51 protein-coding genes (2 of these 51 running past the window's edge) are annotated in these 57671 nt (G+C 65.0%); 27 read left to right on the plus strand and 24 right to left on the minus strand.

The features are described 5' to 3' along the window. From fliI to KUF59_RS09165, 7 genes are all read left to right on the plus strand, one after another. On the plus strand, positions 1-1161 hold the 3' portion of the coding sequence (gene fliI / locus KUF59_RS09135; protein ID WP_212462431.1) for a flagellar protein export ATPase FliI. 165 nt of this gene lie to the left of the window's left edge; only the last 1161 of its 1326 coding nucleotides appear in the window; its start codon lies beyond the left edge, outside the window; its stop codon occupies positions 1159-1161. A gap of 121 nt (positions 1162-1282) precedes the next feature. After that, positions 1283-1702 carry a flagellar export protein FliJ gene (gene fliJ / locus KUF59_RS09140; protein WP_212462430.1) on the plus strand — a complete coding sequence of 140 codons (420 nt, stop codon included), beginning with the start codon at positions 1283-1285 and terminating at the stop codon, positions 1700-1702. A 197-nt stretch (positions 1703-1899) separates the two neighbouring features. Next, entirely contained in the window at positions 1900-2445 is a 546-nt protein-coding gene (locus tag KUF59_RS09145; protein WP_212462429.1) for a sigma-70 family RNA polymerase sigma factor, read from the plus strand. A 53-nt stretch (positions 2446-2498) separates the two neighbouring features. After that, a complete protein-coding gene (locus tag KUF59_RS09150; RefSeq protein WP_212462428.1) occupies positions 2499-3410 on the plus strand; it encodes an anti-sigma factor in 912 nt (303 codons plus the stop codon). A 247-nt stretch (positions 3411-3657) separates the two neighbouring features. Further along, positions 3658-4623 (plus strand): helix-turn-helix transcriptional regulator, encoded by a 966-nt coding sequence (locus KUF59_RS09155; protein WP_249141006.1) that lies wholly within the window; start codon positions 3658-3660, stop codon positions 4621-4623. 304 nt (positions 4624-4927) lie between these two features. Then, entirely contained in the window at positions 4928-5881 is a 954-nt protein-coding gene (locus KUF59_RS09160; RefSeq protein WP_212462427.1) for a formylglycine-generating enzyme family protein, read from the plus strand. 57 nt (positions 5882-5938) lie between these two features. Then, a complete protein-coding gene (locus KUF59_RS09165) occupies positions 5939-7177 on the plus strand; it encodes an NAD(P)/FAD-dependent oxidoreductase (protein ID WP_212462426.1) in 1239 nt (412 codons plus the stop codon). A 4-nt stretch (positions 7178-7181) separates the two neighbouring features. Here KUF59_RS09165 and KUF59_RS09170 read toward each other — a convergent pair whose 3' ends face one another. The 9 genes from KUF59_RS09170 to KUF59_RS09210 form a co-directional block, all read right to left on the minus strand. After that, on the minus strand, positions 7182-8192 hold the full coding sequence (locus tag KUF59_RS09170; RefSeq protein ID WP_212462425.1) for an ABC transporter substrate-binding protein: 1011 nt from the start codon (positions 8190-8192) through the stop codon (positions 7182-7184). A 181-nt stretch (positions 8193-8373) separates the two neighbouring features. Continuing rightward, positions 8374-8574, minus strand: a complete 201-nt coding sequence (locus KUF59_RS09175; protein ID WP_212462424.1) for a hypothetical protein — start codon at positions 8572-8574, stop codon at positions 8374-8376. A 292-nt stretch (positions 8575-8866) separates the two neighbouring features. After that, the gene (gene flhA / locus KUF59_RS09180; protein WP_212462423.1) at positions 8867-11002 is read right to left on the minus strand and encodes a flagellar biosynthesis protein FlhA; all 2136 of its coding nucleotides are present in this window, start codon (positions 11000-11002) and stop codon (positions 8867-8869) included. A gap of 361 nt (positions 11003-11363) precedes the next feature. After that, positions 11364-11675 carry a copper-binding protein gene (locus KUF59_RS09185; protein WP_212462422.1) on the minus strand — a complete coding sequence of 104 codons (312 nt, stop codon included), beginning with the start codon at positions 11673-11675 and terminating at the stop codon, positions 11364-11366. Positions 11676-11686: 11 nt separating this feature from the next. Next, positions 11687-12148: a cupredoxin domain-containing protein gene (locus KUF59_RS09190; RefSeq protein WP_212462421.1), complete on the minus strand. Its 462-nt coding sequence runs from the start codon at positions 12146-12148 to the stop codon at positions 11687-11689. A gap of 33 nt (positions 12149-12181) precedes the next feature. Further along, on the minus strand, positions 12182-13504 hold the full coding sequence (locus KUF59_RS09195) for a copper oxidase (RefSeq protein ID WP_212462420.1): 1323 nt from the start codon (positions 13502-13504) through the stop codon (positions 12182-12184). A 12-nt stretch (positions 13505-13516) separates the two neighbouring features. Then, entirely contained in the window at positions 13517-14950 is a 1434-nt protein-coding gene (locus KUF59_RS09200; RefSeq protein ID WP_408918088.1) for a TolC family protein, read from the minus strand. 9 nt (positions 14951-14959) lie between these two features. After that, positions 14960-15244: a hypothetical protein gene (locus KUF59_RS09205; RefSeq protein WP_212462419.1), complete on the minus strand. Its 285-nt coding sequence runs from the start codon at positions 15242-15244 to the stop codon at positions 14960-14962. Positions 15245-15321: 77 nt separating this feature from the next. Beyond that, positions 15322-15837 (minus strand): hypothetical protein, encoded by a 516-nt coding sequence (locus tag KUF59_RS09210; protein ID WP_249141005.1) that lies wholly within the window; start codon positions 15835-15837, stop codon positions 15322-15324. 152 nt (positions 15838-15989) lie between these two features. Between KUF59_RS09210 and KUF59_RS09215 the strand changes: the two genes are divergently transcribed. Then, on the plus strand, positions 15990-17180 hold the full coding sequence (locus KUF59_RS09215; protein WP_309501002.1) for an MFS transporter: 1191 nt from the start codon (positions 15990-15992) through the stop codon (positions 17178-17180). On the opposite strand, the gene KUF59_RS09220 is transcribed toward KUF59_RS09215, so the two are convergent. After that, complete coding sequence (locus KUF59_RS09220) at positions 17177-17581, minus strand: DUF4864 domain-containing protein (protein ID WP_212462417.1); 405 nt, start codon at positions 17579-17581, stop codon at positions 17177-17179. The genes KUF59_RS09215 and KUF59_RS09220 overlap by 4 nt on opposite strands. A gap of 65 nt (positions 17582-17646) precedes the next feature. Next, positions 17647-18063, minus strand: coding sequence for a cupin domain-containing protein (locus tag KUF59_RS09225; protein ID WP_212462416.1), 417 nt, complete (start codon positions 18061-18063; stop codon positions 17647-17649). Positions 18064-18134: 71 nt separating this feature from the next. On the opposite strand from KUF59_RS09225, the gene KUF59_RS09230 reads away from it, so the two are divergent. Further along, on the plus strand, positions 18135-19061 hold the full coding sequence (locus tag KUF59_RS09230) for a LysR family transcriptional regulator (protein ID WP_212462415.1): 927 nt from the start codon (positions 18135-18137) through the stop codon (positions 19059-19061). Positions 19062-19063: 2 nt separating this feature from the next. Here the strand turns inward: KUF59_RS09230 and KUF59_RS09235 are convergent, their stop codons facing one another. After that, positions 19064-19708: a TetR/AcrR family transcriptional regulator gene (locus KUF59_RS09235; RefSeq protein WP_212462414.1), complete on the minus strand. Its 645-nt coding sequence runs from the start codon at positions 19706-19708 to the stop codon at positions 19064-19066. Between the two features lie 240 nt (positions 19709-19948). Between KUF59_RS09235 and KUF59_RS09240 the strand changes: the two genes are divergently transcribed. From KUF59_RS09240 to KUF59_RS09250, 3 genes are read left to right on the plus strand one after another with little or no spacing between them, the layout of a single operon-like run. After that, a complete protein-coding gene (locus tag KUF59_RS09240) occupies positions 19949-20446 on the plus strand; it encodes a (2Fe-2S)-binding protein (RefSeq protein ID WP_212462413.1) in 498 nt (165 codons plus the stop codon). Next, entirely contained in the window at positions 20443-21498 is a 1056-nt protein-coding gene (locus tag KUF59_RS09245; protein WP_212462412.1) for an FAD binding domain-containing protein, read from the plus strand. The genes KUF59_RS09240 and KUF59_RS09245 overlap by 4 nt, the downstream gene beginning before the upstream one ends. After that, positions 21491-23746, plus strand: a complete 2256-nt coding sequence (locus KUF59_RS09250; RefSeq protein WP_212462411.1) for a xanthine dehydrogenase family protein molybdopterin-binding subunit — start codon at positions 21491-21493, stop codon at positions 23744-23746. The genes KUF59_RS09245 and KUF59_RS09250 overlap by 8 nt, the downstream gene beginning before the upstream one ends. Position 23747: 1 nt before the next feature. Here the strand turns inward: KUF59_RS09250 and KUF59_RS09255 are convergent, their stop codons facing one another. Further along, a complete protein-coding gene (locus KUF59_RS09255; RefSeq protein ID WP_258769377.1) occupies positions 23748-24296 on the minus strand; it encodes a cupin domain-containing protein in 549 nt (182 codons plus the stop codon). Positions 24297-24419: 123 nt separating this feature from the next. On the opposite strand from KUF59_RS09255, the gene aptA reads away from it, so the two are divergent. Further along, positions 24420-25772 carry an omega-aminotransferase AptA gene (gene aptA, locus KUF59_RS09260; protein WP_212462409.1) on the plus strand — a complete coding sequence of 451 codons (1353 nt, stop codon included), beginning with the start codon at positions 24420-24422 and terminating at the stop codon, positions 25770-25772. A gap of 73 nt (positions 25773-25845) precedes the next feature. Continuing rightward, a complete protein-coding gene (locus KUF59_RS09265) occupies positions 25846-27111 on the plus strand; it encodes a D-amino acid dehydrogenase (RefSeq protein WP_212462408.1) in 1266 nt (421 codons plus the stop codon). 119 nt (positions 27112-27230) lie between these two features. Here KUF59_RS09265 and KUF59_RS09270 read toward each other — a convergent pair whose 3' ends face one another. Further along, entirely contained in the window at positions 27231-27917 is a 687-nt protein-coding gene (locus tag KUF59_RS09270; RefSeq protein WP_212462407.1) for a helix-turn-helix domain-containing protein, read from the minus strand. A 181-nt stretch (positions 27918-28098) separates the two neighbouring features. Here KUF59_RS09270 and KUF59_RS09275 point away from each other — a divergent pair, with 181 nt between their 5' ends. Genes KUF59_RS09275 through KUF59_RS09290 form a run of 4 tightly spaced genes read left to right on the plus strand, consistent with a single transcriptional unit; the run spans position 28099 to position 31545 of the window. After that, on the plus strand, positions 28099-28857 hold the full coding sequence (locus KUF59_RS09275) for an ABC transporter substrate-binding protein (protein WP_212462406.1): 759 nt from the start codon (positions 28099-28101) through the stop codon (positions 28855-28857). 3 nt (positions 28858-28860) lie between these two features. Next, positions 28861-29514, plus strand: a complete 654-nt coding sequence (locus tag KUF59_RS09280; RefSeq protein WP_212462405.1) for an amino acid ABC transporter permease — start codon at positions 28861-28863, stop codon at positions 29512-29514. Next, positions 29511-30242, plus strand: coding sequence for an amino acid ABC transporter ATP-binding protein (locus KUF59_RS09285; protein ID WP_212462404.1), 732 nt, complete (start codon positions 29511-29513; stop codon positions 30240-30242). Before KUF59_RS09280 ends, KUF59_RS09285 begins: the two co-directional genes overlap by 4 nt. 10 nt (positions 30243-30252) lie before the next feature. Continuing rightward, positions 30253-31545 carry an NAD(P)/FAD-dependent oxidoreductase gene (locus KUF59_RS09290; protein ID WP_212462403.1) on the plus strand — a complete coding sequence of 431 codons (1293 nt, stop codon included), beginning with the start codon at positions 30253-30255 and terminating at the stop codon, positions 31543-31545. Positions 31546-31603: 58 nt separating this feature from the next. Here the strand turns inward: KUF59_RS09290 and KUF59_RS09295 are convergent, their stop codons facing one another. The 3 genes from KUF59_RS09295 to KUF59_RS09305 all read right to left on the minus strand — a co-directional run bounded on the left by KUF59_RS09295 (position 31604) and on the right by KUF59_RS09305 (position 34907). Next, the gene (locus tag KUF59_RS09295; RefSeq protein WP_212462402.1) at positions 31604-32608 is read right to left on the minus strand and encodes an SGNH/GDSL hydrolase family protein; all 1005 of its coding nucleotides are present in this window, start codon (positions 32606-32608) and stop codon (positions 31604-31606) included. A gap of 386 nt (positions 32609-32994) precedes the next feature. Then, on the minus strand, positions 32995-33219 hold the full coding sequence (locus KUF59_RS09300) for a hypothetical protein (RefSeq protein WP_212462401.1): 225 nt from the start codon (positions 33217-33219) through the stop codon (positions 32995-32997). Between the two features lie 98 nt (positions 33220-33317). Beyond that, positions 33318-34907: a gamma-glutamyltransferase gene (locus tag KUF59_RS09305; protein ID WP_212462400.1), complete on the minus strand. Its 1590-nt coding sequence runs from the start codon at positions 34905-34907 to the stop codon at positions 33318-33320. A gap of 109 nt (positions 34908-35016) precedes the next feature. Here KUF59_RS09305 and KUF59_RS09310 point away from each other — a divergent pair, with 109 nt between their 5' ends. Next, positions 35017-35790, plus strand: a complete 774-nt coding sequence (locus tag KUF59_RS09310; protein ID WP_212462399.1) for an enoyl-CoA hydratase-related protein — start codon at positions 35017-35019, stop codon at positions 35788-35790. Positions 35791-35837: 47 nt separating this feature from the next. On the opposite strand, the gene KUF59_RS09315 is transcribed toward KUF59_RS09310, so the two are convergent. The 3 genes from KUF59_RS09315 to KUF59_RS09325 form a co-directional block, all read right to left on the minus strand. Further along, positions 35838-36653, minus strand: a complete 816-nt coding sequence (locus KUF59_RS09315; RefSeq protein WP_212462398.1) for an arylamine N-acetyltransferase family protein — start codon at positions 36651-36653, stop codon at positions 35838-35840. A 126-nt stretch (positions 36654-36779) separates the two neighbouring features. Further along, the gene (locus tag KUF59_RS09320) at positions 36780-36962 is read right to left on the minus strand and encodes a hypothetical protein (RefSeq protein ID WP_212462397.1); all 183 of its coding nucleotides are present in this window, start codon (positions 36960-36962) and stop codon (positions 36780-36782) included. Positions 36963-36972: 10 nt separating this feature from the next. Further along, complete coding sequence (locus KUF59_RS09325) at positions 36973-37206, minus strand: DUF6894 family protein (RefSeq protein ID WP_212462396.1); 234 nt, start codon at positions 37204-37206, stop codon at positions 36973-36975. 286 nt (positions 37207-37492) lie between these two features. On the opposite strand from KUF59_RS09325, the gene KUF59_RS09330 reads away from it, so the two are divergent. The 3 genes from KUF59_RS09330 to KUF59_RS09340 all read left to right on the plus strand — a co-directional run bounded on the left by KUF59_RS09330 (position 37493) and on the right by KUF59_RS09340 (position 41578). After that, positions 37493-39511 carry a PQQ-dependent sugar dehydrogenase gene (locus tag KUF59_RS09330; protein ID WP_212462444.1) on the plus strand — a complete coding sequence of 673 codons (2019 nt, stop codon included), beginning with the start codon at positions 37493-37495 and terminating at the stop codon, positions 39509-39511. Continuing rightward, complete coding sequence (locus KUF59_RS09335; RefSeq protein WP_212462395.1) at positions 39468-40433, plus strand: SMP-30/gluconolactonase/LRE family protein; 966 nt, start codon at positions 39468-39470, stop codon at positions 40431-40433. The genes KUF59_RS09330 and KUF59_RS09335 overlap by 44 nt, the downstream gene beginning before the upstream one ends. 119 nt (positions 40434-40552) lie before the next feature. Further along, the gene (locus KUF59_RS09340) at positions 40553-41578 is read left to right on the plus strand and encodes a histone deacetylase family protein (protein WP_212462394.1); all 1026 of its coding nucleotides are present in this window, start codon (positions 40553-40555) and stop codon (positions 41576-41578) included. Between the two features lie 18 nt (positions 41579-41596). On the opposite strand, the gene KUF59_RS09345 is transcribed toward KUF59_RS09340, so the two are convergent. From KUF59_RS09345 to KUF59_RS09360, 4 genes are all read right to left on the minus strand, one after another. Next, complete coding sequence (locus KUF59_RS09345; protein WP_212462393.1) at positions 41597-42577, minus strand: LLM class flavin-dependent oxidoreductase; 981 nt, start codon at positions 42575-42577, stop codon at positions 41597-41599. After that, entirely contained in the window at positions 42574-43314 is a 741-nt protein-coding gene (locus tag KUF59_RS09350; RefSeq protein WP_212462392.1) for a 4'-phosphopantetheinyl transferase family protein, read from the minus strand. The genes KUF59_RS09345 and KUF59_RS09350 overlap by 4 nt, the downstream gene beginning before the upstream one ends. A 192-nt stretch (positions 43315-43506) precedes the next feature. Next, positions 43507-43683 (minus strand): hypothetical protein, encoded by a 177-nt coding sequence (locus KUF59_RS09355; protein WP_212462391.1) that lies wholly within the window; start codon positions 43681-43683, stop codon positions 43507-43509. Between the two features lie 123 nt (positions 43684-43806). After that, positions 43807-50262 carry an amino acid adenylation domain-containing protein gene (locus KUF59_RS09360; RefSeq protein WP_408918089.1) on the minus strand — a complete coding sequence of 2152 codons (6456 nt, stop codon included), beginning with the start codon at positions 50260-50262 and terminating at the stop codon, positions 43807-43809. Positions 50263-50401: 139 nt separating this feature from the next. Between KUF59_RS09360 and KUF59_RS09365 the strand changes: the two genes are divergently transcribed. The 5 genes from KUF59_RS09365 to KUF59_RS09385 form a co-directional block, all read left to right on the plus strand. Beyond that, the gene (locus tag KUF59_RS09365) at positions 50402-53869 is read left to right on the plus strand and encodes an ATP-binding protein (RefSeq protein ID WP_212462389.1); all 3468 of its coding nucleotides are present in this window, start codon (positions 50402-50404) and stop codon (positions 53867-53869) included. Further along, the gene (locus tag KUF59_RS09370) at positions 53866-54657 is read left to right on the plus strand and encodes a protein-L-isoaspartate O-methyltransferase family protein (protein WP_212462388.1); all 792 of its coding nucleotides are present in this window, start codon (positions 53866-53868) and stop codon (positions 54655-54657) included. Before KUF59_RS09365 ends, KUF59_RS09370 begins: the two co-directional genes overlap by 4 nt. A gap of 196 nt (positions 54658-54853) precedes the next feature. Beyond that, positions 54854-55696, plus strand: coding sequence for a shikimate dehydrogenase (locus KUF59_RS09375; protein WP_212462387.1), 843 nt, complete (start codon positions 54854-54856; stop codon positions 55694-55696). 21 nt (positions 55697-55717) lie between these two features. After that, on the plus strand, positions 55718-56566 hold the full coding sequence (locus KUF59_RS09380; protein WP_212462386.1) for an amidohydrolase family protein: 849 nt from the start codon (positions 55718-55720) through the stop codon (positions 56564-56566). A 23-nt stretch (positions 56567-56589) separates the two neighbouring features. Further along, on the plus strand, positions 56590-57671 hold the 5' portion of the coding sequence (locus KUF59_RS09385; RefSeq protein WP_212462385.1) for an ABC transporter substrate-binding protein. 73 nt of this gene lie beyond the right edge of the window; 1082 of the gene's 1155 nt are visible here — the first part of the coding sequence; the start codon lies at positions 56590-56592; its stop codon lies off the right edge, out of view.

Genomic DNA, 57671 nt, shown 5'->3' on the forward strand with positions numbered 1-57671 from the left:
GAGGTGATCGGCTTTTCCGGCAACAACGCTGTCGTGATGCCGTTCGCCGGACTCGAAGGCGTGCGGCGCGGCTGCAAGGCGGTGATCGCGAATGCCGCCAATCAGGTGCGGCCCAGCGCGGCCTGGCTCGGCCGTGTCGTCAACGCGCTGGGCGAGCCGATCGACGGCAAGGGGCCGTTGCCGCAGGGCCCGTCTCCGATGCCGTTCCGCAACGCGCCGCCGCCGGCGCATTCGCGGATGCGCGTGGGTGCGCCGCTCGATCTCGGCGTGCGCGCGATGAACACGTTCCTGACCTGCTGCCGCGGCCAGCGCATGGGCATCTTCGCAGGCTCCGGCGTCGGCAAGTCCGTGCTGCTCTCGATGCTCGCGCGCAACGTCGATGCCGCGGTCAGCGTCATCGGGCTGATCGGCGAACGCGGCCGCGAGGTGCAGGAATTCTTGCAGGACGATCTCGGCGAGGAAGGCCTCGCGCGGTCCGTCGTCGTCGTCGCGACCTCGGACGAGCCGGCGCTGATGCGCCGTCAGGCCGCCTATCTCACGCTCGCGGTCGCCGAATATTTCCGCGACGAGGATCAGGACGTGCTGTGCCTGATGGACTCGGTGACGCGGTTCGCCATGGCCCAGCGCGAGATCGGCCTGTCGGCCGGCGAGCCGCCGACCGCCAAGGGCTATACGCCGACCGTCTTCACCGAGCTGCCGAAGCTGTTGGAGCGCGCAGGTCCCGGCTTAAGCGTCGGCGCCATCACCGCGATCTTCACTGTGCTGGTCGATGGCGACGACCATAACGAGCCGATCGCCGACGCCGTGCGCGGCATCCTCGACGGCCACATCGTGATGCAGCGCTCGATCGCCGAGCGCGGCCGTTACCCGGCCATCAACATCCTGAAATCCGTCTCCCGCACCATGCCGAAATCGGCCGATCCCCAGTTCTGGCCGACCATCCAGAAGGCCCGGCAGGTGATGGCGACCTATGCCGACATGGAGGAGTTGATCCGGCTCGGGGCCTACCGGGCAGGCTCCAGCCCCGAGGTCGATGAGGCGATCCGGCTGCACGAGCCGCTGGAGGCCTTCCTGCGGCAGCGCAAGGACGAAAGTGCCTCGCTTGCCGACGGATACCGCCAATTGGCGCAAATCCTCAGCAATTTGGAAACGGAACGCTAACTTTGTCAGGCCATCATCCGCCCCACAGAGTAGCAAAGCCGGTCGGGCCCCAAATCGGGGATCTATGGGGGTCCGGTGTTGTCCCACGTGCAGCTAGGGGACTTCTGGGGAGTACGAGTCGATGAAGTCACGTGAAACGCTCATCCGCCTGAAGAAATTTCAGGTCGACGAGAAGCGCCGCAGGGTCGCCCAGATCGAAAGCATGATCGCTGATTTCCAGCGCATGTCGACCGATCTCGAGCGCGAAATCCTGACCGAGCAGGAGCGCGCCGGGATCAACGATCCCTCGCATTTCGCCTACCCGACCTATGCCAAGGCCGCGATCCAGCGCCGCGAGAACCTGACCCGCTCGGCCGACGAGCTCAGGGGTCAGCTCGAGGAGGCCAAGGCCGCGCTCGGCGAGGCCTTTGAGGAATTGAAGAAGGTCGAGCTCCTGGACGAGCGCGACCAGGCCCGCGAGCGCGCCGAAGAGAACGCCCGCGAACAGGCCGATCTCGACAGCATCGGCCTGATGCGCGCCCGCATGGGCGCCATCGCTTAAGAGCGCCGCAAGCCCACTAAGCTCCGCGAATTGCAAAGCCCGGACCCCAGAGGTCCGGGTTTTTGCATTTGATGTCCACAGTGTGGCCGTCCGCCCCCTTGGTGGCGGGCTTTGGCGCGCGCTATGGTAGCAAGTGACGGAGGGCCCCGCGGGAAACGCGGGGCAGGTGCGACTTCAGGTGCGGCTTGGGGGACTGAATGCTGACGCCAGCAGAGCTGGTCTGGCTGATCGCGGCGGTTGCGAAGGGCGACGAGGCGGCTTTCGAGCGCCTCTACGGCGCCACGCGCGCGAAACTCTACGGCGTCGTGCTCCGTATCTTGCGTCGACAGGATCTCGCAGAGGAGGTCGTCCAGGAGACTTACGTCAAGATCTGGAACAGCGCCGGCCAGTTCAATCCGGCTCTGTCGTCGCCGATCACGTGGATGGCGTCGATTGCCCGCAACCGTGCGATCGATCTGGTCCGCAAGAAGACAGAGTCGTCCATCGAGGATGAACCCTCCGCGATGGAAGTTGCCGCCGACAGCCCCGATCCGTTGGCGCGCCGGGAGATGACGGAGGAACTGAAGCGGCTCCTGGAATGCGTCGGCCGGCTCGAGCCGGACCGGCAGAAGCTCGTGCTTCTCGCCTATTACAACGGCTGGAGCCGCGAGCAACTGGCCGAGAAATTTGCCGCGCCGGTCAACACGGTGAAGACCTGGCTCCGGCGCAGCATGATGGATATCCGGGAGTGCCTTGGGCTTTAGGAGAACCTGGGCTTTAGGAGAACTTGGATTGTGAGTGATCTGGACTGGCATTGATGGCCTACACTGAAGACCATATCGCGCTCGCTGCAGAATATGCGCTCGGCACGCTGGATGCCGACGAGCGCGCGCAGGTCGAGACCATGATGGCGGTGGACAAGGAGTTCACCGCGATCGTGCACGCATGGGAATTCCGGCTCGGCGTGCTCAACCAGATGGTGGGCTCGGTCGAGCCGAGGCCGATCGTGTGGGAGAATATCAAGACCGCGATCGGACAGGCTGCGGCACCTCAGGAGCCGCTGGTGCTGCCGGAAGCGCCACCGCCTCCACCGCCGGTCGAACAGGTCCAGCCGGTCGAGCTGGACGCGATCCGCCAGGTCCCGATCGTCGACGATACCAACGTCGTCTATCTCGAAGGCCGCGTGAAGCGCTGGCGCAATATCGCCTCGGCCGTCGGCGCACTGGCGGCGGCGCTCCTGGTGATGCTCGCACTCCAGGTCTATCAGCCCGACGCGCTGCCGGGCGCGATCCGCCCCGCGCCGCGCATCCAGACGGTGGAGGTGAAGACGCCGGCCGCACCGCTCGCATCTGCTTCGCAATATGTCGCGCTGCTGCAGGGCCAGAGCGGCGGCCCCGCCTTCATTCTCACCATCGACGGTGCGAGCAAGAACTTTACCGTGCGCAAGGTCGGCGCGACGCCGGAGGCGGGCAAGAGCTACGAGCTCTGGCTGATCTCCGACAAGCTGCCGCGCCCGCGCTCGCTCGGCGTGATCGGGGCTGCCGATTTCACCGCACGGCCGGTGCTGTCGTCCTACGATTCCGACGTGATCAACGCCGCGACCTTTGCCGTCACCGTCGAGCCCGCCGGCGGCTCGCCCAGCGGCCAGCCGACCTCCGCGCCGGTGTTTTCCGGCAAGCTGATCGAGACCGTCCCGCCGTCCCAGCCGCAGGCACCGGCGAAAAAGTAGTTTCACGCATTTCACCCTCGTCCCGGCGAAAGGCCGGGACCCATACCGCGTGATCTATCGACATGCCTCAGGGCTAGTACCGCCCGCATAACCGAACCTTGTGGTTGTGGGTCCCGGCTTTCGCCGGGACGACATAGGGCGCCCTGTCGTCCCAGTCCATATTTTCCGTCGCCCGTGACAATCTCCGTCATTTGAACCTCTTCGCGTTTCGTTGCGTCAAATTCGCGCAATGAAGGGGCGAGAGATCATGCTGGATGCCACGCGAACACCGCGCATTTTCCACTACCAGTATACGGGCCTGCCGCGCGGGCAGGCCTTCGACGAATGGCGCGACCGGGCCTGCGGCCGTTGCGGATTGGACGTTGTGCCGAGCCGCGGCGACACGATCGAAAGCCGGCTCCAGATCAGCCTCGTCGGCAACATCACGCTCGCGATTCCGGAAGGCGCCTCAGCAAAATTCTCGCGCACCCGCGATGCGCTGTCCGATGGTTGCGATGATCTCGTGCTGATTGCCGCGCAGGCGGGCAATGTCCAGGTACAGCAGAACGGGCATGCGATCGAGCTCGCGCCGTCGCAGTTGGTGCTTGCCGACATGAGCGTTGCAGGCAGCGTCGGTCACACCGATGACGACCGCTTCACCAGCATCCGCATGCCGCGCAAGGCGCTGCTCGAGATCAATCCGCGCGTCGAAGACCGCCTTGCGCAGGTGCTCTCCGACGGTGCCGTTGCCGAGACGATTGCGCGATACCATGCGCTCGCCGCCAATCAAGGCCCATATCTCGATGCGGTCGGCCAGCGCCTCACCGCACAGCACATGGTCGATCTCGTCGGGCTCCTGCTCGGCACCGATGAAGAGCATGCCGCGCTCGCACGCGGGCGCGGCCAGGCCGCCGCGCGTCTCGATCTGATGCGCGCCGACGTGATGGCCGCGCTCGACCGCAACGATCTCAGTCTCGCCGGTGTCGCCTCGCGCTGCGGCCTGAGCCCACGCCAGGCGCAGCGCCTGTTCGAGCAGGCCGGCACGACCTTCACCGAATTCGTGCTCGAGCAACGCCTGCTGCTGGCGCGAAAACTGTTGCAGGATCCGCGCGCGCGGGCGCGCAAGATCAGCGACATCGCGCACTCGGCGGGCTTCTCCGATCTGTCTTATTTCAACCGCGCTTTCCGCAAGCGCTTCAGCGCGACGCCGTCCGACCTGCGCGACGTCAGGTAGACACGAGCGCAATCCTGCCGCGAGTAAGCGATCGGCGCACGCGCCTCGCGAAAATTTCGCGCAGTTGCGCTACCTTGTGCACGGGACCGTGCGCAAAGTCGTCGGCGACGAAACCATTTTGTCGCGTTGTGAAGACGACCTGAAACATTCACACTGTATCATCTGCGCGATTGCCAGAGCCGCGGTGCTATCAGCGGTGAATTGATTTTGCGAATTGCTCGCGGAAATTTTTCGAAGCTCGTTTTTCGACCAGATCATTGACGGTCACGCTGCCGTAGCCAGCTGCCGTAACCAGGAGGGTGTCATGGGCGGGATTCCTGTCCGGCCGTTTGCCCTGCTTGCATTTCTGATGCTGACAGCGCCGCACGCGTCGGCGCAATCCATGCAAGAGCCAACTCCAATTGCAACTCCGACCGCATCTCCAACCAATGTCGCGCTGGCAAACGGCAGCGCTTCCGCGCTCGAGCTGCGGTCTGCAAGGCCGCTCTCGCGCCGCGAGGAGGCGGCGCTGAGACCGAAGGATCGTTTCAGGGAATGCACGCACTGCCCGGAGATGATCGTCGTTCCCGACGGCGCGTTTACGATGGGCGCACATGCCGACGAGATCGGCAGCGCGGACGACGAGCGGCCGCAGCACCGGGTGGCGGTGCAGCGTTTCGGCGTCGGCCGTCATCCGGTGAGGACGGATGAATGGAAGGCTTGCGTCGCGGCGCGAGGCTGCAGCCACGAGGCGGGGCTGGTCGCGGGCCACGAAGGCGATCCCGTCGCCGGCATCCTGTGGGAGGAGGCGAGCGAATATGTGCAATGGCTGTCGCGCACCACCGGCCGGCCGTACCGGCTGTTGAGCGAGGCGGAGCGTGAATATGTCACGCGCGCCGGCACCATGACCGCATTCTGGTGGGGCGACATGGCCGATCTGCGCCAGGCTGACGCCGCAAGCGCCGATCTGATCGCCGATGTCGGGATCGTTGCCGCGATGAGCCTTGCCTCCACGCCGCAGGGTGCCAACCCGTTCGGCCTGTTCGGGGTTCATGGCGGCGTCTACGACTGGGTGGAGGATTGCTGGCATGACAATTATGTCGGTGCTCCCGCGGACGGCTCCGCCTGGATCGACGCCGATTGCCCAGGCCACGTCCTGCGCGGCGGCGCGGCCACCCGCGCGCTCCAGACCCGCCGCTCGGCTGCGCGAATCTGGTTTGGCTCCCCCAACCGCATGAGCTATATGAGCTTGCGCGTCGCGCGGACATTGGGGCGGTAGAGCGCGATCCGGTTTTCCGAAAAGATCACGCCCAAACGATGAGCCGGACGGACAGGGATGTCGCGTATCGTTGTGCTCGGAGCGGGGTTCGCGGGGCTGTGGGCGGCGATCGGGGCTGCACGCAAGCGCGATGAAGTCGGCGCAGCGGGGCGCGACGTCGAAATTCTCGTCGTCGACCGCAATCCCTATCACAACATCCGCGTCCGCAATTACGAAGTCGATCTCAGCGAAGTCGCAATCCCGCTCCGTGGGCTGCTCGATCCGGTCGGCGTGACCCATCGAATCGGCGAGGTCGAGACGATTGATCCGGCCAGGCGCCAGGTCTCGCTCGTCGGCGAAGGTGGCCAGGAGGTGCTGGCCTATGAACGCCTCGTGCTCGCGCTCGGCAGTGAAGTGCCGCGCCCCGATATTCCCGGTTTCGCGGATCACGCCTTCGACGTCGACACCTATGCGGCAGCGCTCCGGCTCGACAATCATCTCGCCTCGCTCGGCCGCAACGGGCCGGCGCCGGGGCAGAGCAACGTCGTGGTCGTCGGCGCCGGCTTCACTGGTATCGAGGTGGCGGCCGAGATGCCGGACAAGCTGCGGCGCGCCGGCATCGCCGGCAGCCACCGCATCATCCTGGTCGATCCGAACCCGGTGGTTGGGGCGACCATCGGCGACCACGCGCGTCCCGTCATCAAGGAAGCTTTGTCGTCGCTCGAGGTCGAGACGCGCCTCGGCGAACGTGTAACGGCGATCGAAGCCGCAGGCGTCAGCCTGAGCTCCGGCGAGTTCATTCCTGCGCAGACCGTGGTGTGGTGTGCCGGCATGCGGGCGAGCCCGCTTGCGGCTGGCCTGCGGGTCGAGCGCGATCGCTACGGCCGTCTCCTCGTCGATCCCTTCATGCGGGTCGCCGATCTCTCGCACGTCTTCGCCGCCGGCGACGTCGCTTCCAGCGTGGTCGACGGCCTGCATCCGACGGTGATGTCCTGCCAGTTCGCGCGCCCGATGGGTCGCTTCGCCGGCCACAACGTGGTGGCCGATCTCCTCGGCCTGCCGATGCTGCCGCTGCGGATCGACTGGTACGTCACCGTGCTCGATCTCGGCGCCTGGGGCGCGCTCTACACCGAAGGATGGGACCGCGAGGTTCGCACCAGCGGGCAGGCTGCGAAAGCGACCAAGCAGACCATCAACCACAAGCGCATCTATCCGCCGCTCACAGGCAGCAAGGAAGATTTATTCGCCGCTGCGGCGCCAACCGTGCAGGCTCCGCCGCCGACCTATGGGGCGGGGCTGGCGCCGCGGAAGCCGTAGCGCCTCATTCGATCACCTCGTCGGCGCTGGCCAGCAACGTTTGGGGCACGACGACGCCGATTTCCTGTGCCGTCTTCGCGTTGATCGACAGCTTGAAGCTCGTCGGCTGGCGGAAGGGCATCTCGGCCGGATTTTCGCCGTCCAATATCTGCGCAATCTGATCTCCGGCCTGCCGGAGCGCATCGTGCAGGTCGCGGTAATAGGCCATGAGGCCGCCTGCCACCGCAAGATCGCGAAACGGATACATCGCGGGCAGCCGCGTCCCGGCCGCGACGTCGATCAAGGCCTTGCTGTTCGAGAGGTGTTCAGGTTCATCCGACACCAAAAGAAGCTCGGCTCTTGCCGCTTCGATCTGAGCGACAGTTCGGGAATAGGCGGCGCCATTAAAGATGCTGCCAAGGTCAACATGAGTCAGCGCGAGCTTCAACAACTGCGCCGCCTCTCGCACCGCCGCAGCTTGAGGCTGCTTCCAGGCGGATGAGGATGCAAGATACACAAGCCGCGACGCATCCGGCCTTGTCTCGCGCAACAGGGATAATCGCTTGCCATGGAGGTCGATGCCCGCATCGATGGTGATGCCTGTCACGTTGCTACCGGGGCGCGCCAGACTGGCCGCGATGCCGGTGAGCAGGGGATCGCCCACGATGGTTACGATCGGGATGGTTCGCGTGGCGCCTTTCATCGCAAGCGTCATCGGATTGGCGGTGGTGAAAATGGCGTCCGGGTTGCTGCTTACGACGGTTCTGGCGATATCGGCATACCCATCCAATTGCCCTGCGCCCGAATAGCGCTCGATGACTAGATTCTGCCCCTCAACGAAACCGTGTTTGGCAAGTTGATCGTACAGCGTCAGGTAATATGAGCTGGTCTTCAGTTCCTCGATGGTGCGGCCGGGCGCGACGACTGCGATCCGGCGCTGTCGCTTCGACGGCTGGGCCTTCGCAACCGCGGGCCATGCACCAAGTGCGCCGGCGCTCCAGATGAGAAAGTCCCGCCTTCGCATCGGTTCACCCATCGTTTCGGAACGAGCCTAGCAAATACGGTTGAAGCGCGAGAGACCCCAGACATGAGAAAGCGCCCGTGGGGGGCGGGCGCTTTCTGTAGTCGACTTGGGGTTGGGGTCGTCTACATATCCACGTGGCAACTTTGGGGGGCTGGTAAAGAGCCGCGTGAATTCGTGAATTCCGTGAGATCTCCTAGCGTACCAATGACGCGTCCGAACTCGTGATCGCGACCGGCTTGCCGGCCTTGATGACGCGGGCAGTCTGGGTCAGGCCTTCGTCCGAACCCGTACGTGCCGTGAAGCCGAGGCCCGCCACTGCGATGCCAGCGATGAGCGCCACGACCACGATCTTGAGATGGGTCGAGCGATCCGCGCTGTAGATCGAGTGGTTCATGGAAGCCTCCTGCCGCCATCTACCCGAAGTAGTCGCCAGCCCGTTCAGGCAGGTTCATGCTTCCGGTGCCCAACAACTTAGTATTGGGCGGATTCGTTCCCAAGAGGCGATCACAAGGGCGTGATAGAACTTGAAAATTCGCGATCAGAAAATCGCGATTCTGAATATTTGTTAAGTTAGTTCAACCTATTAGGCCGATCATGCTGCTTCTCTGGGCAATTCGGCAGCCCGACCCCAAAAAGTCAAAAAGCAGTTGCCTGTGACCAAAAAACACACGGCTTTTTAAGACAAATCAGATGCTTCCGACGGTTTTCAGACGTGCCCGGGGGTGAATTTCAGCCTGCGACAGCACGGTGGTTTGGGCGCGGAACCGCTCGACCAGGGAGCGTACGAAGGGACGAATTGCCGCAGAGGTGACCAGCACCGGCGCCTCGCCCTCCCGGGCGGCGCGCTCGAACGCCTCGCGCACGCCGGTCATGAACTCCGACAGCTTCGAGGGCTGCATCGCGAGGCTGCGCTCCTCGCCCTGGCCGATGATCGATTCGGCAAACGCCTGCTCCCACTTCGCCGACAGTGCGATCAGCGGCAAATAGCCGTTGTAGGAGGTGTTCTGCGCGCAGATCTGGCGGGCGAGGCGGGCGCGGACATGCTCGACCATGGTCGCGGGGTTGCGCGAGAAGGCGAGCGAGTCGGCGATGCCTTCCAAAATGGTCGAGAGGTCGCGGATCGAGATGCGCTCGGCGAGTAACAGCTGCAGCACGCGCTGGATGCCGGAGATCGTCACCTGCCCAGGGACGATGTCCTTGACCAGTTCGCCCTGCTCCTTCGGCAACTCCTTGAGGAGCTTCTGCACCTCGCCGTAGGACAGCAGGTCCGACATGTTGGTCTTGAGCAGCTCGGTGAGGTGGGTCGAGAGCACGGTGGCGGCATCGACCACGGTGTAGCCCTTGAGCGAGGCCTCCTCCTTGAGGCTGGCATCAACCCAGGTCGCCGGCAGACCGAAGGTCGGCTCTGTCGTGTGGATGCCGGGCACCTGAACCTGGTTGCCGCCGGGGTCCATGACCATGAACTGGTTCGGCCAGATCTTGCCGGTGCCGGCGTCGACCTCCTTGATCTTGATGATGTAGGTGTTGGCCTCGAGCTGGACGTTGTCGAGGATGCGCACCGCCGGCATGACAAAACCCATCTCGATCGCGAGCGAGCGGCGCAGCGCCTTGATCTGCTCAGTGAGGCGGTCGGTGCCGTCGGGGCCGTTGACCAGCGGCAAGAGCGCATAGCCGAGCTCGATCTTGAGATCGTCGATCTTGAGCGCGGCCGAGATCGGCTCTTCCGCGGCGGCAGCGCCCGGTGCACCGGGCATGCCGGCTGCCGGCGCCGCGCTGGCGATTTCGGCGGCCTTGGCGGTGACCTGCTTGTGGTTGCGGGCCGACCAGGCCAGCGCGCCGGCGCCGGCACCCAGCGCGAGGAAGGGGATGGTCGGAATGCCCGGCAGCACCGCCAGCACAAGCATGACTGCCGACGACATCGCGAGCGCCTGCGGATAACCCGAGAACTGCTTCATCAGCGCCTTGTCGGCGGCGCCGGAGACGCCGGCCTTGGAGACCAGAAGGCCCGCGGCAGTCGAGACGATCAGGGCCGGCACCTGGGTGACCAGGCCGTCACCGACGGTCAGCAGCGTGTAGCTGCGCCCCGCGTCGGCGAAGGAGAGGCCCTGTTGCGCCACGCCGATGATCATGCCGCCGACGATGTTGATGAAGACGATGAGGAGACCGGCGATGGCGTCGCCGCGGACGAATTTCGAGGCACCGTCCATGGCGCCGAAGAAGCCGCTCTCGTCCTCCAGCGCCTTGCGCCGCTCCTTGGCGACCTTCTCGTCGATCAGGCCGGCCGACAGGTCGGCGTCGATCGCCATCTGCTTGCCGGGCATGGCATCGAGGTGGAAGCGGGCGGCGACTTCGGCGATGCGGCCCGAACCCTTGGTGATGACGACGAAGTTGACGATGACCAGGATGGCAAAGACGATGATGCCGATGACGAAATTGCCGCCCATCACGAAGTTGCCGAAGGCTTCGATGACGTGACCGGCGGCCGCCGTGCCCTCGTGTCCGTGCGACAGGATCAGGCGGGTGGAGGCCATGTTGAGCGACAGCCTGAGCATCGTCGAGATGAGCAGGATGGTCGGGAAGGCGGAGAATTCCAGCGGCGCCTGGATGAACAGCGAGGTCATCAGAATCAGGATCGAGAGCGTGATCGAGATCGCCAGGAACAGGTCGAGCACGATCGAGGGCAGCGGCAGGATCAGCACCACCAGGATGGTGAGGATGCCGAGCGCCAGCGCGATGTCGCCGCGCTTGAGGATGTTGCCGATCTCGGTGAGGGAGGGGATGCCGGGTTTGGAGGGGCCGACCCCCGCGGTGACGTCGACCATGGTTGCTGCTTCCCCCCGCGTATTCCGCCCACGCGCGCCAAACGTCTGCGCGGCGGCCGATGGGCCGCCGTTCCGAAAGTGAGGCACCGCACTGGCGTCCACGGGGGTTCTCCCGTTCTACGCGGCCGACGACACTCGACTTCACCCGGCAATTTTTGCCCGGTGTATGGTTAGCAAAGGGTTAACGGGGGGTGTTTGAAGGGGGTGAATCGGCGACTTGGCCGCACCCCAACGTCATTCCGGGGCGATGCAACGGGACCGCGCGAGCGCGGCCCGGGGCATCGAACCCGGAATCTCGAGATTCCGGGTCTGGTCCTTCGGACCATCCCGGAATGACGGTGGTCGTAGCGAGAGGATCGGCCTACTTCGCCTTCTGAATCCTCGTCACAGTATACCCCGACGCCGCCTCCTCGGCCTCGAACGTGACCTTGTCGCCGACCTTCACCTGCTTGAGCATTGCGGGATCCTTGACGCGGTAGACCATGGTCATGGGCTCGTCCATGCCGAGGCTCTTGGCGGGACCGTGCCTGAGCGTGAGCTTGCCGGCGCTCTCGTCGATCTTCTTGACCTCGCCGCTGATCGTGTCCTGCGCGGCGACGGCGCTTTCGGTCAAGCCCAGGGAAAAGTTGAACGTGAGCGCGAGCACCGCGACGATGCGAATCATGTTGTTCATGGGTCTCTCCTTCATTTCACGGTGACGCGGCCGACCATGCCGTAGTCGCGATGGTCGGGGATCAGGCAGGAAAACTCGAACGTGCCGGTCTTGGTGAATTTCCAGACGATCTCGGCGCTCTTGCTCGGCGCGAGCCGCACGCCGTTCGGTTCGTCGTGCTCCATGTGCGGGTGCCTCTTCATCACCTCGGCGTGCTTCAAGTTTTCCTTCGTCGTGGCAAGCAGGAATTCGTGGTCTTCCCTGCCGACGTTGCGCACGATGAAGCGGATCTGCTCGCCGCGTTTCACCTCGATCTTCGACGGTTCGTAAGTCATCTCGCTCATCGCGATCTCGACAGTGCGCGCCGGCTTTTTGGGATCGCCGGGCTCGCCGGCCGAATAGGATTGATGGTTGTGACTCTCGTGCGCGCATGCGGGCGTGGCGAGGACCACAAGCGCGCGCAGCGCGAGCGTGAGGGTGGTGAACGTCTTCATCTTCTTCTCCGGTTGGGGGATCGAAACACTGGGTTACATCTTCATCTTCTTCATCGGCGCCTTCGCCGGCTCCGCCGCGGGCGCATCGATCTCGTAGGCAACGGTGCCCTTCGGGAATTGGTAGGGGCCGGGATCGCGATAATCGTCACGCGCGAGCCCCTCGCGGATCTTCATCACCGTGAACATGCCGCCCATCTCGATCGGACCGAACTGCCCGTCGCCCGTCATCATGGGCAGCGTGTTGTCGGGCGCGGGCATCTCCATGGTGCCCATCGCCATGCCCTTCTCGCCCATCACCATCGCGTCGGGCGCGAGCTTGCCGACCGCCTTCGCGAGATCCTTGCGCGACACGCCGATGAGATTGCGCATGTCGTGGCCCATCGCGTTCATGGTGTGATGCGATTTGTGGCAGTGGAACGCCCAGTCGCCGGGATTGTCGGCGAGAACGTCGAACACGCGCACTGCGCCGACCGGCACGTCGGTGGTCGTCTCCGGATATTGCGCGCTCTCCGGGATCCAGCCGCCATCAGTGCAGGTCACTGCAAAGGCGTGACCGTGCAGATGGATCGGATGGTTGGTCATGCTGAGATTGCCGATGCGCACGCGCACTTTGTCGCCGAGCCGCACCGGCAGGGGATCGATGCCGGGGAACACCCGCGCGTTCCAGGCCCACATGTTGAAGTCGGTCATCTCATTGACCTTCGGCAAATAAGTGCCGGGATCGACGCGATAGGTGCTCATCACGAAGACAAAGTCGCGATCGACCGCGCGAAAACCCGGGTCGCGCGGGTGCACGACGACCATGCCCATCATGCCCATCGCCATCTGCACCATCTCGTCGGAATGCGGGTGGTACATGAAGGTCCCGCTCTTCTTCATCTCGAACTCGTAGACGAAGGTCTTTCCGGGCTGGATGTGCGGCTGCGTCAGTCCGCCGACGCCGTCCATGCCGCTCGGAATGATCATGCCGTGCCAATGCACCGTGGTGTATTCGGGCAGTTTGTTGGTGACGAAGACGCGGACCTTGTCGCCTTCGACGGCTTCAATGGTCGGCCCAGGCGACTGGCCGTTGTAGCCCCAGAGATTGACCTTCATGCCTTCCGCGAATTCGCGCACCACGGGCTCGGCGACGAGATGGAATTCCTTCCAGTCGCCGTTCATGCGGAAGGGCAGGCTCCAGCCGTTGAGCGTGACCACGGGGCGATAATCCGGCCCGCTCGCCGGCTGCAGCGGCGGCTGCATCGTGACCTTGTCCATATGTGCGGCTTCCGGAATGGATGCGGCCTGGGCGCGGCCGCTGATTGCGCTTGCACCTGCAAAGGCCGCGCTTCCCAAAAATCCTCGGCGAGAAAACATGTCTGCCTCCGTTCAGTGGCCGCCGGCAGGGGCTGCCGCGGCGGTGGTTGTGGCGTTGTCGGCTGTTGCGGCAGGCGAGCCGCCGCCATTCACGGCCGTCTGAAGCTCGGACTGCGCCAGCCAGAATTTTTGCTTGGCGTCGATGGCGCCGCGCAGCGAGGCGAGACGCTGCCGGGCTTCGGTGAGCAGCGCAAAAATGTCCACCTGCATGCTGGAGAAGCGGAGCTGCATCTCCTCGGTGATGATCTTGCGCAAGGGCAGGATCTCGCGCTGGTAGTGGCTCGCGATGTCCCAGGTCGATCGGTAGACCCGATAAGCATCCCGCGCCTCCGAGCGCACATTGACTGCACGCTCGGTCAGGCGGTTGAAGGCGAGGTTGTAGGTCTCGACCGACTGGCGGACGCGTACCTCGCCGCCGTCGAAGATCGGGATCTGGAACTGGACGTCGAATCCGCGTTCGCGGAACGGCGTGCTATCGGGATCCCTCGTGCGGCGGTCGATGCCGGCGAGATCGAGCAAGGTCACGAAGCGTGTCGCCTCGGTCAGGTTTTGCGCCTTTGCGAGCGCCGTCAGCTCGAGCCGCGCGATCTGCAGATCGATGCGATGCGCGACCGCGTCGACCTCGATCGAGGGCAGTGACAACGGCCGTCGCGGCAGCGCCGGCAATTGGTTGGCAAGACGGAAGTCGAGCCCGCCGTCCCAAAGCCCCATCAGACGCGCAAGCCGCTCGCGCGCGCTCGTCGCCGCCTGCCGCGCCGTCGCGAGATCGGCGGTGGTCTCGGCATAGAAGACCTGCTCGCGAGCCTGATCGAGCTTGTTGATCGATCCGGTCTCGCCGAGCTTGACCGCAAGCTGTGCCGTCGACTCGGCGGTCGATTTCGCATCGGTAAGCAGCACCACCATCTCGTTGGCGCCGACCGCACGGAAGTAGCTGCGCCGTACATCGGCGGCGAGCCGCAGCGTCGCCAGTGCCGCGCGCAACTGCGCTTGCCGGAAACGGTCACGCGCGATGTCGGAGCGGAACGGCAGCGTCGCCAACGCTAGGATGTCGCCCACGACCTGCCGCTCGATCTCGCTCGCGCCATTGCCAGCGATCCGCGAGACCGAGAACACCGGGTTGGGCGGCAGGCTGTCAGCGACGAGATCGGTTTCGGCCAGCGCGAGCTCGTTATAAGCCGCCTGCAGGCCCTTGTTGTTGAGAAGCGCGATCTGAACTGCGGCATCGGCGCTCAGCGTTCGCGCTAGCAGGCGGCGAACGTTGTCATTGACGGTTTCGGCGCCCTCAGCCGAACGGACGAAAGCGACGTCCTTCTTGATGGCCTGCGCGGTCAGCTCGGACACCGCCGTCATGCCGGCATCCGGCGAGAACGCGGCGCAGCCGGAGAGACCGAGCGCTGCGAGGACGAGCAGGCATCGCGTGAGCGTGTGGACCATCTTGTCGCTCATGGCGCGCTCCTACCGGTCCTGCTTTTGCGGCGTGACGCTGTCATTGCGCTCGCGCCAGGGCGCGGGCGTTGCAGGCCGCAGGCTGCTGTAAGGTGCGATCGTCGAGCGGTAGCCGACGCGCTTAACCGGCGCCGCTGGGTCGGCGGGATCGGCCTGCGCGAGCGGCGCCGTCGTCGCGGGCATGCAGCCCGACAACGCGATCGCGATGGTGGCCAGAACCGGCCAATGGAATCCAACGTGCCGGCTGCGCGCCGATTGAACGGCGGCGGGCCTCGCCTCGAAAAGCGTGGTCATGAATCGTCCCTGATCTGTCTGAAAACCATGGGCACGCGCGCGCAAAAGCGCGCACCGCCGCACGTCATGAGGTCAGGTCAGGCGATGGGAGGGCGGTAGAGGAGGGGAGGCGTCGCGTCGTGCACGAGCGAGGCGACCTCGGGGGTGCAGACCGACACTGGCTGAACCGGCTTGGCAATGCTCGGAAGATCGGCCGGAAGTGCGGTTGCGCACATCATCGCGCAACAGGGCCCGGGCGCGGTCTTGCCGTCGTGCTGATGCGGAACCGGCGCCTCCGGTGCGTTCGCATGGTAATGCGCATGGAGTCCCGCGTGATCGTGTGCCGAATCGCCGTGCATGTGCGTTGCATCGGCGTGGTGCTCGTGAATCACCGCCGCAACCTGCGTATCATCGTTCAGGCATGGCGCGGCGTTCCCCGTCGCCAACGCGGCAGCGGGCGCCAGTACGCAGAACAGATAGGCGGCTGCAACCAGCCACCCCATCCGAATCCGCATCGATCGCGTCAATCGTGAAAACATCCGCCCAAACAGCTCATTGCACGGCAATCGTGCACGCGCATCTTGCAAGGTAATCGCAAAGCGAGATTTCGCCAAGCAATTCTTACTGCAGTGCACCGCGCATGCCTATTATCGCGTCATGATGCTTGACCACAAGGCTGTCAGCGAAGAAGTTCGCGACCGTGCACGCACCAAATCATCCCGGACAACGACCATCTGCTTTCACCCCTGACTCGCGTCAGGCCTGGGTGCGGCTCGTCATCGCACTGCTGATCGGCTCGATCGGTGCAGTCGGCATGTGGGCGGTGGTGGTCGTGATTCCCGTGGTGCAGGCCGAATTCGGCGCCACGCGCGGGGCGGTGTCGCTGGCCTTCACAATGATGATGTTCGGCTTCGGTCTTGGCGGTGTCATCACCGGCCGGATCACCGATCGCGTCGGCATCGTGCCGGCGATGGCGATCAGCATCGCTTTCCTCGGCGTCGCCAACGTGCTGGCTGGGCTATCCACCATGCTGTGGCAGTTCGTGGCGGTGTATTTTTTGATCGGGCTCGGCACGTCGGCGACGTTCGCGCCGCTGATGGCGGAGGCCTCCCACTGGTTCGAGCGCTATCGCGGATTGGCCGTCACCATCGTGGCGAGCGGCAACTATGTCGCGGGCGCGATGTGGCCGCCGATCGTGAATTTTGGCATGGAAACCGTCGGCTGGCGCATGACCCATATTTGGATCGGCATCGTCTGCGCGAGCCTGATGGCGATCCTGGTGGTGCTGCTGCGTGCCCAGATGGGCGACGATCAGGTGCGCAATCACGCCAATGCGCCGCCGCCGCGCGTCGATCTCAACCTCTCCACCAACACGCTCACCGTGCTGCTCTCGATCTCGAGCATCTCGTGCTGCGTGGCGATGTCGATGCCGCAGGTTCACATCGTCGCCTATTGCGGCGATCTCGGTTACGGCGTGGCGCGCGGCGCCGAAATGCTGTCGCTGATGATGGGCTGCGGGATCGTCAGCCGGATCGGCTCGGGCTTCCTCGCCGACAAGGTCGGCGGCATGCGCACGCTGCTGATCGGGTCGATCGCGCAGTGCTTTGCGCTGGTGTTCTATCTGTTCTTCGACGGCCTCACCTCGCTCTACCTGATCTCCGCGATGTTCGGCCTGTTCCAGGGGGGCATCGTGCCGAGTTACGCCATCATCGTGCGCGAGGCGATGCCGGCAAGCCAGGCTGCGACGCGGGTCGGCATCGTGATCTTCGCCTCGGTGTTCGGCATGTCCTTTGGCGGCTGGATCTCGGGCGTGATCTTTGATGCCACCGGCTCCTATGCCGCGGCCTTCGCCAACGGCGTCGCCTGGAACGCCATCAACATCGCCATCGTCGTTATGCTTCTGATCCGGGCGCGAATGAATACGGTGCGGACCGGCCGGGGCTTCGCGACGCCCTAAACCGACTGTCCCGCCTTCAACAACGAGCAGCCCGTGATCTTGTAGCTGCCGTCGCCCTGGAGCTCGAGCGTGTAGAGTGCGACCCAGGCTTCACCCTTGTCGTCGACGATGTTGACGCGCTGGGCGATCCAGGTGCCGTCGACCTTGCTGTCGCCGAACTCAAAGCTCCTGTGACGGTAAACCGGCGCGTAGGAGTTTTGCACCATGGAGAGGAAGATGTCGGCCGCCGGGAAGATCTGCTTGATCGCGGGTGCGGCATGGGAATAGGCGGCCGCGGCGTCGTCGCGGCCGAACGCCTGCTCCTGGGCGCGGATCACGCCTTGCGCGGCTGCGATGTCGTCGGCCGCGAGTGCGGATGCACCGCCGAGCAACACAAAGATCAGGACAAGGAGCGCACGCATGGCAAAACCTCGCTGGTGGTCCCGGCCAAGCAAGATTATCGCCACGCGGACGCCCAGGCAAACCGCTAATGCGACAGCAGATCAAGGAACGGCGCATCGACCGTGCTGACATAGAGGATCACGACCTTGGTCTCTCGATCGGTCCGGTTGTAACCGGTCATCGCTACGCCAGGCGGTTCCACCAGCGCCTCGCCAGCTTTCACCGTGAGCGGCGGCCTACCGGCGAGCTCCAGCGTGAAGGCGCCTTCGAGCACGTAGACGGTCACCGGGAAGCGGTGGGTGTGATAGACCGTCTTGTCGCCCGGCTTGAACGACGCGGTCATGACCCGCACGGACTGCTTCTCGTCCCTTGGCAAGCCTTCAACCACTTGCTGGAGCACCAGATTCGGCTTGGCGAGACCGTGCGCCCCATGATCCTGCGCGGTTGCCCCGGCGGACCATCCCAGAAAAATTGCGGCGCTGAGGGCGAGGTGAGGGCGCATCTTAAGTCTCCATTTCAAGTCGCTGATCGCATCAGCCTAGGAGCCGTCGTTCGGGGCCGGGAGCCGCAACATTGCGCGCGGCGGCCGCAAAAGTGCATAATCCCCTGATGTTCGACTGGAACGACCTCAAATATTTCCTGGCGGTCGCGCGGCATGGCAGCACCATCGCCGCCGGCAAGGCGCTCGGCCTCAGCCAGTCGACCGTGCATCGCAGGCTCGAAGAGCTGGAGCGACAGCTCGGCCGCGCGCTGGTGACGCGCCAGCCGAGCGGCTATCGCCTCACCGAATTCGGTCACATCATGCTGCCCTATGCGGAGCGGATCGAAGTCACCATCGACGACTTCCAGCGGCGGACGACCGACGTCGATCAGGATATGAAGGGCGCGATCCGCGTCACCTGTCCCGAACCGATCGTCGCCCGTCTGATTCAATCCGGCCTGATTGACAACTTTCACGCCATGCATCCCTCGCTCCGCGTCGAATTCGTAATGAGCGACCGCTATCTCGATCTGTCGAAGGGCGAGGTCGATGTCGCCTTTCGCTCCGGTGATACCGACGACGAACTGGTCGGTCGCAAGCTCGCCGAGTCGATCTGGGCGGTTTACGCCAGCCGCGATTATCAGGAGCGGCACGGCACGCCGGAGCGCGTCGAGGATCTCGCGCGGCATCTGCTGGTCGGGCTGGATGAGTCGCTTGGCAATCACCGCGCCGTCAAATGGCTGAAGGAGGTCGCGCCGGACGCAAAGATGGCGGCGCGCATTAACAGCGTGCTCGGCCTGGTTTCAGCGATCAAGTCCGGCGTCGGTATCGGTCCGCTTCCGATTGCGCTCGGCGATGCCGAGGCCGACCTCGTGCGCGTGCTCGGCCCAATCCCGGAATTGACGCGGAGCTGGCGCATCCTGACGCATCCGGATCTGCGGCGCGTGCCGCGGATATCGGCGTTCTTCGATTTCATCGTGCTCCAGCGCGAGGCGTTGAAGCCGATCCTCACCGGTTGAGGCTAACGCTTCCGCTTTGCGGTCGGCTTCGCCGGCTTGGAGGCACGCGGTTTTGGGCGCGGCGTAGTGTTGGACTGCACGCGCAGGCCATCGACGAACACGTCGAGCATTCGCAGCACCGATGATTGCCAGCCGGGCTGGTCGTGCATGTAGCACATGCCAATCAGCGCCCGGAGCAGGTCCTGCGGGCCGATGTCGGCGCGCATCTGGCCGGCCGCGGCCGCGCGGTCCAGCAGCGAGCCGATGGCTTTGGTCAGGCGATCGAACGAGAAGGCGGCGAGCTCGGACGAGCTCTGGAACGTCAAGGCAAGTGCGGCCGACATGCCCTTCTTGGTTGCGACGAACTCGACATTGGAGCGCAGCCAGCGCCGCAGCGCGTCGACCGGATCCTTGGCATTCTTCAATTGCTCGGCGAGCTCGCAGAGCTGCTCGACCTCGCGCCGGTACACCGCCTCGAACAGGTCCTCGCGCGTCGGAAAGTGGCGATAAAGCGTGCCGATGCCAACGCCAGCGCGTTTCGCGACGGCTTCCAGGCTCGCCTCCGGACCTCCGGCGCTGAACACGGCCTTCGCCGCTTCGAGCACGCGCTCGCGATTGCGCACGGCGTCGGCGCGGGGTTTTCGGATCGGGTCGGTGTGGTCGTCCATGCCGATAATCTAGATCACGAATTGGTTAGATTGAACCCTTGCCGGGCCGCATCGCGTTGTCTGCGCACGGGCTTTTGACGGATTCCAAATATTTTTCGCTGGCCCTTGTTAAACGGAGGGTTCCTCCGTATCTTGCCGAGCAACGTCGACCCGGAAAATGTCCGGGCGGCGCGAATCGACGGCGGTCTCGTGAACGAGCGCCGGCCGATGACTCATGTCCAAATCTGATCGGAGCCTTGTATGACTAACTCCATCAGCCTCACCGTGAACGGTGCGCGGCGCGAATTCGTCCTCGACGACCCGCGCGTCACGCTGCTCGATCTCCTGCGTGAGCGCCTTCAACTCACCGGCACCAAGAAGGGATGCGACCGCGGCCAGTGCGGCGCCTGCACCATTCTCGTCGACGGCAGGCGGATCAATTCCTGCCTCGCGCTCGCGATCAGTCACGACGGCGCCGACATCCTTACCATCGAAGGCATCGCGCACGGCGACCAGTTGCATCCCGTGCAGGCCGCCTTCATCGCCCATGACGGTTTTCAGTGCGGCTTCTGCACGCCCGGCCAGATCATGAGTGCGATCGGCATGATGCGGGAAGCGCAGGCGGGCGATGATCCCGAGCGCATCCGCGAATGCATGAGCGGCAACCTCTGCCGTTGCGGCGCCTATGCCGGCATCGTCGATGCCGTGCTCGAGGTGCAGACCAGCCAGAACGAAGCCAACCAGAGGCTGTCAGCATGAAACAGTTCGATTACGTCAGGCCTGCGACGATCGCCGAGGCCGTTGCCGCAGCCGCGCAGCCGGGTTCGGCCTATCTCGCCGCAGGCACCAACCTGCTCGACCTCATGAAGGGCGGGATCAGTCGCCCGGATCGTCTGGTTGACGTCACGCGCTTACCCGGACTTGACCGGATCGAGCATCTCGCCGACGGCAGCGTGCGCATCGGCGCCCTCGTGCGCAATTCCGATCTCGCGCACGATGCCGCCTTCGCCAAGGCATATCCAGCCGTCGCCGAGGCGCTGCTATCGGGCGCATCAGCGCAATTGCGAAATGCTGCGACGGTCGGTGGCAATCTCCTGCAGCGAACGCGCTGCGCCTATTTCTACGATACCGCCAACCGCTGCAACAAGCGCCAGGCCGGCAGTGGCTGCGATGCCCGCGGCGGCGAGAACCGGCTGCATGCCGTGCTCGGCTGGAGCGACAGCTGCATCGCCACGCACCCGTCCGATTTTTGCGTGCCGCTCGTCGCGCTCGATGCGATCGTCGAGATCGAGGGCAAGGGCGGCCGCCGCGAACTTCCGCTGGAAGAGCTGCACCGTTTGCCGGGCGGCGCCCCGGAGCGGGACAGCGCGCTTGGATCAGGCGATCTCATCGTTGCTGTGCGCTTGCCGCCTGCGGCGCGTGGCTTCGCCGCGCATGCGCGCTATCTGAAGGTCCGCGAGCGTACGTCCTATGCCTTTGCCGTCGTGTCGGCAGCAGCCGCGTTGAGGGTTGAGAACGGCAAGATCGCGGAAGCCCGGCTTGCGCTGGGCGGCGTCGCGGCAAAGCCGTGGCGCGTTCGCGCGGCCGAGCAGGTGTTGACGGGCGCTGCGCCGAACGCCGCTAGTTTCCTCGAAGCCGCACAGCTTGCGCTGTCAGGTGCAAAACCGTCCGGTGACAATGCCTTCAAGATCGAGCTGGCGCGCCGCATCGTCGTGCGCGCGCTGACTCACTCCGCGGCCGGCACGCCAAAGCGCATTCCCGCGCTGCCGGCCTCTCCTTTCGCATCGGTTTCCGGAGCCCTGCATGTCTGAGCTCAATCTCACAACCGCGCCCGCCCATGTCCGGCATGGTTCGAACATCGGCCAGCCGTTGACCCGTCGCGACGGCGTCTTGAAGGTCAAGGGGCAGGCGACCTATGCCGCGGACAATCACCCGCCCGGCATGCTGTTCGCGGTGATCGCGGCCTCCAGCATCGCGCGGGGCCGCGTGACGTCGCTGGATGTCGCGGCGGCGAAGCGCCATCCCGGTGTTGTCGAGGTGATGACGTCGAGCAACAAACCGCCACTCGCGATCGATCCGGAAATCAAGACCAACCCGTTCGTGTTCCGGATGGAGTCCCTGCAAAACGACGAAGTCCGCTACGCCAACCAGCCGATTGCGGTCGTGATCGCGCATTCGCTGGAGGCTGCGACCGAGGGCGCCGCGCTGCTGGCACCGCGTTACGAAGCGTTGCCGCCGCGCGTCGGTCTCGATGCCGGCGAGGTCTTCGTGCCGCCGGCGGTCGGTGTCGGCAACCCGACCGTCAACGAACATGGCGACGTCGAGGCGGGCCTCGCATCGGCGGCGAAGCGGATCGATGCGACCTACGAGACTCCGCCGCAATATCACAACGCGATGGAGCCGCACGCGATCGTCGTGGCCTGGGACGGCGACCGGTTGTCGATCGACATGCCGACCCAGGGCCTGGTCCTGTCGCGCGCTCGTATCGCCGAATTGTTCGGGCTTCCGCACGAGAACATCCATATCCGCAGCCCGTTCCTCGGCGGCGGTTTCGGCTCCAAGGGACTGATGGGCGGGCCGCCGGTGCTCGGCATCATGGCGGCAAAGCTGGTCGGGAAGCCCGTCAAGCTCGTGCTGCGCCGTGAGCAGATGTACGGCCCGGTCGGCCATCGCGCCCCGACGCGCCAGCGCCTGCGTCTCGGCGCGGACGGCGAAGGACAGCTGACCGCGATCGAGCATCACGCGCGCACGGTGTCGAGCACCTACGACGACTTTTACGAGCCGGCTGCCGACGCATCGCACACGCTCTATGCGAGTCCGGCGATCCGGACCACGCATGACGCGGTGCGCGTCGACACCGGCACGCCGCTGTTCATGCGCGCGCCCGGCGAAGCCACCGGATCGCTGGCGCTGGAAAGCGCCATCGACGAGGTGGCCTGGGCTTGCGGCATGGACCCGCTCGCCTTCCGCCTGAAGAACTATGCCGAGGTCGAGCCGATCACCGGCAGGCCATTCTCCTCCAAGGCGCTGCGCGCCTGCTACGAGCAGGGCGCCACGCGCTTCGGCTGGGCGAAGCGCAAGCTTGCGCCGCGCGAGATGCGCGATCAAGACGGCCACCTCGTGGGCTGGGGCATGGGCACCGCAACCTTCCCGGCGCTGATGTTCCAGGCTGAAGCGCGCGCCGCGATCCGCCGTGACGGCTCGGGCATCATGGAGATCGGCGCGCACGATATGGGGCAGGGCGCCTGGACGGCGTTTGCCCAGATCGCGGCCGACGGCCTCGGGCTCGACATCGATAGCGTCGAGTTCAGGTCCGGCCATTCCGGGTTGCCCGATGCCGGCATTGCCGGCGGCTCCGCGCACACCGCGACCGCGGGCGCCGCGATCCATAATGCAGGCGCGGCGGTGATCGCAAGACTCGCCGATCTCGCGACCAAGGATGAGCGCTCACCGTTATTCGGTGCCGGCAATGCCGGCGTGATCGCCCGCGACGGAAAGCTGTTCCGGCGCGACGACGAAAGCCGCGGCGAAAGCTATGCCGACATTCTCTCGCGGGCCGGTCTCGCCGAGGTCGAGGCGCGCGGCACAGGCGCGCCCAATCCCACGGCGCAGGCGGATTACGCGATGCATGCGCATGGCGCCGTCTTCGCCGAGGTGAAGGTCGATCCCGAACTCGGTCAGGTCCGCGTCACGCGCATGGTGGGCGCCTTCGCTGCGGGGCGCATCGTCAATCCGCAGCTGGTGAAGAGCCAGCTCTTTGGCGGCATGATCTGGGGCGTGTCCTTTGCCCTTCACGAGGAGGCCATCACGGACCGGCGCACCGGCCGGATCATGAATGCGAATCTCGGCGAGTACCACATCCCCGTGAATGCCGATGTACCTTCGCTCGACGTGTTGACGGTCGAGGAGCACGATCCGCATGTGAATGCGCTCGGCATCAAGGGTGTCGGCGAGATCGGCATCACCGGCAGTGCCGGTGCGGTCGCCAACGCCGTGTGGCACGCGACCGGCGTGCGCGTGCGCCGCTTCCCGATCCGGATCGAGGAGCTGCTGATCTAATCTAGAATGTCGGCGGCGTGCAGGCCGAGATCACTTCGCAGGCCTTGCCGCCGACGCAGCGGAAGCGGTGGGGGCGGCGGCTTTCGAAATAATAGGCGTCGCCCGGGTTGAGGATGCGCCGTTCGTCCTCGACGGTGACTTCGAGCTTGCCTGAGATCACCACGCCGCCTTCCTCGCCGTCATGCACCAGCGGCACGCGGCCTGTGTCGCTGCCGGGCTCGTAGCGCTCTTTCAGGATTTGCAGCGCGCGGCCGAACAGATTGTCGCCGACCTGGCGGTAGGAGATCGGCTTCTTGCCGACTTCGGTGAGCTCCTCCGCGCGGTAGAAGATCTTGCGCCGGCTCTCCGGCTCCAGCGCAAAAAACTCGGCGAGCCCCATCGGGATGCCGTCGAGGATGCGCTTGAGGGCGCCGACCGACGGGTTCATCTGGTTGGACTCGATCAGCGAGATCGTCGAATTGGTGACGCCGGAGCGCTTGGCGAGTTCCCGCTGCGACAGCTTCTGGCGCGCCCGGATGAATCGCAGCCGTCCACCGATGTCGACGCTCATGGTCCAATCCCTGTTGCAGGTGTTGCGGATCGCACAAATATGGACCGGCGCCCCCAATCGAATCAATGGGTTGTGGCCGCACAGAAAAGGACTTGTTGCGCTTTTGAAGCCGTGGCTCTGCTAATGGGTCAGCACAGGAGCGCGGCCGTGACCCTTCACCAGATCCCGAACACCATCAAGACCGATTCGTACTGGATGCCGTTCACGGCCAACCGCCAGTTCAAGAAGGCGCCGCGGCTGTTCTCCTCCGCCGAGGGCATGCACTACACGACGGTCGATGGCCGCCAGGTGATCGACGGCTCCGCCGGTCTCTGGTGCGTCAACGCCGGCCACGGCCGCAAGCAGATTGCGGCGGCGGTCGAGAAGCAGCTCATGACGCTGGATTTTGCCCCCTCGTTCCAGATGGGCCATCCGCTGGCCTTCGATTTTGCCGAGCGGCTCGCCGAGATCGCGCCGAAGGGACTCGACCGCATCTTCTTCACCAATTCCGGCTCCGAGTCGGTCGACACCGCGCTGAAGATCGCGCTCGCCTATCAGCGTTCGATCGGACAGGCGTCCCGCACCCGCCTGATCGGCCGCGAGCGCGGCTATCACGGCGTCGGTTTCGGCGGCATGTCGGTTGGCGGCATGGTCGCCAATCGCCGTGCCTTCGCGACCCATCTGCCTGGCGTCGATCACATCCGCCATACCCACGATCTCACCCGCAACGCCTTTGCCAAGGATCAGCCGGCGCATGGCGCCGAGCTCGCTGACGACCTCGAGCGCCTCGTCGCACTGCACGGCGCCGAGACGATCGCCGCCGTCATCGTCGAGCCGGTGCCGGGCTCGACCGCGGTGCTGCCGCCGCCGCAAGGCTATCTCAAGCGCCTGCGCGAGATCTGCGACAAGCACGGCATCCTCCTGATCTTCGACGAAGTCATCACCGGTTTTGGCCGCCTCGGCACGCCGTTCGCCGCGAACTATTTTGGCGTCACGCCCGACCTGATGACCACAGCCAAGGGCATCACCAACGGCACCGTGCCCTGCGGCGCCGTGTTCGCCGCGCGCAAGATTTACGACGGTCTGATGACCGGCCCCGAGGGCCAGATCGAGCTGTTCCACGGCTACACCTACTCGGCACATCCCGTGGCCTGCGCCGCGGGTCTCGCAACGCTCGACATCTACAAGGACGAGGGCCTGCTGACGCGCGGCGCGTCGATTGCCCAGTATTGGCAGGATGCGCTGCATTCGCTGAAGGGCCTGCCGAACGTCATCGACGTCAGAAATTGCGGCTTGATGGGTGCGGTCGAGATCGCTCCGCGTGACGGCGTGGCCGGTGCGCGCGGTTATGACGTGATGGTCGACTGCTTCAACACCGGTCTTTACCTGCGCATGAGCGGCGATTCCTTCGCGATGTCGCCGCCGCTGATCGTCGAGAAGAGCCACATCGACCGGATGGTCTCGATCCTCGGCGACGCCATCAAGCGCGTGGCCTGATAATTGCTCCGCGCTCTCGCGGAGTTCTGATATTCTGAGGCGGCGAAGTGACGCCGCGGGAGCGTAGTTGGTCGTGAAAGTCGTCATTCTCGGCAGCGGTGTCATCGGTGTCACCTCTGCCTACTACCTCGCGCGCGCCGGCCATGAGGTGACGGTCGTCGACCGTCAGCCGCAGCCGGCGCTCGAGACCTCCTTTGCCAATGCCGGCGAAGTGTCGCCCGGCTATTCCTCGCCCTGGGCCGGCCCCGGCGTGCCGGTGAAGGCGGTCAAATGGCTCTTGATGAAGCACGGCCCGCTGGTGATCCGGCCCAAGATCGATCCCGTGATGTGGCTGTGGCTGCTGAAGATGCTGCGCAACTGCACGTCCGCGCGCTACGCCGTCAACAAGAGCCGGATGATCCCGATAGCGGAATACAGCCGCGACGCCCTCCGCGCGCTGCGCAGCGATATCGGGATTCAGTATGACGAGCGCTCCAAGGGCACGCTGCAGCTCTTCCGCTATCAGTCGCAGCTCGACGGCACGGCCGAGGATATCGCCGTGCTCAAGCAGTATGGCGTCCCCTATGAGGTGCTGAACCGCGAAGGCTGCATCGCGGCCGAGCCTGCGCTTGCCAGCGTGAAGGAAAAACTCGCCGGCGGTCTGCGATTGCCGCAGGACGAGACCGGCGACTGCCACATGTTCACGCAGGCACTTGCTGCGCAGGCTGAGAAGCTCGGCGTGCGCTTCATGTTCAACACCGCGATCAACGGCCTGATCGCCGACGCCACGCGCATCACAGGCGTGGCGACCGGCGCCGGCAATTTGCAGGCGGACGCCTATGTCGTTGCGCTCGGAAGCTGGTCATCGCGGCTGGTCGCTCCGCTCGGCATCTCGCTGCCGGTCTATCCGGTAAAAGGCTATTCGATCACGGTGCCGATCAAGGACGCCAGTGGCGCCCCGGAATCGACCGTGATGGACGAAAGCTACAAGGTCGCGATCACGCGGCTGGGCGACCGTATCCGCGTCGGCGGCACCGCGGAAATCTCGGGCTATTCGAGCAAGCTCTACCCTGCGCGCCGGGCCACGCTCGATCATTCGCTGACCGATCTCTTCCCGCGCGGCGGCGATTTGTCGAAGGCCACCTTCTGGAGCGGCCTGCGTCCGATGACACCGGATGGCCCGCCCGTGATCGGCGCCACGCGCTACGCCAACCTCCACCTCAATACCGGCCACGGCACGCTCGGCTGGACCATGGCCTGCGGCTCCGGCCGCGTGCTCGCGGATATGCTGTCGGGCAAGAAACCAGAGATCGACACCAGCGAGCTGACGGTGGAGCGGTACAATCACCGGTTCGGCTAGTTTGCTCCGTCATTCCGGGGCGCCTCGAAGAGGCGAACCCGGAATCTCGAGATTCCACAATTCGCAATTGCGAATTGGGGTTCGATGCTTCGCATCGCCCCGAAATGACGGCGGTGGGACTACCCTGCCCCCGTCACGCAGTTCACCCACAGCACCACGGCCTTCGCATCGTCGGCCGGATTGGAGAACCGGTGCGGCCTGCGGCTGGCGAAGCGAAAACTGTCGCCTGTCCTGAGCGACCACGTCTCCGTGTCGACCGTCAGCATCATCTCGCCTTCGAGCACGAGGCCGGCCTCTTCGCCGTCATGGGTGTAGAGCTCGTCGCCGGTCGAGCCGCCGGGCTCCAGATGCACGAGAAACAAATTCAGCTTGTTCTCCGCGCCCGCCGGGCTCAGCAATTGCTTCGAGATCCCCGTGCGCCACAGTTTTAGCTCGGGCCGCTGCAAGCCGCGCGTCACGACATGATCCGACCCGCCATCCGCACTCGGGCTCGCGCCGAACAAGGCCGCGATGCCGACGCCGAGGACGTCGGCGAGTGTCGCGAGCACGCGCAGTGACGGTGAGGACAGGCCGCGTTCGATCTGGCTGAGGAAGCCGATCGACAGTGAGGTGCGCGCCGCGATCGTCTCCAGCGAGAGTTGCCGCGTCCGCCTGAGATCGCGGATACGGCGGCCGACCGCGACATCCATCGCAGGCTCGGCGGGCTTCACAGCCAATTTGGCGGATGCCATGCCGGGTGTCTTGCCAGGTATCTTGCCAGATATCTTGGCCTTCTTCACCGGCTTGGAGGCGGCCGGTCTGCGCATTCTCTTGCCACCGCTCACGTCAAACCGCTTCCTTCATGTGCATGAAAACCGCTTGCCAAGGCTGCGAAAGTGTGACCACAATTTCATATTGGTGAAAATAGGCTGAAACGGCTTGGCCCGCAACGTCTGTCGCAAACTGCGTGCGCCCCGTCATCGGCCGAGCCCAAAAAAGGGGGATGCGATGCCGTTGAAGCGTATTGTCCAGGCCGCGGTCGCGGCGCTCGCTATTGCCGCCAGCCTGCCGGTGTCCGCGCAGCAGGTCCTCAAGGTCGGCTCGACGCCGACAGGCATCCCCTTCACCTTCCTCGACACCAAGACCAACACCATTCAGGGCGTGATGGTCGATCTCATCACCGAGGTCGGCAAGGACGCAGGGCTCAATGTGCAGATCGAGCCGATGCAGTTCTCCGCGCTGATCCCCTCGCTAACCTCGAACAAGATCGACATCATCGCCGCCGCGATGTTCATCACCGCGCCGCGCAAGGAGGTAATCGATTTCTCCGACCCGATCTACACCTACGGTGAGGGCCTCATCGTGCCGAAGGGCGACGCCAAAGCCTACGCCTCGCAGGAGGATCTGAAGGGCGAAACTGTCGGCGCCCAGGTCGGCACCGCCTTCGTCGACGCCTTGAAGAAGACCGGGCTGTTCAGTGAGGTGAAGGCCTACGACACCATCCCCGACATCCTGCGCGACGTGAACGCCGGCCGCCTCAAGGCCGGCTTCGCCGACTATCCGATCCTCGCCTACAATCTGAAGCAGGGCGGCTTCCCCGAGGTGAAGCTCGTCGCGAGCTACAAACCTGTCACTGTCGGCTCGGTCGGCATCGGCGTGCGCAAGACTGACCAGGAGCTGCTCGCCAAGATCAACGGCTCGCTCGCCAAGCTGAAGGCGAACGGCACCGTGGACAAGATTTTGGAGAAATGGGGCCTGAAGGGCTGATCGATGAAGGGGTTTTGGCACGACGCCGTCGAGTTCTTCCCGATCCTGCTGAACGGCGTCGCGCTCACGATCATCGTCACCATCGGCTCGCTGCTGCTCTCGACCGTGCTGGGCTTGTTGTGGGCCTTGATGCGAGTGTCCGGCATCGGCGTTCTCTCAGGCGTCAGCGCCAGCCTGATCAACGTGATCCGCGGCATCCCGATCATCGTGCTGCTGTTCTATCTGTATTTCGTGATGCCCGATCTCGGCGTCACGCTCTCCGCATTGCAGGCCGCCATCCTCGGGCTCGGCATTGCGTATTCAGCCTATCAGGCGGAAAATTTTCGCGCCGGCATCGAGGCGATCGACAAGGGCCAGATCGAGGCCGCGCAGTCGATCGGCATGGGCTGGTGGCTCACCATGCGGCGCGTGGTGCTGCCGCAGGCGGTGCGCATTGTGCTGCCGCCCTATGGCAATGTCATGATCATGATGCTGAAGGATTCGTCGCAGGCCTCCACTATCACGGTCGCCGAGCTTGCGCTGCAGGGCAAGCTGATCGCGTCCTCGACCTTCAAGAATACCAGCGTCTTCACGCTGGTGGCACTGATGTATCTTACCATGAGCATCCCGCTGATCCTGCTGGTCCGCCACTTCGAGAAGCGGGCGGGCAAGCGATGATCGAACTCACTGACGTCCACAAGAGTTTTGGCAAGGTCGAGGTGCTCAAGGGCATCACGGCGTCTGTCGAGAAGGGCGAGGTGGTCTGCATCGTCGGTCCCTCCGGCTCCGGCAAGTCGACCATTTTGCGCTGTATCAACGGGCTCGAAAGCTATGACCGCGGCGAGATCAGCGTCGAAGGCCTGCGGGTAAATCGTGATGCGCCGTCGATCGTCGCGATCCGCACCCAGGTTTCGATGGTGTTCCAGCGCTTCAACTTGTTCCCGCATCGGACCGCACTTGAGAACGTCGTCGAGGGGCCGCTGTATGTGAAGCAGGAGCCGCGCGCGCAGGCGCTGGAACGCGGCCGCGCGCTACTCGCGCAGGTGGGCCTCGCAGAAAAGGCCGACGCCCATCCGCCGCAGCTTTCCGGCGGCCAGCAGCAGCGCGTGGCGATCGCGCGGGCGCTCGCGATGCAGCCGAAAGCCATCCTGTTCGACGAGCCGACCTCGGCGCTCGATCCCGAGCTGGTCGGCGATGTTCTCTCGGTGATGCGCAAGCTCGCCGACGACGGCATGACCATGGTGGTGGTGACCCACGAGATGGGCTTTGCCCGCGACGTCGCCGACCGCGTGCTGTTCATCGACGGCGGCGTCATTGTCGAGCAGGGGCCGGCAAAGACCGTGCTCAATCAACCCCAGCATCCGCGCACGCAGGACTTTTTGCGCCGCGTGCTGCATCCGCTCTGATGGTCTTGCCATGACCGCGCCCGCCCGCCTTCCGCTGCCGCCTTCGCTCTATGCCGACACTGCCGTTGCGCCGGTGGCGACGCCGCCACTCGATACGGACAAGAACGTTTCGGTCGCTATCATCGGCGGCGGCTACACCGGACTTTCCACCGCGCTGCATCTGGCGGAGCAGGGTGTCGAGGCTCTCGTGCTGGAGGCGCAGGAGCCGGGATGGGGCGCCTCCGGTAACAATGGCGGCCACACCAATCCCGGGCTGAAGCACGACCCCGACCAGATCGAGGCCGACTTCGGCACCGAGCTTGGTCGTCGCATGATCGAGTTCTCCTATGGCACGACCAATTTCACCCACGATCTGATCCGCCGCTACCAGATTCCTTGCGAGGCGCGGCAGAACGGCACCTTGCGCGCCGCTTATAACGAGGCGAGCGCCGCAGGCATTGAGAAGACCGCCGAGCAATGCATCCGCCGCGGCATGCCGGTGACGCTGCTGAAAGGCGACCAACTGCGCGAGATCACCGGCACCGACCGCTATCTCTGCGCCATGTTCGACGCGCGCGGCGGCGATCTGCATCCCCTGAGCTACGCCCGTGGCCTTGCGCGCGCGGCGATGTCGGCGGGCGCAAAGGTCCATGGCGAGACGCCGGCGTTGTCGCTCCGTCGTGAAGGCGGCCGCTGGCGTATCGAGACGCCGCGCGCGATTGTGCATGCGGAAAAGGTGCTGCTCGCGACCAACGGCTTTACCGACGATCTCTGGCCTGCGCTCCGCCGCACCATCGTGCCGGTGTTCTCCTCGATCGCCGCCACCGCGCCGCTGTCGGATGAGGTTGTCCGCACGATCATGCCGACGCGCTCGGTGCTCTACGAGAGCGGCCACATCACCGTCTATTACCGCATCGACCAACGCAATCGCCTCCTGATGGGCGGGCGCGGGCCGATGCGCTGGATCAACTCGCCGTCCGACGTCGCCTATCTCATGCGCTATGCGGAGCGGCTGTGGCCGCAGCTCAAAGGCGTCGCCTGGACCCACGGCTGGAACAGCCGGCTCGCCATCACCAAGGACCACTATCCGCATGTGCATGAGCCCGCGGAAGACATCCTGATCTCGCTCGGCTGCAACGGCCGCGGCGTCGCGCTGTCGACTGCGATGGGCAGCCAGCTCGCCCGCCGCCTCATCGGCGGCGCCAAGGCTGAGCTCGACATGCCCATCACAGGCATCAAGCCGATCCCGCTGCACGCCTTCTGGCCGGTCGGGGCGACCACCGCCGTGATCGCCGGCCGCGTGCGCGACAGGTTGGGGATATGAGCTTCGCCGTGCCGGCCAGCCCCTGTCCGGCACGGCGACTGCCCTCGCGCGTGTCTGCTCAGGCGGCGCGAGGAAGGTGCATCTTGGCGATGGCCTGCTCCTGGACGGTGACGTGCACGCTATCGATCGCCTTGGCGAATTTGGCGGCGATCTTCTTCGCGGCGACTTCCTTGGGGTGGAGTTCGTCGTACCATTCCGTCTTCTTGACCGTGCCGCGCAGGTCGAGATGGATGAAGACGTCGCCGTACTTGGCCGCGAGTGCCTTGAGCCGCGAATTGTAGGCGTCGATCATGATGCGGATGATCGCCTGGCACAGACTTGCGTTGAACGCGGGATCGAGGCCCTGATACTCCATCGGCGAGCCCATCCACGGGCCATGCGGACGCGGGATGACGTAGTCGTAGCCGTGCATGATGATCTTCTTGTTGGCATGCCGCGCCGCCATCGGCTTGATCAGGCCGGTCTCGAGGTTGCCGATGATGTCGGCCAGATTGTCGTAGAACTCGGGCTTCACATAGTACGGGGCGTCGGACGGCTTGGTCATGTCGGGGTCGAACAGGTTCAGGAAGCTCGCCAGGCCGCCATTGCCGAGCACGTCGTTTCCGCCAGCCGAGAACAGCAGCAAGTCGGCGCCGCCGTCGATGTAGGGCCAGAACTGGCTCGCCAACAGGATTTCATCGAGCGTGTCGCCCCAATGGGCGAGATTGGTGTTGGGGTAGCCGGTCTGCTGGAGAAAGTCGATGCAGGTCTTGGGAAATGGAAAGATCTGCGGCAGGCGAAACCAGGAATCGCCTTCCGCGACGATCTGGCGACCGGCCGCTTTCGACTTCGCGACCTGCTTGCGCGCCGGCGCCTTGGGAACGTGCCGAACGAGCAGGTTGGCGTCGTGCGCCAGGGACTCGGCATTCGTGACATCGACATAGTCGGTGTTGATGTAGGTGTTGAAGTCGAACGGCTGGTGGACGTTCGGTTCGACGATGAAATAGGTTCGGGCCTCCTGCGGCGTGAGCTTGCCCGTCTGGATGCGGTCGACCAGTTGAGCCAGAGAAATCCGCTTTGCCATTCGCGTCTCCGAAATCATTGTTTGGAAAATGAGAGGTTGGAAGCACTGCCGAGAATCGACCCGGGGATGCGACAAAGCGTCCTCTGCGCCACGCTCGTCCCGTACCCCCATCGCGCCCGAGGCCGCGAGATTGCGGCCAGGATCGAACGTGTAGGGATGTGGCAACGTCGTCGTGAAATCAGCGTGAATTGGGGTTCCACGAACGCCGCCCGGCAGCCGGAAGGGCGGATGATCGGAAACGCCGGTCGCCGTCAGTTGGGGACGAGCGCGCACGCTGCGGCCATCCGAACATCCGCGTGGCGCGAACATCGCGGACCGGCTGCGGATCTAAAAAAGAAAACGCTGCCCGCTTGCGGACAGCGCTCTCTCGGCAATGTTCAGAGAATTCAGCAGCGGCCCTGCTTCCACAGGCCGGGCGGGCAACCCATGCCACGCCAGCCGACCTTGCGCCCGTGAGACCATCCCGGCGGGGTGCCGTGGTGGTGATGGCCCATCGCGTGGCCACGACCGTGGCCGTGACCGTGACCATGTCCGCCCTTGGCGAACGCAGGGTTGGCCACCGTGAGGCCGGCCGCGACAATCAGCGACGCAGCGAGCGCAAGTTTCTTCATCAAGTCCTCCGTTTGGGCGAGCGCACTTGTCCGTTCAATGAACTGACGTGGTGCAGCTTAGTTCCCTGCAAATGTGGAGGAGTCATGACGCTCGGCGCTCAGCCCTCGACGACTGCATCGCTCCATGGTTGAAAGACGTCGACTGCGCCGCTGTTGATATCGCCCTCGCGCATCACGACGCTTGGGCAGGCAAACTTCATCGGCAGGGTCTGCACCTGCGCCTCCTCATAGTCGAAGCTCGCGGCGAGCGCCTTGCGTGCGTTCGCCGGTAGGCGCGCGTCGCCAATCACGACCGCGCCCTCGCTGGCATCGATGCGCGGCTGATGGATCGCAGCGTCGAGGTCCATGCCAAAATCCATCGCAAAGGAGACGAGCTGCATCACCGCCGGCAGGATGCGCCGGCCGCCGGAGGCGCCGACCGCGAGCCGCTTGCCGTCCTTGGTCTCGGCGAGGACAGGCGTGTAGTTGCCGAGGCAGCGCTTGCCCGGTGCGAGCGAATTGGTCGTGCCCGGCGTCGGGTCGAACCACATGATGCCGTTGTTCATGGGAATGCCGGAATGCGGCGTCACATATTTCGAGCCGAAGGTCGAGAGCAGGGTCTGCGTCACCGCCGCCATGTTGCCGTGGCGGTCGACGACGGAGAAATGCGTGGTGCAGCTCGGCGCGAGGTGCTCGGCGCCGAGCGAACGCTTGCCGTCGGCATCGCCCATGTCCTTCAGCCGTTCGCGATAGGCCGATTGCAGCGCGTTGGCATATTCGACATAGGCCGCCGCATCGGGCGCGCCGTCCGGCTTCAGCTTGTCCTGCAATAGGCGTAAAGCATGCGCCATGGTCGGGCCCGCCGTCAGCTCCGGCGTCGCGTAGACGTTGCCGCCGCGATAGGGGATCGCGAGCGGCTCGCGCAGATGCGCGCGGAAGGCGGCCAGATCCTCGACCGACAGCGAACCGCCATCCGCCTTGATGTCGGATGCGATGCTGCGGGCGAGATCGCCCTGGTAGAAATCGCGCGGGCCTGCGGTGGCGAGATGCGCCAGCGTCGTCTGCAATCGCGGTTGCGGCAGCCGCGTCTCCGCCTTGATACCCCAGGGTGCGTTCGGCGGCAGGCCGTCTCTCAAAAACGTCTCGGCGCTTGCGGGATAGCGCCGCAGGTCGACGGCGGTGCTCGCGATCATCAATGTCGTCCACCAGTCGACCAGCAGGCCTTCGCCGGCGATCGTCGCGGCCGGCGCCACCAGATCCTTCCACGGCAGTTTTGCGTGGCGGCGGTGCGCTTCTTCCATGCCGGCGACGACGCCGGGCACCGCGATCGAGCCGGGACCATGCAAATTGCGATCGTCCTTCACCCGCGCCCAGGGGAAGAGATCGGAGGCGGCACCCTGGCCGGTCACCGGATAGTCCTCGATGCGCAGGCTTTGCGGCGCGCGCATGCCGTAGTCGATCACCTCATAGCGATTGTCGCTGGCGCGATAGAGCACCATCGCGCCGCCGCCGCCCATGCCGCTCATCCACGGCTCCAACACGTTCAATGCAAAGGTGGTCGCAATCACCGCGTCGATGCAATCGCCGCCCGCCGCCAGCACCTCCGCACCGACCTCGGCCGCCCTGCGCGATTGCGCGGCGACGATGCCACCTTTGGCGCGGCGGGCGGGTTTGCGGATGCTTTGGGCGAGGCTGAACTGATGGGGCATGTGGTCTTCGTGCCGCTCTTATTGCGCTGGATGGAATTGCATCGCGTTGGCGAAGCCCGTCGAGCATGGCACATTGCTCCCAACGAGAACATCCTGACGGGAGGTGAACATGGCTGGTGTGAAACAGGCGCGGGATGGGACGGTCGGCATCCTGACACTGAACGAGCCGGACAGACTCAACGCGATGACGCCCGACCTGCTCGGCGCGCTCGCAAAGGCGATCGCCGAGATGACGGCGGACGAGGGCATTCGTGCCCTGGTGCTGACCGGCGAGGGGCGCGGCTTCTGCTCCGGCCAGAATCTCAAGGCATCGGAGGCGCTCGGCGAGGACATCGCCGCCGGCGTGATGCGCTTCTACTGGCCAGCCTTCAAGGCTTTGCGCGAATGCCGCGTGCCTGTTGTGGTCGCCGTCAACGGCGTTGCGGCCGGCGGCGGTTTCAGCCTCGCGATGGCCGGCGACATGATCGTTGCCGCGCGCTCGGCAAGCTTCATCCAGGTGTTCAGCCGCATTGGCCTGGTGCCCGATCTCGGCTCGACGTGGCTGTTGCCGCGGCTGATCGGGCGGCAGCGCGCACTCGAACTAATGCTGTTCAACGAGCCGCTTTCGGCCGAGCGCGCCCACGCGATCGGCCTGGTGCGGCAGGTCGTCGACGATGCGAACCTGATGGAAGAAGCGCTCAAGCTCGCCCATCGTCTTGCCGTGGGGCCGACCCGGGCGCTAGTCGCAACCCGCGCGCTGATCGAGGCGAGTGAGCACGCGGGCTACGAGCAGCAGTTCCGCCGCGAAATCGAGACGCAGGCCGTCATCCGCAAAAGCGCCGACGCCCTCGAAGGCCGCAACGCCTTCGTCGAAAAGCGCAAGGCGCAGTTTACCGGACGCTAATTGTTCTCCTCCTTCACCGCTCGCCGCAAGCGGGGCGAGGGAGTTCGCTAGCCTTTGATCCTCACGAACACGTCCTCAATCGGCGTCGGCGCTTCCACGTTAAAAATCTCATGCAGCACCTGGCGCAGCTCGTCGGCAGAGTCGATGTTGCGCTCGTTTCGCACCTCGCCTTCGCGGGCCTCGACGATTAGGCGGCGGTTCACCAGCCTGTAGCGCGCGTCAATCGCGACGCGTTCCAGGATCAGGGTGCTGGTGAAGGGCGTCACCGAGCTCGTCGCAGTGAAATAGCTGCCAAGCTCGTAGTCGGAGGCAAGCTGCGGCGCGAGGTCGAATACGTACATGGTGCGCCAGCCGGCGGGCTGCCTTGCATTGACCCAGAACCGGCCGTCCCTTTCGTCGAAGCGGAACGTGCCCATCGCGGTCCGCTGCTCCACATCGGTTGCGAGCCGGAGCGGCGCATCGAGCAGGCAGGCACCGAACCCGACATCGGCGATGTAAGGCCCCTCAGCCAGATCGACTTTCAGCAGCATGTGGGTTTTTGGCCCCAGCGGGCTCTCGGGTGGTGCCATCCAGCGCACGCGCCCGGCAAGGCCGGTCACCGCAAAGCCGATCTGTTCGAGCGCGGCCCGGAACAGCGCGTTCTGCTCGAAGCAATAGCCGCCGCGCCTGCTCTCGACGAGCTTGGCCTGCACCGAGGGAAGATCGAGCAGCACCGGCCGGCCCAGCAGCGGATCCATGCCCTCGAACGGAATCGTGTTGACGTGAGCCGCATGGAGGGCGGCGAGCGTCGCCAGATCCGGCTTCAGCGCACCGCGATAACCGATCCGGGCCAGATAGTCGTCCAGCCGAAATTCATTCGACATGACCTCGTTCCCCTGCTGCCAAGTCGGCCGGCAAGGTAGTCAAGGCCGCCCGTTCCCGAAAGGAGATAGCCTTTCGAGGACGTCGCGAAAAGACGAAGTTGTGCGGTTTGATCCGACCCTTGGCGCCTAAAGCGCGCCGGCCTGGAGACGGGCTTGACGCTTGGCGTGCCATTTCGGGCCGGGGCCGCGCATGTAATGCAGCTCGGGCCGATAGGGATCGCCGGCGACCCTGATCAGCGTGTGCCACTTGGCCACGATGATTCCGAGGTGCTGGCGAAGAGCCGAGAATGACGATTGAGCGAGCAGCATGACACGAACCTCAGTGAGGCCTGCCAAGCATCGACGTGAAGGGGAGATCAAAAATCTCCTCGCCGTCGTCGTCGCTGACATGCAGCACCCAGTCGCGCCAGTCTTCGCCGCCAGGCGTCCGGATCATCGATTGCATAATCTGAGCGGCACGGTCGCGCGCCTCAGTGAGGTTCGATACGGCTGCGCCGTAGCGATCGATCAACATGCCGTCGGTATTGGAACAGTGGAAAAACACTTGGACCATATCCGCCTCCTGTAGAGAGCGATTCGGACGCTACCGAACCGAATACCATCCGGAGGCGCCGAAAAATATTCGGGCCAACCCGGTAAGGGAATCTACGGAAGTTCCGTCGGGTCGTCGGAGAAGGCGGTTCTATCACAGGCCGGTGAAGCCTCGCTGGACGGCGCCGCGGCGACGTGGAACTCTCGGTTTTGCAAGGATATTTTGGGAGCCCGCGGTGAATCGTCCGATACTCTTCTGTGATTTTCGTCTCAGTGATCGCGTCGGCCGGCTTTCCCTTGCAGTCGCACTGGTCGCAACGGCGCTCGGCTTGGCGTCGCCGGCCTCGTCCGAGCCCGTGCGCAGGAGCGGTTATGCGATCGGCACCGAATCATGCGGCGGTGGCGATCTCGCCTTTCCCCGACTCCAGATCGACATGAAGCCGGGATTCTGCGCGGGCCTTGTCGCGAGCGAGGAGGACCATCTCAGGTTTCCACGCTCGATTGTCCAGATTCCGGGCCGCGAGCTGTTCGTGGTCGCTGACATGGCCGGCTGGGGTCACATGGACGGCAAGCTTTTGCTGCTCGATCCGCGCGCGGCCGCCGGCAGCCGTTTCAAGGACCTGTTGACCGGGCTCGAATATCCCTTCGGTCTCGTGATCGGTCCGGACAAGAAGCTCTATGCGTCCACTGCGGACACGATCTTCAGGTTCGATCCGCTTGCCGACAATCCGCGCGGCACGGTCGAGACTATCATCAGGCATTTGCCCGGCGTCCGCATCACGCTGCCGGATGGCACAAAGCTCCAGGAGAGCGCCCATCCGATGAAGCAATTCGTCTTCGATCGCAACGGCCGCCTGTTCGTCAATGTCGGATCGCACAGCGACGATTGCATCACGCCGGCGCCGATCACAAAGCCCTGTGCCGCGGCCGAAGGGGCCTCCGCGCTCGCGTCGATCTGGCTGTTCACGCCGCCCGCCGGCGGTGTCTTCCCGGCCCTCAAGCCGAACGATGCCAATCCGCCGCACGAGGTCTATGCGCGCGGCCTGCGCAACTCGATGGCGCTCGCGCTGCATCCGCAATTTCCTGATCCGGGCTACGCCTTCCTGCAAGGCGAGAACGGCCGCGATCTCCCCGACATCTTCAAGCCGAACGAGGAGATCAACGCAATCGAGCCGGGCAAGCACTACGGCTGGCCCTATTGCTACGATCTCACGACGCCGAGCCCCGAATTCCGCACCGTGCTGCAATCCGGCGTCTACAAGAATCTCTGCACCGCAAATCCGCTCTACAAGCAGCCGTTCTCGCTGCTGCCGCCGCACGGCGCGCCGCTCGGCATGCTCTATTATCACGGCGGCAAATTCCCCGAGCTCGAAGGCAAGCTGCTGGTCGGCCTCCACGGGTATCGCCCGACCGGCAGCCGGCTCCTGATCTACGACGTCGATGAGCGCGGTTTTCCCAGGCCGAGCCCGCCGCCGGTCCGCTACCACGTCAGTTGCGACGCGCAGCCGTCGCGCAGTTTTCAGACCGACGCCGGAGAGGTCGCGGCCGCGCCCTTCGACGAGCTGATCGCCGGCTGGCACCGCGTCAACGGCGCGCGCCCACAGGGAGCGCCGGTCGGCATGACGGTTGCGGAGGATGGCGCGATCTGGCTGGTCGAGGACAAGAACAAGACGGTGATCCGGATCGATCGCGCCGCCGGCGATCCGCCCGCGCCGCTGCCCTGCGACACGCGCAGCCCCGCACTGATCGATCAGTTGGCGCTCTTCGTCGCCAGGGACGCGCAAAACCGCGACCGGCTGACCAGCATCCGCAAGGGCATCGTCGAAAAGCATTGCATGGGCTGTCACTCGGACTTCGGTCTGAAGCAGGGCCAGTCCGAGGCCGACAAGGACCAGGCCGCGCTGCGCTTCATGCTGGGGCAGGACGGCTGGGTCTACCCCGGCGATCCCGAATCGGGCCGGCTGCGCACGCGGCTGCGTGGCCTCGGTGCAGAAAAGCTGATGCCGCCCGGCGGCGAGAACCTGCCGAAGACCGAGCCCGGTTACGCCCGTCTTCTCGATGTCGCGGACATGCTGGTCGCAAGAATGATTCCGGGAACGCGGATGCGCATCAAGCCCGGCCCGCCCGATCGCGATTTCTTCTCCAGGACCAACAAGAAATGCGGCGAAATACCGGCGAATAAGGTCGTTGTCGTGACACAAAGGAGCGCTGTAGACAGGCCCGGCTTCAGCCGGTTCTTCCGGCCGGCCGACCCTTTCCTCAACGGCGATTGTACCGACGACGATGGCTATTACATCCGGCAGGAACTTTTGGTGCCTGTGCAGTAGTGTCCTTGTTCTGATCGCTGCGTCACCGCCTGTGATCGCTGCGTCTTCGTCGGCGCGAGCCGAACAGAAACTGTTCGAAGCTGCGCAGGTGACACCCGCCGGTGAATACACCTTTGGCATCGAAGGTCCCGCGGCGGATCTCGCCGGCAATCTCTACGTCGTCAACTTCAGCAAGCCCGGCACGATCGGCCGGTTGCCCGCGGCGGGCGCGGCGTCCGAACTGTTCGTCGATCTTCCCGAGGGCAGCGTCGGCAATGCCATTCGCTTCGATCGCGAAGGCACGATGTTCGTGGCCGACTACAAGAAGCACAACATCCTTGCGATTGGACGCGACGGCGCCGAGCCGACGGTCTGGTTTCACTCCGACCAGATGAGCCAGCCGAACGACATCACCATTGCCCGCGATGGCACGATCTATGCGAGCGACCCGAACTGGAAGGGACGGGAAGGGCACATCTGGCGCATCGCCAAGGCGGCCGATGGTTCGGTCCAGGGCGAGATCATGGCCGCGCCGCGCGCCATGGGCACCACCAACGGCATCGATCTGAGCCCCGATGGCAAGACACTCTATGTCGGGGAATCCTCGAGCGGCCAGGTCTGGTCCTACACCATCCGCGGCAACGAGCTTGTGGATGCAAAGCTCGTCAAGAGCTTCGAGCCCAACACCATCGACGGCCTGCGCACCGACGTCGGCGGCCGTCTGTTCATCGCGCGCATCCTGAAGGGCACGATCGCGCTCCTCAGGCCGAACGGCATGGTCGAGCGGGAAATCGCCCTGAAGGCCAAGGAGCCGACCAACCTCGCCTTCGGCGGCAAGGACGGCAAGACCGTCTTCGTGACGCAGCGCCAGGGCGGCTTCATCGAGTCCTTCCGTACCGACCAGGAAGGCCGCGAGCACTGCCTCCAGCGCGGGCGCTGCTGAGCGAAAAGCTCCGCCGCCCGAGCAGGGCAGGCGCGTGAGGTGCGGCATTCTTCTGGCTTGCATCCGGCCGTCGCGGGGATCAAGACATTGTCAGGTCCTGATCCACGTCGGAGTGCTCTGTGAAAGCCGTTTATACCGAACTGCACCGCAGCCACGATCCGCAATTCTTCCTGGTCCGCGGCGTCGTCAAGCGTACCACCGAGCAGCCCGAGCGTGCCGACCGGCTGCTGTCGGGGCTGAAGGCGGGCAAGCACCAACTGGTCGAGCCGACCAAGTTCGGCCAGGGACCGCGGGCGCGCATCCATAGCCCTGAATATCTCTCTTTCCTCGCCGAGGCCTGGGACGCCTGGACTGCGCTCGGCGATTCCGGCCCGGAGATGATCGGCAATATCCACCCCGTGCGCCACGCCGCGACCTATCCGACCCATATCGTCGGAAAGCTCGGCTGGCACACCGCCGACACAGCAGCCCCGATCGGACCGGGCACCTTTGCTGCGGCGTGCGCGGCGACCGATGTCGCGACCACGGCGGCGCAGCTCGTCATGGATGGCGAAGACGCCGTCTATGCACTATGTCGGCCACCCGGCCACCACGCCTATCGCGACATGGCCGGTGGCTTCTGTTTCCTCAACAACAGCGCGATCGCGGCCGCGCATCTGCGCACGAAGCACGAGCGCGTCGCGATCCTCGATGTCGACGTCCATCACGGCAACGGCACGCAAGGCATCTTCTACGAACGCCCCGACGTCTTCACCGTGTCGATCCACGCCGATCCGATCGCCTATTATCCCTATGTGTGGGGCTACGCCCATGAGCGCGGCGCGGGCCCGGGCCTCGGCACCAATCTCAACATTCCCTTGCCGATCGGCACCGGCGACGATGGCTATATACAGGCGATGGATCTGGCGAAGAAGGCGATCGATGCGTTCGCGCCGACTGCGCTGGTCGTGGCGCTCGGCCTCGATGCGTCCGAGCACGATCCGCTCAAAGGACTTGCGGTGACGACGCCCGGCTTCCGCCGCATCGGTCAGGCGCTTGCGCGCATGGGCCTGCCGACCGTGCTGGTGCAGGAGGGCGGCTATCTCTCTGATATCCTCGGGCAGAATCTCACATCGGTGCTGGCGGGATTCGAAGAAGCGCGCTGAGACGGCCGACGTGGTGTTTCAAAACAACCCGCTTGTCGCAAGCGCCTTGCAGACGTGCTGCATCTCGGCCTCGTCCGACACCATGTCGAGCATGATCGTGGTCAGGCCCTTGGCGGCAAAGCTCTTCAGCTTCGCGCCGATCTCGGCGTAGCTGCCGACGAGATAGGGGCAGTCGGCCTGGAAGGTCAGGAAGGGAAGCAGCCAATAGCCGTTGTTGTGAAGCTCTGCGCTCTGGCCTTCGTACAGCTTTCGTTTCCAGACCGAGTCGGTGTTTCCCATCGTTAGAGTCAGGAGCTCGCGATTGTCCGGATCGTCGCGAAAGCGCAGCAAAGCCGCCCGCCGCGCCTCGTCGCGTCCCTCGCGCGCGAATATCCCAAAATTCATGCCTGGTGCGTTGAGGCCGTTCTCGAGATCGGGCGGCAGCATCTGCATCTTGATGCAGCCGGTCTCTCTTGCGACGCGCTGTGCGGCCTCCGATTGACCGGCGATCAAAAATTCCGGCATCAGGCCGGTCGCGAGCCGCGGGCGGAGCTGAAGATTGGAAGCCGTGTAGAACTTGCCCTGGAAATTGACCGGCCGCGGGCTCGACAGCAACTGCCGCATCAGCTCGACGAACTCGCCGAGCCGGACGTAGCGATCGCCATGGGACTGGTCGTCGCCAAGCCCCTGCAGGTCGCTCATGGCCGTGCCCGTGATCATGTTGAGATAGACCTTACGGCCGTAGAGCTGTGCAAAGGAGGAGACGAATTTTACCGCCGTGAACGGGTGCATGTAGACCGGGTTGACGGCGATCAGCGGCGAACTCCGCTCGGTGTTCGCCATGATATGCTGGGCCATCGCCCACGGCTCGACGAACACGTCGTTGCCTTCGAACAGCAAAAGACCCTCAAAACCGTTGCGGTCGGCGAATTCTGCGACCTGCATCAGCTCGCCGATGTATTTCGAGGGATCGCGGTTGCGCGAAATCGCCGGAAAGATCCGAAGCCGCGGTGTCGTCATCCCGGCGCTCCCGGTCGTGGAGGAAGAGGCGAGTGTGTCCTGATGGCAAGGCCGCCGGCGACGCCCGAGCCATCGGCGACCGCGAGGCGGTGGACTGGCGACGGCGAGCTCTGGGTGAAGCGCCACTTCCGGGGATCGTCGTCGATCTCGGGATCGAAATGGATTCCGACGCCATCAGCGCCAAGCCGCATCGAGAACCGGTCGAGCGGAAGAAGGTGCAGGCCGATACCCCGCGCCTTCAGATAGGCCTCCTTCAGCGTCCAGTAATCGAAGAAGCGGCTGACGAATTGGTCCGTCGCGATATCCCGGAGAGACGCAAGCTCGTCGGGCGAAAACACGCCCTCGGCGGTTTCCATCCGTGCGCGGCGCGGCGTTATCTGCTCGACGTCGACCCCGACCGCCTCATGACCTGAGACCACGCAGGCGACGCAGCCCTCGGTGTGGGTCAGGTTGAAATGCAGCGCCATGGGCCGCGCGGGACCTGCGACATAGGGCCGGCCATGCGGGCCGGTCGCGAACGACCAGTCGGACGGCGCGACATCAGGCGCGGCCTGGGACAGGGCCAGCCGTAGCATCCCGTGCGCGTGAATGAACTCGCGCCGGTGCCGTTCGAACACGAACCGGTCGGCACGTTGCCGCTCATTGGCCGACAGCATCGCCCGGCACGCCTCACGCGCCTCGTCGGAATCGACGGCTTCGATCAGCCAGACATGGAGGTCGATCGTATTGGCGGTCATCGGCTGCATCAGCGGTGTGAGCTGTGAGACGATGTGCCCGGTTACGCCAAAACATTCAACCGGGCGGATCGCCGCCGCGACCGACCCGGTTGGGTTCTTGCTGGTCTGTTGCTCAGCTCTCGCAGGGGTCCTGACGGAACCCACGCGAGAGACACGAGTGATCATTTGTCCGAAAGGTCTCGGGCGAGCCGACTAGCCCTTGCCCTTCTTCTTTTTCGCCTTCTTGGCCTTCTTCGGCTTCAGCACCGCGAGGCTGGCATCGACGTCCTTCAGCGCCGATTGCAGCTTCTTCTTTTCGGCGGCAAGCAATTTTTGCAGCGCCTTCTTGTCCTTTTCGCTCAGCCCTTTGGGCGTTTTGGTCATACCCATAATAATTCCCCGGGTTTGAAATGAAATATTCGGTGCCAAGTGTAACGCACCATCACTGTTGCGCGCGTTTGTCAAATAATCAAGCTGTAACTTGAGAAGTCACAGCTTTGGCGAGCACAGCCGTCAGGCGGCCCTGCGCTTGAGCAGGCGCGCGAGAGGAATGTCGGACTGAGCGACTCCACTCGCCAGCAGCGCGACGAAGTCGTCCATCCACGCGTCGATCGTTCCGCCGCCGAGCAGGTCGCGCTTGTAGTTGCACGAGCCGGTGATCTCCGTCGGTCGTTCCTTCAGCATCAGCGACAGCCAGGTCTGGTCGACCGGCAGCACGGGTTGGCCTTCGCGCGCGACATTGCCGAACGAGCGCACCGCAATATCAGGCAGATCGATCGGCCGGCGCAGCGGATTTTGCAGTGTGAAATAGACCTGGGTCAGCGCCGCCGGATCGATGCCGGCCTCCTGCAGCCGCTCGGCCAAAAGTTCGAACGGCAGTTCCTGCCGTGCATGGGCCTCCAGCACGCTCTCGCGCACCCGCGCAAAGGCCTGCGCAAAGGATAGTTCCGGTTCTATCCGGGTACGGACGATCACGGTGTTCTCGAACGGGCCGATCACGCGATCGGTGTCGGGCTGCGTGCGATTGGCCATGGCGGTCGCGATGCAGATGTCGCTACGTCCGGTGCGCAACGCAAGCAACGCCTTCAGCCCGGTCATCATCGCCATGAACAGCGTGCCGTTCCGGCTACCCGCGAAAGCGCCGAGCCCCGCGATCAGCTCGTCGGTCAGGCGCAGCGGGTGGGAACCGCTCGGCGGGCCCGCCGGCATCGTTTCGCCGTCGCTTTGGGGGGCGAAAACTGGTGTGGCCCCGCGCAAGCTATCCGTCCATTCGGCGGCCTGGCGGCTCGCGGCCTCGGTACCGCACCACCAGCGCTCCCAGCGGGCGAAATCGGCAAAGGATAGTGGCACCTTTTGCAGCGGCTCCGCGGGCCGGCCGACCAGCGCGGCGTATCGCCTGGAGATCTCGTCAAAGAGGATGCCGAGTGACCAGCCGTCGGCGGCGGCGTGATGGAACGTCAGCAACAGTACGTGGTCATCCGCCTGCAGCCGCAGCAGGCGCGCGCGGAGCAGCGGTGCGCGGCTGGTGTCGATCGGCTCCCAGGCATCCTGCTCGGCCAAGAGCTTGATCTTCTTCAGTTGCAAGGCTTTTAGCCGCTTGTCGGTCGTGCGTCTGCCGCCCCCGATCGGTTCGACGGTCAGAAGCTCGCCGATCTTGCCGGGAGCGGAGGTCCGAAGCGTGGGCGCATCGCCGTTACAGTCGAATGCGCTCCGCAGGCAATCGTGGCGGGCGACGACGTCGTCGAGCGCGCGCCTCAGTGCGGCGACGTCGAGCGGTCCCTGGAGGCGGAGGGTGAAGGGCAGGTTGAACAGCGGCAGCCCTGGCAGATCCCGCTCCATCGTCACCATCTCGGCCTGCGCGATCGACAGCGGCGGCGGACCGCTCTGGACAAGGCGCGGAGTCTCGGCCAGCGGCTTTTGCGTCTGGGTCGCCAGAGCCTCGTCGACCCGCCGTGCCAGTTGCTCGACGGTCGGCGCCTCAAAAATCGTCTTGATCGGCAGCGAGACGCCGAGTGCCCGCGCCACGCGGGCCATGGTCTGCCCCGCCAGCAGCGAATGGCCGCCGAGGTCGAAGAAGTTTTCGGTGACGCCGAGGCGGTCGACCTTCAGCAGGTCGATCCAGATGTCGGAGAGCACCTTCTCGGTGAAGCGGCGCGCCGGCACTGCGGCTTCGGTTGCCGCCGCCTCCATTGGCGCCGGCGCGAGCAGCGCGGCGCGGTCGATCTTGCCATGGGCATTGAGCGGAACGTCGTCCCGGAACAGGAATGCCGAGGGGATGGCATGGCCGGGCAGCCGCGCCTTAAGGGCGTCGCGCAGGGCGCTGGCGCTGATCCGGCTGCCGGCCCTGGCGACGATGTGAGCGATCAGCTTGACGTCGCCATTGCCGTCGCGGCGCGGGTCGACAATGCCGGCGCGCACGTCGGGATGATCGGCGAGCGCGTGCTCGATCTCCTTGATCTCGATGCGGTAGCCGCGGACCTTGACTTGATTGTCGATGCGGCCGAGGCATTCGATTGTTCCGTCCGCGCGCTTGCGTGCGAGATCGCCGGTCCGGTACAGCCGCGCGCCCTCCTGACGCGCGAACGGATCGTGCAGGAAACGCTGCAGCGCCTGCGCGGGATCGTTGATATAGCCGCGGCCGACGCCGGCACCGCCGATGCAGAGCTCGCCGATCACGCCGACCGGCTGCACTTGCAAATGCGCGTCGAGCACATAGAGCTGGGTGTTGGGCAGGGGCGCGCCGACCGGCACGGTGGTCGCAGCGTCAGGCACCGATGTCAGGCGATGCAGCGAGACATCGTCAGAACACTCCGAGGCGCCATAGGCGTTGATCAGCGGCACTTTTGGACAGTGCCGGAACCAGGCGCGGCAGAGATCGACGCTGAGCGGCTCGCCGGTCGAGATCAGGAGCCGCAGTCTTGCAAAGGCGCGGCGGATCGGCGCCTCATTCATCCGCTCGAGCACCACGCGCAGGAGCGAGGGCACGATCTCGAGGACCGTGATGCCCTCGCGTTCGATCTCCGCGGCGAGGAGCAGCGGATCCTGCACGGTCTCGTTGGCGCAGACATGGACGCGGGCGCCGACCATGGGACCGGCCAAAAACTGCCAGACCGAGATGACAAAGCTCTGCGGCGCGCTCTGGGCGATGACGTCGCTGGCGGAAAGGCCGAGTTCGGCGATCAGTGATGCCAGATGATTTGACAGTCCGCGCTGCTCGATCATCACGCCCTTCGGCATCCCCGACGAGCCCGACGTATAGATGACGTAGGCGAGGCTGGACGGCGTGCGGCGCACGGGTTTGGCCGGCTTGCCCGCTTTGGCTTCGATCAGCTCGTCGAGCGTCGCCACCTCGATGCGGGCGGCAAGCGGCGCGAGGAGATCGTCGAGCAGGGCAGCCCTGGCGCGCGAGGACAGCAGCACGCGCGCGCAACTCGATCCGAGCATGGTCGCAATTCGTCCCACCGGCTGGTCGGGATCGAGGCTGACGAAGGCCGCGCCGACCTGCTGCACGGCAATCATCGCGGCGAGCAGGTCGGGTCCGCGATCGGTGAGCAGTGCCACGACCGACTCGGCCCCGACCCCCTTCTGCGCGAGCCATTTTGCAATCGACTGGCTGCGCCGCGCCAGTTCGCGATAGGTCACCGGCACGCCTGCGCCTGACATCGCCACCGCATCCGGCGTTTGTCTCGCCTGTCGCTCAAACCTTTCGGCAAAATTGCCGCGCCGGGTGAAATCGGCGGCAGCACCACTGCCTTCGCTGCGAAGCTGGCGCTGCTCGCCTGATGACAGCAGCGGTAGTCGCGAGATCGGCTGGCCGGGATCGGCGATCGCAGACTTGATGAGGGTTTTGAACTGCGCCGCCATCCCCGCCATCGTCGCGGCATCGAACAGATCGGTCGCGTACTCAAAAAATCCCGAGAAACGGCCGTCGGCTTCGACCAGCTCCAGCGTGATGTCGAAGCGCGCGACCTGCGGGTCGATCTCCAGCCGCCGCGTCGACAAGCCCTGAAAATGCGCAGCCTCGATCGAGGCGTTCTGCAGGATGAACATCACCTGGAACAGCGGATTGCCGTCGCGGCTGCGAGAAACTTGCAGCGCGCGCAGCACCTCCTCGATCGGCAGGTCCTGGTTGCGATAGGCATCCAGCGTGACCTGCCGCACCCGCCGCAGCATCTCGCCAAAGGTCGGATCGCCGGCAAAGTCGTTGCGCAGGATCAGCGTGTTCGCGAACAGCCCGATCAGGCGTTCGGTCTCGATCTGGTTACGGTTGGCGATCAGCGAGCCGGTGGCGACGTCTTCATGCCCGGTATGGCGGAACAGCAGGCACTGGAATGCCCCGAGCAGTGTCATGAAGGGCGTCACGCCCTGGTCTTGGCTCAGCTTGCGGATGCCGGCGGACATCGCCTTTGTGAAATCGAGATAGTGCCGCGCGCCTTGCCCGCTCCAATTCTTCGGCCGCGGCCGGTCGGTGCGCAGCGGCAGCGTGGTGACGCCGTCGAGCTGGCGCCGCCAATAGTCGAGCTGCTCCTTTGCGGCCGGCATTTCGGCCCAGCTCTGTTGCCAGGTGGCAAAGTCGCGATAATGGAAGGTCGGTGCGGGCAGGGCGGTCGCGCTTGATCCACGCGCGCTCGCATAATGCGCGGCGAGCTCTTCCCAAAACAGCTTTTGCGACCAGCCGTCGGTGACGAGGTGGTGGATGTTGACCACCAGCGCGTGATTGTTTGCATCGAAGGCCAGCAGCGTCACCTTCAGCGGCGGCTCGCGAGCGAGATCGAAGCGGTGTTGCGCAAGCTTTTGCGCCTCGCGCCGGACGATCGCGGACCGCTTGTCCGCCGGCGCTGGCCTAAGCTTGATCCGTTCGAAGCGCGGTGCCATCCGGCGTAGGCGTTGCACCGGCTCGCCATGCTGCTCGGTGAAGGTCGAGCGCAGGATATCGTGGCGTGTGCAGATCGCGGCGACGCTCGCCTGCAGCGCCTTGACGTCGAGCTTGCCCGAGAGCAGCGCGACCTCGACGACATTGTAATTGTAGCGGGTCTTGTCGAGCCGTGAGAGCACGTACATGCGCTGCTGCTGGAACGACAGCGGCGCCTCCGCGGCATCCGCGCGGCGCCATTGCGGGGCTGCGACGTCGCCCCGGTGTGCTGCCGTCTCCAGCCGCGCCGCCAGGGCGGTGACCGTCGGGCAGTCAAAAATGTCCTCGAAGGAGAAATCGACGTTGAAGCGCTCGCGCAGCCGCGAGCGCATCTGCGTTGCCGCCAGCGAATCCGCGCCGAGCGCAAACACGTCCTGGTCGATCCCGACCTGCGGCAGCTCCAGCAACTGTGCCCACAGCTCGGCAAGCTGGGTCTCGAGCGCCGAGCGTGGCAGCGCCTCGTCCTTGTCCTCGTGCGCAGGAGAAGCGGCAATCAGCTCAGCCAGCGCATTGCGCTTGACCTTGCCGCTTGCGCCCTTGGGCAGCGCGGCGACGGCGCGCACAACACTCGGCACCTTGTAGGCGGCAAGCCGTTTGCGCGCGAATTGCCGCAAAGCCTCCGACGTCGCCTTCGTCTCAGGCCGCAGCACGACGACGGCCGCGACGTTCTCGCCGAGCTTTTTGTGCGGAACAGCGAACACGCCGGCCTCGAGCACGTCCGGATGGGCGAGCAGCGCCTCTTCCACTTCCAGCGGCGAGATCTTTTGCCCGCCGCGGTTGATGACGTCCTTGATGCGACCGACGATGAAGAGATAGCCGTCGTCGTCGAGATAGCCGAGATCGCCGGTGCGAAACCAGTCGCCGCGGAACGAAGCTCTTGTGGTCTCCTCGTCATTATAGTAGCCGCGCGTCATCGTCGGCCCGCGCAGCATGATTTCGCCATGCTGGCCGCTCGGCAGCATCACCCCATTGGCGTCCATGATCGCGATCTCGGGCCCTGCCGCGCGGCCAACCGATCCGACCTTCCGTCGTTCGACCGGATTGGCCGCGATCTGCGAGGCCGCTTCCGTCATGCCGTAGGTCTCGATGACGGGAACGCCGAACATCGCTTCCAAGCCCTCGAGGATCGCGGGCGCGAGCGAGGACGAGGCCGAGCGGATCACGCGGAAGGGCGATCGCTTTGCGCGATGCGGGTCTTGTTCGGCCGCCGTCAGCAGCGCGCGATGAATGGTCGGCACCGCCGTGTACCAGCTCGGCTGCAAATCCTTCATCCAGTCGAAGAACGAGATCGCATCGAATCCGCTGGTGCAGATCACGCTCGATCCGGCCACAAGCGCAGTGAGAAGGCCGGAGACCAGGCCATGGGCATGGAACAGGGGCAGAACGTTCAGCAAACGGTCCCGCGGCCCGAGCGACAGCACATGACCGGCATTGTGGGCGGATCGGCACACGGCGGCCTGCGTCAGCGGCACCATTTTTGGACGCGCCGCGGTGCCCGACGTCAGCAGGACGAACGCGTCATCCTCGCCGCGCGCGGCGCCACCGGTGGCGGCTGCGCCGATTGACGGGCCCGTGAGCTGATAGCCGCCGAGATCGCCATCCGGACCCGGCACGAAATCGATGACGGCGATGCCCAATGCCTTGGCAGCTTCGCGGCTTGCGCAATTCATCTCGGCGCGCGTGACGAGCGCCTTCAGCTTCAATTCGCTGAAATAGCGCTGCAACTCGTCGGCCGTCAGATCCGGGTTGATAGGGACGCAGGCGGAAGATGCGGCGACCGCAATCAGAGCCAGCGCGGTGTCGGCCCCGCGCGGCAACGCCACCGCGACCCGGTCGGCAGGGGCGATGCCGAGCCCGCGCAGGGTCCGGACGGCCGTCATGGTGCGGTCGCACAAAGCGGCATAGGCGAGGGGCGGCCGGCCGGGCGCCAGGATCGCGGGCGCGCGCGGCGTCGTGCGGGCATGAAATTCCAGCATTTCGCCGATGCATGCGAAGGTGGCCGCCTCTGCGGTTTGACCGGCCGATCCCTCCGGCGATGGGCTTGCTGTGTCCGACAATGCCGTGCCTTTTTGATTTGGTTGAGGTATTCTTCCAAAAATGTATTGAACGCGTCCAGTCCGAGGTGAACACTTGGCCCCCAAAATCTGTGGTTGAGGGCTTACCCCCTTCGACGGAGTGCAGTCGGGCGGAATCACCATGCTGGATAATGAGCCGAGCGCGAGGACTGAAAGCGGCTTGAAGGACTGGCTCGAAAGCATCGGTCTTGGCCAATATGCCGAACTTTTCACCCAGCACCGCGTCGATCTCGACGTCATTCCCGACCTGACCGACGCCGATCTGGTGGAGCTCGGCCTGCCGCTTGGCGATCGCAAGCGTTTGCAGCGCGGCATCGCGACGCTGTTTCAGGCCCCGCCGGCGGAGCCGCCGGCCGTCCCGGTGCGCGCCCAACCGCGGTCCGAGGTCGGCGCCGAACGGCGGCAGCTCACCACCATGTTTTGCGACATGGTGGACTCCACGGGGCTCTCTGCCCAGTTCGATCCCGAAGACGTGCGCGACATGATCGCGAGCTTTCGCGAGACCTGCGTCCGCGTGGTCAAGCATTATGAGGGCTTTGCCGCCCGCTATGTCGGCGACGGCATTTTGGTCTATTTCGGCTATCCGACCGCGCACGAGGATGATGCCGAGCGTGCGGTGCGCGCCGGCCTCGAGATCGTGCGGGTGCTGTCGAGCGCCCGCGCCATCGAGCCGCGCGGAGCACTCAGCCATGCCCCTGCGGTGCGCATCGGCATTGCGACCGGCCTCGTCGTGGTCGGCGATCTCGTTGGTCCCGGCACCGAGGAGCGCGATTCCGCAGTCGGCGAGACCGTCAATCTCGCCGCGCGGCTCCAGGGCCTCGCGCCGTCGAACGGTGTCGTCATCTCCTCCTCGACCCAGGCGCTGTTGAAGGGCAAGTTCGACTATCGCAATCTCGGCGCCCATGCGCTGAAAGGAATCTCCGACAAGGCGCAAGCCTGGCACGTGGTGCGGGCGACCCGGGTCGAGACCCGCTTTGCCGCAGCCATGGGCTCGAAGCTGACGCCGCACGTCAATCGCGAGGAGGAGATCGCGCTCCTGACGGCGCGCTGGCAACAGGCCAAGGAGGGTGATGGCCAGGTCGTCGTGCTGTTTGGCGAGCCCGGCATCGGAAAGTCGCGCATCATCCAGGAGATCTTTGAGCGGCTCGGCGGCGATCGTCACGGGCACGTCTCGTTCCAGTGCTCGCCCTACTACACCTCGACCGCGTTCTATCCCTTCATCGAGCAGTTGAAATTCTCGCTCGGGCTCGATCGCGAGGATGCGTCCGCGCTGTCGCTGTCGAGCCTTGAGGCGGCGGTGGCACAGGCCAATATCGAGGTCGAGCAGGTGACGCCGCTGTTCGCCGCACTGCTGTCGATCCCGACCGGCGACCGCTACCAGCCGCTCGAACTGTCGCCGCAGCAGCAGAAGGACGCGACCGTCTCCGCTTTGGTCAATCACCTGGTCGGGCTTGCCAACGACCAGCCGCTGGTCGCCGTCTTCGAGGATCTGCACTGGATTGACCCGACCTCGCGGGAGGTCATCGACCTCCTCGTGGACAAGGTCCAGGGCAAGCCGATTCTCGTCATCATCACGGCGCGCTCGGAATTCCAGCCGAGCTGGAACGCGCATTCGCACATCACGACGCTGCTGCTGAACCGGCTCAGCCGCCAGCTCCGCGCCACCCTCGTCGAGCGCGTCGCCGGCAGCCGCGAATTGCCGAAGGAGGTGGTCGAGGAGATCATCGTCAAGACCGATGGCGTGCCGCTGTTCGTGGAGGAGCTGACCAAGACCGTCCTCGAGTCCAACCTTTTGACGGAACGGCACGGCCGCTACGTGCTGTCGGGCCCGTGGCGGCAGCTCGCGATCCCCGCGACGCTGACGGATTCGCTGATGGCGCGCCTCGACCGCATGGGACCTTTCAAGAAGATCGCGCAGATCGGCGCTACCATCGGCCGCGAGTTCTCTTACGAGACGCTGCATACCGTCGCCGACGCACCGGCCGACCAGATCGAGGCAGCGCTCAACCATCTGGAGGAGGCGGGACTTATCATCCGCCGCGGCCATCCGCCGGACGCGCTCTACTCCTTCAAGCACGTGATGATTCAGAACGCGGCGCACGAGAGCCTGCTGCACAGCGAGCGGCGCAAGCTGCATTCGCGGATCGCGCAGGTGCTCGCACAGATGTATCCGGAGAAGACCGAGCGCGAGCCCGAGATTCTCGCGCATCATCTGACCGAGTCCGGCCAGAGCGAGCCGGCCGCGAGCTTCTGGCTCAAGGCCGGCAAGCATGCCGCGCGGGCCGGCGCCAATCTGGAGGCCATCGGTCACCTCAGGCGCGGGCTCGGCGTGGTTCAGGCCAACGCCCGCATGCAGGGCGCCGACGAGATGGAGCTCGAGCTGCGCATCGCGCTCGGCAACGCGCTGATCGCTGCCAAAGGCTATGCCGTCCAGGAGGTCGAGGAGAACTACATCCGCGCGCTTGAGCTCGGCCAGCAGCTCGACGACGAGGAGAAGACTTTTGCGGCGACGCGCGGCCTCTGGGTCTGCCATTTCATCCGCGCCGATCTCACCCGCGCGCATGATCTCAGCGTCGAGCTCTTGAAGTTCGCCAAGCGGGAGCGGCTGAACGAACGGGCGCTGCCGGCGCAGCAGACCGGCTACCTGATCGAGGCGCATCGCGCGATCGCGATGACCATGCTCTATCGCGGTCGCTTTGCGGCCTCGCAGCATCACCTGCATCGCTGCATCAATCTCTACAGTCCCGAGCTGCACAGCGACCTGATGGAGCGGCACGGCACCGATCCCGGCGTCGTGTCGCTGTCCTATCTCGGCTATCTCCTGTGGTTCCTCGGCCGTCCCGACGCCGCGCGCCAGCACAGCGAGCAGGCGATCGCCAACGCCGAGAAGATCCGCCATCCCTTCACGCTCGCCTTCGCGCTCGTGTTCGGCGCCTATCTCTGCCAGCATCTGCGCGACGTCGAAGGCACCCGCGATCACGCCAATCGCGCCATGATCATCGCCTCCGAGCACAACTTCCTGCACTGGAAGCAGCAGGCCGCGATCCTGCGCGGCTGGGCGCTGACGCAGCTCGGCGAGATCGACGAGGGACTGAGCCAGATGCGGGTCGGGCTCGACGAATATGAGGCGATGGATTCCTGGCTCGCCGGCTGCTGGTTCAAATGCCTGCTGGCGGAAGCCTATGCCAAGGCGGGCCTGCGCGATGCCGCCCTGCGCGCGCTCGACGGCGCGCTCGCGGTCGCCAGGCGCACCGGCGATCACTCTTATCTCGCCGAAGTCTATCGCCTGCAGGGCGAGATCACGCTCGCCGCGGGCGGCGCGGATTCGCTGCGCGATGCCGAGGATCTGTTCGAACTCTCGCTCGACACTGCCCGCAAGCAGAGCGCACTATCCTGGGAGCTCCGGACCGCGATCAGCCGGGCGCGGTTGTGGCGCGATGCCGGCAAGGGCGAGCAGGCCGCAGGGTTACTGGTGCCGATCGTCGCCCGGTTCAGTGAGGGTTTTCTCACGCCGGATTTGAAGCAGGCCGCGCAATTGCTGGGCGATGTCGAGGCAGGCGATCCCCAGCGCGTTGCCCCCGTGAAATGAGCGAGCTGGCCGCCGCGCGTCAGCGCTATGCCGAGCTGATCGGCAAGCGCGAGCGGATTTCCACGCCCCGGCTGCTTGCAGCGCTCGCGGCGGTGCCGCGTGAAAACTTTCTTGCCAGGGGTCCCTGGCGGATCAAGCGCGAAATGGCGCGCGACTACCGACTGACGCCGGATGCCGACCCGATCCATCTCTATGACGACGTGCTGGTGGCGATCGATGCGCGCCGCAAGCTTGACACCGGGCTGCCGAGTCTGTGGGCGCATTTCATCGACGTGCTCGATATCGGCGCGAAAGCGCGCGTCGTGCAGATCGGCTGCGGTCTTGGCTATTTCTCCGCCGTGCTGTCCGAGATGGTTGGTCCAAAAGGCAACGTAACGGCGATCGAATGCGACGCGAAGCTCGCGAAGCGCGCGGCCGCCAATCTGCGCGCTTGGCGCAATGTCGAGGTCATCGACGGCGACGGCGTCAGCGATATCGGCGGGCCTGCCGACGTGATCATCGTCCATGCCGGCTTCTCTCATCCGCATCCGCGCTGGCTCGACGCGTTGCGTCCGAAGGGGCGCCTCCTGGTGCCGCTGACGCAGCGCGACCGCGAAGGCACCGTGATCAGGATCTTGCGCAAGGGCAGAGGTTTTGAGGCCGACGCCGTCAGGCAGATCCGGATCTTTCCCGGCCAGGGGCGCGGCGCAACCGCGCTCGACGATCGCGTCGCAGATTGGTGGGAACGCGCCTCCGCGCTCGCGCCGCTGCGCTTCCGCAGGCTCGAGCAGGGGCTGCCGTTCGATTGATAGAGCATTCGTCGCCCGGGTGAGCGAAGCGATACCCGGGATAGTCTGCTCCCGCATGTCGCTGACGCTCAGGCAGCGGCCATTTCACAATGTAGAATGAATTCCTCCATTGTGAGATTCCGATTGCGCGGCCAAACCATTGCCACTAAGAGTCTTGGACAGTTGACCAAGAACGCTCTGAGGATGGGATCGCTGCATGTCGCCTGCAAATGGATTCGGCTTGGCCGGCATCATCGGAATGCCCGTCGCTCATTCGCGCTCGCCGACGATTCATAATTTCTGGCTGAACGCGCACGGCATCCGCGGCGTCTACGTGCCGCTCGCCGTTCCACCGGAACGGCTGAAGGAGGCGCTGCCGGGGCTCGCCGCGCTCGGCTTCCGCGGTTGCAACGTCACCATGCCGCACAAGCAGACGGCGATGGCGCTCCTCCACCGCGTCAACGACACCGCGCGCCGCATCGGCGCCGTCAACACCATCGTGGTCGAGGAGGACGGCACGCTCTCCGGCTTCAACAATGACGGCAACGGCTTTGTCCAGAGCCTGCGCGACGCAAGAGTGGATTGGCGCGCGGATGAGGGACCGATCCTGCTGTTAGGGGCCGGCGGTGCCTCGCGCGCTGTCGTCGTGGCGCTCCTGGAGAACGGCGCCTCGCGCATCATGATCGCTAACCGCACGGTCGAGAAGGCCGAGGCGCTGGCGAAGGAGTTCGGCTCCACTGTCAGCACTATCGACTGGGCGGATCGCGCGGCCGCGCTCGCCGACAAGGCCCTGGTCGTGAACTGCACGGATCGCGGCATGGTCGGCAAGCCCGCGCTCGACATCGATCTATCGCGGCTGAACAAGGCCACGATGGTTGCGGACCTCATCTACACGCCGCTGGAAACGCCGTTTCTGGCCGAGGCGCGTGCGCGCGGGTGCATGACCGTGAACGGTCTTGGCCTGCTGCTCAACCAGGCGCGGATCGCCTTCAAGGCCTGGTTCGGCGTCATGCCCGATGTGACGCCCGAGCTCATCACGGCGATCAAGGCGACGTTCTGAGGCCTCGAGGAGCTAGCGACGATGGCCCTGCCGGCGTGCCCAAAAATCGATTGCCATATCCATGCCATCGATCCCGTCCGCTTTCCCTACGCCGACGATACGCCCTATCGCCCGAGCGGGCAGGAGATCGCGCCGGCGGCGCAGCTCCTGCGCGTGTTCGACGCCTTTGACGTCAGGCACGCGCTCGTCGTTGCGACCAACACCGGCTATGGCAGCGACAGCCGCATCCTGCTCGACACGCTCGCGCAGGGCGGCGGCACGCTGAAGGGCGTCGCGGTCGTGGACAATGACGTCGACATCAAGGAGCTGGAGCGGCTCAAGGCGGCCGGTGTCATCGGCGTCGCCTACAATGTGCCGTTCCACGGCGCCGACTATTATAGCAACACCGCAGACCTGCTCGACAAGCTCGAGAATCTCGACCTGTTCCTGCAGGTCCAGGTCGAAAACGACCAGTTGCTCGCGCTCCTGCCGCTGATCGAGAAATCGCGCGTGCGCCTGGTGATTGATCATTGCGGGCGGCCGCAGGTTGCGCAGGGCGTCACGGGAAAAGCCTTCCAGGCGCTGCTCGCGATCGGACGCGAACGCGACGCCCACGTCAAACTGTCCGGCTACTACAAGTTCTCGCAACAGGCCTACCCCTACGAGGATGCCTGGCCTTTCATCGCCGCGCTGGTCGAGGCCTTCACGCTCGACCGCTGCGTCTGGGGCTCGGACTACCCGTTTTTGCGCGCGCCTGAACGGCTCGATTATGGGCCGTTGCTGACGGTGCTGAGCCGGCTGTTTCCGGATCCGGACGACCAGCACCGATTGTTGTGGCGGACGCCGGCGCGACTGCTCGGCTTTTCGAACGACGCCGATCAATCAAGATAAGAAATACCAGGGAGGAATACGTCATGAGGCAATTTCGTTATCTCGGCGGCGTCGCCGTCGTCGCGTCGCTGTGGACCGGCCTCGCGCACGCGCAGACCACCGTCTACATCCCTGACGTCGTCGAGCTGTCCGGGCCCGGTGCCGTGTCCGGCACCAACTGGCGCGATGGCGTGGTGCTCGCGATCGACGAGATCAACGCCTCCGGCGGCATTTTGGGCCGCAAGATCGAGAGCGAGCATCTCGACACCCAGAGCAATCCCGGCATATCGCGCGCCCAGGTCCAGAAAGTCTTGGACAAGGAGCCTTACGTCGTCCTCGGTCCGATCTATTCCGGCTCGGTCAAGGTCAACATGGCGCTGACGCAGGCGGCCGAGGTGCCGCAGATCGTCGGCGCCGAGGCCGCCGACATCACCACGCAGGGCAATCCGTGGGTGTTCCGCACCGCCTTCGGCCAGCAATTCTCGATGCCGAAGATCGCCAATTATCTGCACGACAAGCTCAAGGTGAAGACGGTCGCGCTGGTCTGGGTCAATAACGACTTTGGCAAAGGCGGCCGCGACAATTTTCTGAAGGAGATGAAGGCGCGCAGCATCGACATTGCAGCCGATATCTCAACCGAGCAGGGCCAGGTCGATTTCGGCTCCGACATCATCAAGCTGAAGAGCGCCAAGGCCGACGCCGTCTTCGTCTATACCAATGAAGAGGAGAGCGCGCGCTTCCTGATCGAGGCCAGGCGCCAGAGCCTGTCGACGCCGCTGTTCGGCGAGACGACGCTCTTGAGCCAGAAGGTGGTCGAGCTCGCAGGCCCCGCTGCCAACGGCGTGCGCGGTCACGTTGGCCTCAGCGCCGATGCGCCGGTGCCGGCGATCCAGGAGTTCGCGAAAAAATTCAACGCACGCTACAAATACTGGCCCGACCACAACGGCATCAAGGGCTACACCGCCGTCTATCTCGTCAAGTACGTCACCGAAAAACTCGGCAAGTTCGACCGCAAGGCTTTTGGCGCCGCCATGAAGGGCCTGACGCTGACGCCGGACAAGGCGCCGGGCATGCTGATGGAGGCGAGCTGGGACCAGAACGGCGACATCGACCGCGCGAGCTTTCT

The organism is Bradyrhizobium arachidis, assembly GCF_024758505.1.
Lineage (GTDB): Bacteria > Pseudomonadota > Alphaproteobacteria > Rhizobiales > Xanthobacteraceae > Bradyrhizobium > Bradyrhizobium manausense_C.

Excerpts from the sequence above, each read along its gene's own strand:
- fliJ (WP_212462430.1), top strand. The coding sequence starts at position 1,283 with ATGAAGTCACGTGAAACGCTCATCCGCCTGAAGAAATTTCAGGTCGAC.
- KUF59_RS09145 (WP_212462429.1), top strand. The coding sequence starts at position 1,900 with ATGCTGACGCCAGCAGAGCTGGTCTGGCTGATCGCGGCGGTTGCGAAG.
- KUF59_RS09150 (WP_212462428.1), top strand. The coding sequence starts at position 2,499 with ATGGCCTACACTGAAGACCATATCGCGCTCGCTGCAGAATATGCGCTC.
- KUF59_RS09155 (WP_249141006.1), top strand. The coding sequence starts at position 3,658 with ATGCTGGATGCCACGCGAACACCGCGCATTTTCCACTACCAGTATACG.
- KUF59_RS09160 (WP_212462427.1), top strand. The coding sequence starts at position 4,928 with ATGGGCGGGATTCCTGTCCGGCCGTTTGCCCTGCTTGCATTTCTGATG.
- KUF59_RS09165 (WP_212462426.1), top strand. The coding sequence starts at position 5,939 with ATGTCGCGTATCGTTGTGCTCGGAGCGGGGTTCGCGGGGCTGTGGGCG.
- KUF59_RS09170 (WP_212462425.1), bottom strand. The coding sequence starts at position 8,192 with ATGGGTGAACCGATGCGAAGGCGGGACTTTCTCATCTGGAGCGCCGGC.
- KUF59_RS09175 (WP_212462424.1), bottom strand. The coding sequence starts at position 8,574 with ATGAACCACTCGATCTACAGCGCGGATCGCTCGACCCATCTCAAGATC.
- flhA (WP_212462423.1), bottom strand. The coding sequence starts at position 11,002 with ATGGTCGACGTCACCGCGGGGGTCGGCCCCTCCAAACCCGGCATCCCC.
- KUF59_RS09185 (WP_212462422.1), bottom strand. The coding sequence starts at position 11,675 with ATGAACAACATGATTCGCATCGTCGCGGTGCTCGCGCTCACGTTCAAC.
- KUF59_RS09190 (WP_212462421.1), bottom strand. The coding sequence starts at position 12,148 with ATGAAGACGTTCACCACCCTCACGCTCGCGCTGCGCGCGCTTGTGGTC.
- KUF59_RS09195 (WP_212462420.1), bottom strand. The coding sequence starts at position 13,504 with ATGTTTTCTCGCCGAGGATTTTTGGGAAGCGCGGCCTTTGCAGGTGCA.
- KUF59_RS09200 (WP_408918088.1), bottom strand. The coding sequence starts at position 14,950 with ATGAGCGACAAGATGGTCCACACGCTCACGCGATGCCTGCTCGTCCTC.
- KUF59_RS09205 (WP_212462419.1), bottom strand. The coding sequence starts at position 15,244 with ATGACCACGCTTTTCGAGGCGAGGCCCGCCGCCGTTCAATCGGCGCGC.
- KUF59_RS09220 (WP_212462417.1), bottom strand. The coding sequence starts at position 17,581 with ATGCGTGCGCTCCTTGTCCTGATCTTTGTGTTGCTCGGCGGTGCATCC.
- KUF59_RS09225 (WP_212462416.1), bottom strand. The coding sequence starts at position 18,063 with ATGCGCCCTCACCTCGCCCTCAGCGCCGCAATTTTTCTGGGATGGTCC.
- KUF59_RS09235 (WP_212462414.1), bottom strand. The coding sequence starts at position 19,708 with ATGGACGACCACACCGACCCGATCCGAAAACCCCGCGCCGACGCCGTG.
- KUF59_RS09240 (WP_212462413.1), top strand. The coding sequence starts at position 19,949 with ATGACTAACTCCATCAGCCTCACCGTGAACGGTGCGCGGCGCGAATTC.
- KUF59_RS09245 (WP_212462412.1), top strand. The coding sequence starts at position 20,443 with ATGAAACAGTTCGATTACGTCAGGCCTGCGACGATCGCCGAGGCCGTT.
- KUF59_RS09250 (WP_212462411.1), top strand. The coding sequence starts at position 21,491 with ATGTCTGAGCTCAATCTCACAACCGCGCCCGCCCATGTCCGGCATGGT.
- KUF59_RS09255 (WP_258769377.1), bottom strand. The coding sequence starts at position 24,296 with ATGAGCGTCGACATCGGTGGACGGCTGCGATTCATCCGGGCGCGCCAG.
- aptA (WP_212462409.1), top strand. The coding sequence starts at position 24,420 with ATGGGTCAGCACAGGAGCGCGGCCGTGACCCTTCACCAGATCCCGAAC.
- KUF59_RS09270 (WP_212462407.1), bottom strand. The coding sequence starts at position 27,917 with ATGCGCAGACCGGCCGCCTCCAAGCCGGTGAAGAAGGCCAAGATATCT.
- KUF59_RS09275 (WP_212462406.1), top strand. The coding sequence starts at position 28,099 with ATGCCGTTGAAGCGTATTGTCCAGGCCGCGGTCGCGGCGCTCGCTATT.
- KUF59_RS09280 (WP_212462405.1), top strand. The coding sequence starts at position 28,861 with ATGAAGGGGTTTTGGCACGACGCCGTCGAGTTCTTCCCGATCCTGCTG.
- KUF59_RS09285 (WP_212462404.1), top strand. The coding sequence starts at position 29,511 with ATGATCGAACTCACTGACGTCCACAAGAGTTTTGGCAAGGTCGAGGTG.
- KUF59_RS09290 (WP_212462403.1), top strand. The coding sequence starts at position 30,253 with ATGACCGCGCCCGCCCGCCTTCCGCTGCCGCCTTCGCTCTATGCCGAC.
- KUF59_RS09295 (WP_212462402.1), bottom strand. The coding sequence starts at position 32,608 with ATGGCAAAGCGGATTTCTCTGGCTCAACTGGTCGACCGCATCCAGACG.
- KUF59_RS09300 (WP_212462401.1), bottom strand. The coding sequence starts at position 33,219 with ATGAAGAAACTTGCGCTCGCTGCGTCGCTGATTGTCGCGGCCGGCCTC.
- KUF59_RS09305 (WP_212462400.1), bottom strand. The coding sequence starts at position 34,907 with ATGCCCCATCAGTTCAGCCTCGCCCAAAGCATCCGCAAACCCGCCCGC.
- KUF59_RS09310 (WP_212462399.1), top strand. The coding sequence starts at position 35,017 with ATGGCTGGTGTGAAACAGGCGCGGGATGGGACGGTCGGCATCCTGACA.
- KUF59_RS09315 (WP_212462398.1), bottom strand. The coding sequence starts at position 36,653 with ATGTCGAATGAATTTCGGCTGGACGACTATCTGGCCCGGATCGGTTAT.
- KUF59_RS09320 (WP_212462397.1), bottom strand. The coding sequence starts at position 36,962 with ATGCTGCTCGCTCAATCGTCATTCTCGGCTCTTCGCCAGCACCTCGGA.
- KUF59_RS09325 (WP_212462396.1), bottom strand. The coding sequence starts at position 37,206 with ATGGTCCAAGTGTTTTTCCACTGTTCCAATACCGACGGCATGTTGATC.
- KUF59_RS09335 (WP_212462395.1), top strand. The coding sequence starts at position 39,468 with ATGGCTATTACATCCGGCAGGAACTTTTGGTGCCTGTGCAGTAGTGTC.
- KUF59_RS09345 (WP_212462393.1), bottom strand. The coding sequence starts at position 42,577 with ATGACGACACCGCGGCTTCGGATCTTTCCGGCGATTTCGCGCAACCGC.
- KUF59_RS09350 (WP_212462392.1), bottom strand. The coding sequence starts at position 43,314 with ATGACCGCCAATACGATCGACCTCCATGTCTGGCTGATCGAAGCCGTC.
- KUF59_RS09355 (WP_212462391.1), bottom strand. The coding sequence starts at position 43,683 with ATGGGTATGACCAAAACGCCCAAAGGGCTGAGCGAAAAGGACAAGAAG.
- KUF59_RS09365 (WP_212462389.1), top strand. The coding sequence starts at position 50,402 with ATGCTGGATAATGAGCCGAGCGCGAGGACTGAAAGCGGCTTGAAGGAC.
- KUF59_RS09370 (WP_212462388.1), top strand. The coding sequence starts at position 53,866 with ATGAGCGAGCTGGCCGCCGCGCGTCAGCGCTATGCCGAGCTGATCGGC.
- KUF59_RS09375 (WP_212462387.1), top strand. The coding sequence starts at position 54,854 with ATGTCGCCTGCAAATGGATTCGGCTTGGCCGGCATCATCGGAATGCCC.
- KUF59_RS09380 (WP_212462386.1), top strand. The coding sequence starts at position 55,718 with ATGGCCCTGCCGGCGTGCCCAAAAATCGATTGCCATATCCATGCCATC.